The organism is Hydrogenophaga sp. FW305-3-2-15-A-LB1 (assembly GCF_058787875.1).
In genome coordinates this window covers 1-55,529 of record NZ_JBYTAE010000010.1, presented here as the reverse complement: position 1 = coordinate 55,529, position 55,529 = coordinate 1, and the positions used below count along the sequence as shown (strand labels likewise).

The 55,529-nt window shown below is 67.3% G+C and carries 50 protein-coding genes and 1 tRNA gene (1 of these 51 running past the window's edge); 22 read left to right on the top strand and 29 right to left on the bottom strand.

Going from position 1 to position 55,529, the window contains the following annotated elements; translation table 11 throughout:
• Positions 1 to 991, top strand: partial view of an ABC transporter substrate-binding protein gene (locus AC3WPZ_RS04790; protein ID WP_382157427.1) — the 3' portion only. Its footprint begins 74 nt before the window's first position; the window shows 991 of its 1,065 coding nt (coding positions 75-1,065); the start codon falls outside the window, past its left edge; the stop codon is at positions 989 to 991.
• Between the two features lie 23 nt (positions 992 to 1,014).
• On the opposite strand, the gene AC3WPZ_RS04785 is transcribed toward AC3WPZ_RS04790, so the two are convergent.
• Entirely contained in the window at positions 1,015 to 2,682 is a 1,668-nt protein-coding gene (locus tag AC3WPZ_RS04785) for a transglycosylase SLT domain-containing protein (RefSeq protein WP_444686699.1), read from the bottom strand.
• A complete protein-coding gene (gene gloB / locus AC3WPZ_RS04780; RefSeq protein WP_444686698.1) occupies positions 2,679 to 3,452 on the bottom strand; it encodes a hydroxyacylglutathione hydrolase in 774 nt (257 codons plus the stop codon). The genes AC3WPZ_RS04785 and gloB overlap by 4 nt, the downstream gene beginning before the upstream one ends.
• A 102-nt stretch (positions 3,453 to 3,554) precedes the next feature.
• Between gloB and AC3WPZ_RS04775 the strand changes: the two genes are divergently transcribed.
• From AC3WPZ_RS04775 to AC3WPZ_RS04760, 4 genes are all read left to right on the top strand, one after another.
• Positions 3,555 to 4,334: a class I SAM-dependent methyltransferase gene (locus tag AC3WPZ_RS04775; protein ID WP_382325162.1), complete on the top strand. Its 780-nt coding sequence runs from the start codon at positions 3,555 to 3,557 to the stop codon at positions 4,332 to 4,334.
• Positions 4,335 to 4,375: 41 nt separating this feature from the next.
• Entirely contained in the window at positions 4,376 to 4,810 is a 435-nt protein-coding gene (gene rnhA / locus AC3WPZ_RS04770; protein WP_382157435.1) for a ribonuclease HI, read from the top strand.
• A gap of 115 nt (positions 4,811 to 4,925) precedes the next feature.
• The gene (locus AC3WPZ_RS04765) at positions 4,926 to 6,083 is read left to right on the top strand and encodes an efflux RND transporter periplasmic adaptor subunit (protein ID WP_444686697.1); all 1,158 of its coding nucleotides are present in this window, start codon (positions 4,926 to 4,928) and stop codon (positions 6,081 to 6,083) included.
• A 16-nt stretch (positions 6,084 to 6,099) separates the two neighbouring features.
• Entirely contained in the window at positions 6,100 to 9,189 is a 3,090-nt protein-coding gene (locus tag AC3WPZ_RS04760) for an efflux RND transporter permease subunit (protein WP_444686696.1), read from the top strand.
• Positions 9,190 to 9,195: 6 nt separating this feature from the next.
• Here the strand turns inward: AC3WPZ_RS04760 and moeA are convergent, their stop codons facing one another.
• The 4 genes from moeA to AC3WPZ_RS04740 all read right to left on the bottom strand — a co-directional run bounded on the left by moeA (position 9,196) and on the right by AC3WPZ_RS04740 (position 13,172).
• Positions 9,196 to 10,473, bottom strand: coding sequence for a molybdopterin molybdotransferase MoeA (gene moeA / locus AC3WPZ_RS04755; RefSeq protein WP_444686695.1), 1,278 nt, complete (start codon positions 10,471 to 10,473; stop codon positions 9,196 to 9,198).
• Between the two features lie 26 nt (positions 10,474 to 10,499).
• Positions 10,500 to 11,123: a molybdenum cofactor guanylyltransferase MobA gene (gene mobA, locus AC3WPZ_RS04750; RefSeq protein ID WP_291118881.1), complete on the bottom strand. Its 624-nt coding sequence runs from the start codon at positions 11,121 to 11,123 to the stop codon at positions 10,500 to 10,502.
• Between the two features lie 9 nt (positions 11,124 to 11,132).
• Entirely contained in the window at positions 11,133 to 12,248 is a 1,116-nt protein-coding gene (gene moaA, locus AC3WPZ_RS04745) for a GTP 3',8-cyclase MoaA (RefSeq protein ID WP_382325154.1), read from the bottom strand.
• A 93-nt stretch (positions 12,249 to 12,341) separates the two neighbouring features.
• Positions 12,342 to 13,172 (bottom strand): metal-dependent hydrolase, encoded by an 831-nt coding sequence (locus AC3WPZ_RS04740; protein ID WP_382325152.1) that lies wholly within the window; start codon positions 13,170 to 13,172, stop codon positions 12,342 to 12,344.
• Between the two features lie 119 nt (positions 13,173 to 13,291).
• Here AC3WPZ_RS04740 and AC3WPZ_RS04735 point away from each other — a divergent pair, with 119 nt between their 5' ends.
• Positions 13,292 to 13,915 carry a TetR/AcrR family transcriptional regulator gene (locus tag AC3WPZ_RS04735; RefSeq protein ID WP_444686694.1) on the top strand — a complete coding sequence of 208 codons (624 nt, stop codon included), beginning with the start codon at positions 13,292 to 13,294 and terminating at the stop codon, positions 13,913 to 13,915.
• Between the two features lie 16 nt (positions 13,916 to 13,931).
• Here the strand turns inward: AC3WPZ_RS04735 and AC3WPZ_RS04730 are convergent, their stop codons facing one another.
• Complete coding sequence (locus AC3WPZ_RS04730) at positions 13,932 to 15,995, bottom strand: sodium-translocating pyrophosphatase (protein ID WP_382325148.1); 2,064 nt, start codon at positions 15,993 to 15,995, stop codon at positions 13,932 to 13,934.
• Positions 15,996 to 16,297: 302 nt separating this feature from the next.
• Here AC3WPZ_RS04730 and ppa point away from each other — a divergent pair, with 302 nt between their 5' ends.
• The gene (gene ppa, locus AC3WPZ_RS04725) at positions 16,298 to 16,837 is read left to right on the top strand and encodes an inorganic diphosphatase (protein WP_382157451.1); all 540 of its coding nucleotides are present in this window, start codon (positions 16,298 to 16,300) and stop codon (positions 16,835 to 16,837) included.
• An 11-nt stretch (positions 16,838 to 16,848) separates the two neighbouring features.
• Here the strand turns inward: ppa and AC3WPZ_RS04720 are convergent, their stop codons facing one another.
• Positions 16,849 to 18,018: a GNAT family N-acetyltransferase gene (locus tag AC3WPZ_RS04720; RefSeq protein ID WP_444686693.1), complete on the bottom strand. Its 1,170-nt coding sequence runs from the start codon at positions 18,016 to 18,018 to the stop codon at positions 16,849 to 16,851.
• Positions 18,019 to 18,074: 56 nt separating this feature from the next.
• Between AC3WPZ_RS04720 and AC3WPZ_RS04715 the strand changes: the two genes are divergently transcribed.
• On the top strand, positions 18,075 to 19,754 hold the full coding sequence (locus AC3WPZ_RS04715) for an NAD+ synthase (RefSeq protein WP_444686692.1): 1,680 nt from the start codon (positions 18,075 to 18,077) through the stop codon (positions 19,752 to 19,754).
• Here the strand turns inward: AC3WPZ_RS04715 and AC3WPZ_RS04710 are convergent.
• Positions 19,751 to 20,773, bottom strand: coding sequence for an asparaginase (locus AC3WPZ_RS04710; RefSeq protein WP_444686691.1), 1,023 nt, complete (start codon positions 20,771 to 20,773; stop codon positions 19,751 to 19,753). The two genes, AC3WPZ_RS04715 and AC3WPZ_RS04710, sit on opposite strands and share 4 nt — an antisense overlap.
• 104 nt (positions 20,774 to 20,877) lie before the next feature.
• On the opposite strand from AC3WPZ_RS04710, the gene AC3WPZ_RS04705 reads away from it, so the two are divergent.
• The gene (locus tag AC3WPZ_RS04705) at positions 20,878 to 21,216 is read left to right on the top strand and encodes a P-II family nitrogen regulator (RefSeq protein ID WP_066265986.1); all 339 of its coding nucleotides are present in this window, start codon (positions 20,878 to 20,880) and stop codon (positions 21,214 to 21,216) included.
• An 18-nt stretch (positions 21,217 to 21,234) separates the two neighbouring features.
• Here AC3WPZ_RS04705 and AC3WPZ_RS04700 read toward each other — a convergent pair whose 3' ends face one another.
• From AC3WPZ_RS04700 to AC3WPZ_RS04690, 3 genes are read right to left on the bottom strand one after another with little or no spacing between them, the layout of a single operon-like run.
• Positions 21,235 to 21,822 (bottom strand): LOG family protein, encoded by a 588-nt coding sequence (locus AC3WPZ_RS04700; protein WP_382325142.1) that lies wholly within the window; start codon positions 21,820 to 21,822, stop codon positions 21,235 to 21,237.
• Between the two features lie 19 nt (positions 21,823 to 21,841).
• Entirely contained in the window at positions 21,842 to 22,231 is a 390-nt protein-coding gene (locus AC3WPZ_RS04695; RefSeq protein ID WP_382157461.1) for a diacylglycerol kinase, read from the bottom strand.
• A gap of 12 nt (positions 22,232 to 22,243) precedes the next feature.
• The gene (locus AC3WPZ_RS04690; RefSeq protein WP_444686690.1) at positions 22,244 to 22,798 is read right to left on the bottom strand and encodes an RDD family protein; all 555 of its coding nucleotides are present in this window, start codon (positions 22,796 to 22,798) and stop codon (positions 22,244 to 22,246) included.
• Positions 22,799 to 23,077: 279 nt separating this feature from the next.
• Here AC3WPZ_RS04690 and AC3WPZ_RS04685 point away from each other — a divergent pair, with 279 nt between their 5' ends.
• From AC3WPZ_RS04685 to AC3WPZ_RS04655, 7 genes are all read left to right on the top strand, one after another.
• Complete coding sequence (locus tag AC3WPZ_RS04685) at positions 23,078 to 24,853, top strand: acetolactate synthase 3 catalytic subunit (RefSeq protein WP_444686689.1); 1,776 nt, start codon at positions 23,078 to 23,080, stop codon at positions 24,851 to 24,853.
• 117 nt (positions 24,854 to 24,970) lie between these two features.
• Positions 24,971 to 25,462 (top strand): acetolactate synthase small subunit, encoded by a 492-nt coding sequence (ilvN, locus tag AC3WPZ_RS04680; RefSeq protein ID WP_291118919.1) that lies wholly within the window; start codon positions 24,971 to 24,973, stop codon positions 25,460 to 25,462.
• Between the two features lie 142 nt (positions 25,463 to 25,604).
• Complete coding sequence (gene ilvC / locus AC3WPZ_RS04675) at positions 25,605 to 26,621, top strand: ketol-acid reductoisomerase (protein ID WP_291118923.1); 1,017 nt, start codon at positions 25,605 to 25,607, stop codon at positions 26,619 to 26,621.
• Positions 26,622 to 26,786: 165 nt separating this feature from the next.
• Positions 26,787 to 27,599: a CDP-diacylglycerol--serine O-phosphatidyltransferase gene (gene pssA / locus AC3WPZ_RS04670; RefSeq protein ID WP_382157467.1), complete on the top strand. Its 813-nt coding sequence runs from the start codon at positions 26,787 to 26,789 to the stop codon at positions 27,597 to 27,599.
• A gap of 173 nt (positions 27,600 to 27,772) precedes the next feature.
• Positions 27,773 to 29,461, top strand: coding sequence for a 2-isopropylmalate synthase (leuA, locus tag AC3WPZ_RS04665; RefSeq protein WP_382325139.1), 1,689 nt, complete (start codon positions 27,773 to 27,775; stop codon positions 29,459 to 29,461).
• Positions 29,462 to 29,505: 44 nt separating this feature from the next.
• Positions 29,506 to 31,047, top strand: a complete 1,542-nt coding sequence (locus AC3WPZ_RS04660) for a 2-isopropylmalate synthase (RefSeq protein ID WP_382157471.1) — start codon at positions 29,506 to 29,508, stop codon at positions 31,045 to 31,047.
• A gap of 178 nt (positions 31,048 to 31,225) precedes the next feature.
• Positions 31,226 to 32,386, top strand: coding sequence for a serine hydrolase (locus tag AC3WPZ_RS04655; protein ID WP_382157473.1), 1,161 nt, complete (start codon positions 31,226 to 31,228; stop codon positions 32,384 to 32,386).
• Positions 32,387 to 32,447: 61 nt separating this feature from the next.
• Here AC3WPZ_RS04655 and AC3WPZ_RS04650 read toward each other — a convergent pair whose 3' ends face one another.
• The 4 genes from AC3WPZ_RS04650 to AC3WPZ_RS04635 form a co-directional block, all read right to left on the bottom strand.
• On the bottom strand, positions 32,448 to 33,248 hold the full coding sequence (locus AC3WPZ_RS04650) for an IclR family transcriptional regulator (RefSeq protein ID WP_382157475.1): 801 nt from the start codon (positions 33,246 to 33,248) through the stop codon (positions 32,448 to 32,450).
• Positions 33,249 to 33,351: 103 nt separating this feature from the next.
• Positions 33,352 to 34,089: an arginyltransferase gene (locus tag AC3WPZ_RS04645; RefSeq protein WP_382157477.1), complete on the bottom strand. Its 738-nt coding sequence runs from the start codon at positions 34,087 to 34,089 to the stop codon at positions 33,352 to 33,354.
• Positions 34,086 to 34,856, bottom strand: a complete 771-nt coding sequence (gene aat / locus AC3WPZ_RS04640) for a leucyl/phenylalanyl-tRNA--protein transferase (RefSeq protein WP_444686688.1) — start codon at positions 34,854 to 34,856, stop codon at positions 34,086 to 34,088. Before aat ends, AC3WPZ_RS04645 begins: the two co-directional genes overlap by 4 nt.
• Before the next feature lie 30 nt (positions 34,857 to 34,886).
• Complete coding sequence (locus AC3WPZ_RS04635) at positions 34,887 to 35,243, bottom strand: VanZ family protein (protein ID WP_382325136.1); 357 nt, start codon at positions 35,241 to 35,243, stop codon at positions 34,887 to 34,889.
• A gap of 38 nt (positions 35,244 to 35,281) precedes the next feature.
• On the opposite strand from AC3WPZ_RS04635, the gene AC3WPZ_RS04630 reads away from it, so the two are divergent.
• Positions 35,282 to 35,357 (top strand) — tRNA-Asn (locus AC3WPZ_RS04630).
• A gap of 78 nt (positions 35,358 to 35,435) precedes the next feature.
• On the opposite strand, the gene AC3WPZ_RS04625 is transcribed toward AC3WPZ_RS04630, so the two are convergent.
• The 8 genes from AC3WPZ_RS04625 to AC3WPZ_RS04590 all read right to left on the bottom strand — a co-directional run bounded on the left by AC3WPZ_RS04625 (position 35,436) and on the right by AC3WPZ_RS04590 (position 43,090).
• A complete protein-coding gene (locus AC3WPZ_RS04625; protein ID WP_444686687.1) occupies positions 35,436 to 36,509 on the bottom strand; it encodes an NAD(P)/FAD-dependent oxidoreductase in 1,074 nt (357 codons plus the stop codon).
• A gap of 7 nt (positions 36,510 to 36,516) precedes the next feature.
• Complete coding sequence (fdxA, locus tag AC3WPZ_RS04620) at positions 36,517 to 36,846, bottom strand: ferredoxin FdxA (RefSeq protein WP_382157485.1); 330 nt, start codon at positions 36,844 to 36,846, stop codon at positions 36,517 to 36,519.
• A gap of 102 nt (positions 36,847 to 36,948) precedes the next feature.
• Entirely contained in the window at positions 36,949 to 38,259 is a 1,311-nt protein-coding gene (locus AC3WPZ_RS04615) for a sulfate adenylyltransferase subunit 1 (protein WP_444686686.1), read from the bottom strand.
• 112 nt (positions 38,260 to 38,371) lie between these two features.
• Positions 38,372 to 39,331, bottom strand: a complete 960-nt coding sequence (cysD, locus tag AC3WPZ_RS04610) for a sulfate adenylyltransferase subunit CysD (RefSeq protein WP_382325132.1) — start codon at positions 39,329 to 39,331, stop codon at positions 38,372 to 38,374.
• Positions 39,328 to 40,077 (bottom strand): phosphoadenylyl-sulfate reductase, encoded by a 750-nt coding sequence (locus tag AC3WPZ_RS04605; protein WP_382325130.1) that lies wholly within the window; start codon positions 40,075 to 40,077, stop codon positions 39,328 to 39,330. Before AC3WPZ_RS04605 ends, cysD begins: the two co-directional genes overlap by 4 nt.
• Positions 40,078 to 40,096: 19 nt before the next feature.
• The gene (locus tag AC3WPZ_RS04600; RefSeq protein ID WP_492438419.1) at positions 40,097 to 40,489 is read right to left on the bottom strand and encodes a DUF934 domain-containing protein; all 393 of its coding nucleotides are present in this window, start codon (positions 40,487 to 40,489) and stop codon (positions 40,097 to 40,099) included.
• Positions 40,490 to 40,500: 11 nt separating this feature from the next.
• Entirely contained in the window at positions 40,501 to 42,276 is a 1,776-nt protein-coding gene (locus AC3WPZ_RS04595; protein WP_492438417.1) for a nitrite/sulfite reductase, read from the bottom strand.
• Positions 42,277 to 42,298: 22 nt separating this feature from the next.
• A complete protein-coding gene (locus tag AC3WPZ_RS04590; protein ID WP_382157497.1) occupies positions 42,299 to 43,090 on the bottom strand; it encodes a sulfite exporter TauE/SafE family protein in 792 nt (263 codons plus the stop codon).
• Between the two features lie 166 nt (positions 43,091 to 43,256).
• Between AC3WPZ_RS04590 and AC3WPZ_RS04585 the strand changes: the two genes are divergently transcribed.
• Positions 43,257 to 44,069 (top strand): hypothetical protein, encoded by an 813-nt coding sequence (locus AC3WPZ_RS04585; RefSeq protein ID WP_382325127.1) that lies wholly within the window; start codon positions 43,257 to 43,259, stop codon positions 44,067 to 44,069.
• 1 nt (position 44,070) lies between these two features.
• Here AC3WPZ_RS04585 and AC3WPZ_RS04580 read toward each other — a convergent pair whose 3' ends face one another.
• Positions 44,071 to 45,231: an FAD-dependent oxidoreductase gene (locus AC3WPZ_RS04580; RefSeq protein WP_382326571.1), complete on the bottom strand. Its 1,161-nt coding sequence runs from the start codon at positions 45,229 to 45,231 to the stop codon at positions 44,071 to 44,073.
• A gap of 14 nt (positions 45,232 to 45,245) precedes the next feature.
• Positions 45,246 to 45,527 carry an oxidative damage protection protein gene (locus tag AC3WPZ_RS04575; RefSeq protein WP_291118974.1) on the bottom strand — a complete coding sequence of 94 codons (282 nt, stop codon included), beginning with the start codon at positions 45,525 to 45,527 and terminating at the stop codon, positions 45,246 to 45,248.
• 278 nt (positions 45,528 to 45,805) lie between these two features.
• On the opposite strand from AC3WPZ_RS04575, the gene AC3WPZ_RS04570 reads away from it, so the two are divergent.
• Together AC3WPZ_RS04570 and AC3WPZ_RS04565 are read left to right on the top strand one after the other, a co-directional pair.
• Complete coding sequence (locus AC3WPZ_RS04570; protein ID WP_291118977.1) at positions 45,806 to 46,576, top strand: ferredoxin--NADP reductase; 771 nt, start codon at positions 45,806 to 45,808, stop codon at positions 46,574 to 46,576.
• Positions 46,577 to 46,667: 91 nt separating this feature from the next.
• Positions 46,668 to 47,183, top strand: a complete 516-nt coding sequence (locus tag AC3WPZ_RS04565; protein ID WP_382325626.1) for a disulfide bond formation protein B — start codon at positions 46,668 to 46,670, stop codon at positions 47,181 to 47,183.
• Between the two features lie 24 nt (positions 47,184 to 47,207).
• Here AC3WPZ_RS04565 and argA read toward each other — a convergent pair whose 3' ends face one another.
• On the bottom strand, positions 47,208 to 48,548 hold the full coding sequence (argA, locus tag AC3WPZ_RS04560; protein ID WP_382325123.1) for an amino-acid N-acetyltransferase: 1,341 nt from the start codon (positions 48,546 to 48,548) through the stop codon (positions 47,208 to 47,210).
• A 20-nt stretch (positions 48,549 to 48,568) separates the two neighbouring features.
• Between argA and hrpA the strand changes: the two genes are divergently transcribed.
• The gene (hrpA, locus tag AC3WPZ_RS04555) at positions 48,569 to 52,501 is read left to right on the top strand and encodes an ATP-dependent RNA helicase HrpA (RefSeq protein ID WP_492434843.1); all 3,933 of its coding nucleotides are present in this window, start codon (positions 48,569 to 48,571) and stop codon (positions 52,499 to 52,501) included.
• 22 nt (positions 52,502 to 52,523) lie between these two features.
• Here hrpA and AC3WPZ_RS04550 read toward each other — a convergent pair whose 3' ends face one another.
• The gene (locus tag AC3WPZ_RS04550) at positions 52,524 to 53,465 is read right to left on the bottom strand and encodes a FecR domain-containing protein (protein ID WP_492438413.1); all 942 of its coding nucleotides are present in this window, start codon (positions 53,463 to 53,465) and stop codon (positions 52,524 to 52,526) included.
• A 199-nt stretch (positions 53,466 to 53,664) separates the two neighbouring features.
• Between AC3WPZ_RS04550 and AC3WPZ_RS04545 the strand changes: the two genes are divergently transcribed.
• Positions 53,665 to 54,381, top strand: coding sequence for a Rieske (2Fe-2S) protein (locus AC3WPZ_RS04545; protein WP_382325116.1), 717 nt, complete (start codon positions 53,665 to 53,667; stop codon positions 54,379 to 54,381).
• A 3-nt stretch (positions 54,382 to 54,384) separates the two neighbouring features.
• On the opposite strand, the gene AC3WPZ_RS04540 is transcribed toward AC3WPZ_RS04545, so the two are convergent.
• Positions 54,385 to 55,529, bottom strand: a 1,145-nt coding sequence (locus tag AC3WPZ_RS04540) for a pyridoxal phosphate-dependent aminotransferase (RefSeq protein WP_492438410.1), incomplete at its 5' end; no start/stop codon positions are given.

Here is a 55,529-nt window from a genome sequence, read left to right as displayed (position 1 = left end):
GCAGCCGGCGCCGGCCTCTGCGGCGCCACCCACACCTCGACCCGGTGCGCCCAAACTGGCGATTGCGGTCGATAGCCGCTCCTCGTTCTGCTACCTCCCACTGACCATCGCGGAACGCCTCGGGTACTTTGCCCAGGAAGGCATCGATGTGGAGGTGCGCGAGTTTCCCGATGTGGCGCAGTCGCTGCACGCCTTGCAGAGCGGTGCGGCCCATGTGCTGTCCGGCCCGTACCCGAACACGATCGCACTGCAGGCGCGCGGCCAGAACCTCCAGTCCTTCGTGTTGCAGGGGCGAGCGCCGCAGGTGGTGGTGGGGGTGTCGCTGGAGACCATGGGCCACAACGGCGGGGTGGCCGACCTGCGCGGCCGCCGCGTGGGGGTGATGGCCACGAGTGCCGCCTCGCACCGCGTGGCGAGCCTGGTGCTGGGCAAGGTCGGGCTGCGCGCCGCCGATGTGCGCTACGTGCCGTTGGCGAATGCCGCGGCGGCGGTTCAGGCGTTTCGCCGCGGTGAGCTCGATGCGATCAGCTACACCGACCCGACCGTGACGCAACTGGAGCAGATGGGTGCGCTCAAGGTGGTGGCCGACACGCGCAGCACGCGCGGCACGGCCGAGGTCTTTGGCGGTCCTTTGCCCTCCGGCTGTCTGTGCGCGCCGGGGAGCTTTCTGACGCAGTACCCCAAGGCCAGCCAGGCGATGGCCGATGCGATGGTGCACGCGCTCAAATGGCTGCAGACGGCGGGCCCATCCGACATCATCAAGGTGGTGCCCGAGCGCTACTTTCAGGGTGACCGCGCGCTGTACCTGGCGGCCTTCGCCCGCGTGCGCGAGGCCTGGACGGTCGACGGCATGATGCCCGAGACCGGGCCGGCCACGGCGGCGCGCATGTTGGCGCAGTTCGAGGAGCCCGGCTCGCTGCAGCGTGTGGATCTGGCGCTTACCTTCACCAACGACTTCGCACGCAAGGCCAAGGCCCGGTTCCGGGCCTGATTCTGGCGCGAGCGCCCGGTCGCTCAGTTCTTCTTGTCGGACTTGCCGCTGGACGCCACGCGCGTCTTGCTCGCGCTGGTGGCGGTCTTGGACTTGGTCTTCACCGGCTTGCTCGCGGTGGGCGAGGCCTTGCGCGCCGGTGTGGCCGTGGCCGACTTCTTGGCCGGGGCCTTGCTCGGCGGGGCGGCCTTGGCGACCGCGACCCGCTGCGGCAGCATGAGCGTGATGCGCTGGCCCGGTTTGAGCGCCGCGTTCACGGCCAGCTTGTTCCAGCCCGCCACGCTCACCGGGCTCACGCCATAGCGCTGGGCCAGGCGCGTCAGGTTCTCGCCCTTGCGCGCCTTGACGGTGGTGCGCTTGAGGATGACCTCCGGCTGGAAGCTGATCTGGCCGTTGTCGGCCACGTGCACCGGCACGTCGCCGTTGCGCTTGTCGGTGCGTGGCACGAGCAGGCTGGAGCCGGCGCGCACCTGCATGCGAGGCGGAATGTTGTTGACCGCGCGCAACTCGGCTTCGCTCATGCCCGCCCGGTCGGCGGCCTGGGCCACGGACATGGTGGTGGGCACGACCCAGGCCGTCCAGCTGGCCAGGGGGCCGGTGTGGGATTGCAGGTTGCGCTGGAAGATCAACGCGTTGTCCCAGGGCAGCAGCACATGCGGCGTGCCGGCGGCCATCACGATGGGCTGGCGCAGGGAGGGGTTGAGCGCGCGGAAGTCTTTTTCCGCCACCTCGGCCAGGCGGGCGATGAGGGCGACATCCATGTCGCGCTCCAGCGCGACGGTGTCGAAGAAGGGGTGGTTGCCGATCAGGGGCAGGGTGGTGTTGTAGGCCTCGGGCCGCGCCAGGATGTTCTCCACCGCCTGCAGCTTGGGCACGTACAGGCGCGTTTCCGCCGGCATGTTGAGGTCGGTGTAACCGGTGGGCTTGCCCAGGCGCTGGTTGTTGGTGATGGCGCGGTTGACGTTGCCCTGGCCCCAGTTGTACGCCGCCAGCGCGAGGTGCCAGTCCCCGAAGCGACCGTACAGCTGCTGCAGGTAGTCGAGCGCGGCCCGCGTGGAGGCGAGCACGTCGCGCCGATCGTCGCGGAAGGCGTTCTGCTTGAGGTCGAACGACTGGCCGGTGGCGGGCATGAACTGCCACATGCCTGCGGCGCGCGCGCTGGAGACGGCCTGTGGGTTGAAGGCGCTTTCGATGAAGGGCAGCAGGGCCAGCTCCATGGGCATGTTGCGGCGCTCGATCTCCTCCACGATGTGGAACAGATAGCGGCTGGAGCGCTCCGTCATGCGCTGCATGTAGTCGGGCCGGGTGGCGTACCACTGCTCGCGGTCGCGCACCAGGTCGCCTTCGAGGTCGGGCATGGCGAAGCCACGGCGGATGCGGTCCCAGAGGTCGGCGGGGGCGTCCAGCGTCGTCACGCTGGAGAGCGCGGTTTCGGCTGTGCCGATGGTGCTCAGGGGCACATCGCTGGGCAGGCGATACGAGGGCAGGCGCGGCGCACTGGCGGCGACGGGTGGCGTGGCGTTGGGCGCGCCGGTGGCGCCGCTGCCGGCCTCGGGCAGCGCCGTGGTGGCGCAGCCGGACACCAGCAGCACCAGGGCCGTGCCGGCCAGCGTCAGCCAGCGGCGGGCGGGACCGGTGGACAGGGGAGCACTGGCGGGAGCGGGAAGGGCGGTCGGGAAGGCAGGGGTCATCTGAAAACGTTTTTCCATTCGCGAAGCGTGGCGAACACCGACACGGCATCGGTGGCAATGCCCGGCTCGTGGGCCTGGGCGGAGCGCACGACGGCGGTTTCGCCGGTGCGCAAGAAAGGATTGATCTGTTTTTCCAGCCCGATGGAGCTGGGCAGCGTGGGAAAGTTCTGCGCGCATTGCGCCTGGCAGTGGGCGGTGTAGGCCGCCAGCTCGGCATTGCCGGGCTCCACCGCCTGCGCGAACTTGAGATTGGACAGCGTGTACTCGTGGGTGCAGCACACGCGGGTGGAGGCGGGCAGGGCGGCCAGCCGGGTGAGCGAGTCCAGCATCTGGGCCGGCGTGCCCTCGAACAGGCGGCCGCAGCCGCCGGAGAACAGCGTGTCGCCACAGAACAGCAGCGGGGCGCCGTCCAGGGCGGGCGTGTAGTAGGCGATGTGGCCGGCGGTGTGCCCCGGCACCTCGATCACCTCGAAGCGCAGGCCGAGCACCTCCACCGACTCGCCTTCGCCAACGCGCTGCAGCGGCTCGGGCATGGGCTCGAAGGCCGGGCCGATCACGCGCGCGCCAGTGGCCTCGCGCAGTTCGGCCACGCCGCCGGTGTGGTCGGCGTGGTGGTGGGTGATCAGGATGGTGTCCAGCCGCAGGCCTTCCTGTGCCAGCCACCGGGCCACGCCCGCGGCTTCGCCAGGGTCCACGACCAGCGCCTGGGCGCCGTCGTGCAGGGCCCAGATGTAGTTGTCGCTGAAGGCCGGGATCGGAATGAGGTGCATGGGACGGATGTCGGGTAGGGCGTGTAGAGTGCGGGGCTGGCCTTCCCGGTGGTTTGCAGTGTCGCAGACTTCCTGCCGGAACCGGCTTCGGCCCCACCGCACATGACCGCAAAAATTATAGGGTTGACCGATTGGTTTTCGACCGCGCCCGGCCAGTACCTGCTGGCGTGGGAGCAGGCCCAGTTCGACCTGGCGGTGGCCGACCTCTTTGGCTACAACGCCTTGCAGCTCGGTTTGCCCGAGCTGGAGGGCCTGCAGGCCAACCGCATGCCGCACCGCTGGCTGGCGCTGCCCGAGGTGCTGCCGGCCAGGGCCGAGGGCCGCGCCCCGCGCGTGGCCCTGATCACCGACGCGGCCGCCCTGCCGTTCCCCGAGGCCAGCCTGGACCTGGTGGTGCTGCCCCACACGCTGGAGTTCAGCGCCGACCCGCACCACGTGCTGCGCGAGGTCGAGCGCGTGCTGGTGCCCGAAGGCCGGGTGGTGATCTCGGGCTTCAACCCCACGAGCCTGTGGGGCCTGCGCCAGGGGCGCGGCCGGTTCTGCGCCCGGGTGGGCCTCAACGCCTTCGGTGCCTCCAGCCTGTACCTGCCTGAAGCAGGGGATTTCATCGGTCCCTGGCGCCTGCGCGACTGGCTGAGGCTGCTCAGTTTTGAAGTAGAGTCGGACCGCTTTGGCTGCTACCGCCCGGCGATGCGCACCGACACCTGGTTGCAGCGCTACGCCTGGCTGGACCGCGCCGGTGCCCGCTGGTGGCCCATCTTTGGCGCGGTGTATTTCGTGGTGGCGGTCAAGCGCGTGCGCGGCATGCGCCTGCTGGGCCCGGCCTGGAAGCCCAGGCGCGCCACTTCGGCCGCCCCGGTGTCGGTGACCCACCGGCACTGAACGCCGCCGCGCCTCTCCCTTTTTGTATTCAGGAGCTTTTTTTGAACCATGTGGTGATCTACACCGACGGTGCCTGCAAGGGCAACCCTGGGCCTGGCGGCTGGGGCGTTTACCTCAAGTCAGAGGGTTTCGAGAAGGAGTTGTGGGGCGGCGAGCGCGAAACCACCAACAACCGCATGGAACTCACCGCGGTGATCGAAGGCCTGGCCGCGCTCAAGCGCCCCTGCCGGGTCTCGCTGTACCTCGACAGCCAGTACGTGCGCCAGGGCATCACCGAGTGGATCCACGGCTGGAAGCGCAAGGGCTGGGTCACGGCGGCCAAGCAGCCGGTGAAGAACGCCGACCTCTGGCGCAAGCTCGATGGCCTGGTGCACGCCGGGCCCCACCAGATCGAATGGCACTGGGTCAAAGGCCACGCCGGCGACCCTGGCAACGAACGGGCCGACGCCCTGGCCAACCGGGGCGTGCCGGCCTGAGTCCTACAGGGGAAATCCCGTCACCGGCGGCCCCCACCCACTGCTACATTTCGTTTCATCGATCTGTGCCATGCCCCACGGGGGTAGGGCGTCCTTTTCCCCGGCAGTGGAATCCATGGCGAACAAAGCGCTTTACGTGGTGGTGGCCGTCGTTGGCATCGGTCTGGCCTCCGGTGCGGCCTGGTGGCTGCAGATCCGGGATGCCATCACCCCGCCGGTGGCCGGCACCGGACCGGGCGCTTCCGGTGCAGCGGCCGGTGGCGCACCCGGTGTGGAGGTGACGCGGGTGAAGGCCATCCGGCTGCAGGACGACGCCCAGGCCGTGGGCACCCTGCGCTCCCGCCAGAGCGTGACGCTCAAGCCCGAGACCAGTGGCCGGGTGGCCCGGATCGTCTTCGCGGACGGCGCCCGGGTCAAGGCGGGCCAGTTGCTGGTGCAACTCGACGACACCTTGCAGCGCGCCGAATTGAGCCAGGCCCAGGCCCAGCTGTCCATCGCGCGCGCCAACCTCAAGCGCAACCAGGAGCTGGTGGCGCAGAACTTCGTGGCCCAGCGCGTGGTGGAGGAAAGCCAGGCCAACCTGCAGGTGGCCGAAGCCCAGGTGGCGCTGGCCGACGCGCGGCTGCAGCGCATGCGCATCACCGCCCCGTTCGCGGGCACCGTGGGCCTGCGCAGCATCAACCTGGGGGCCTACGTGAAGGACGGCGACAACCTCGTGAACCTCGAGGACACGTCCATGCTCACGGTGGACTTCCGCTTGCCGGAGCGCTACCAGACCCAGCTCGCCCCGGGCCAGGTGGTGCAGGTGCAGCTCGATGCCTTGCCGAACCGCTCGTTCGAAGCCAAGGTGCTGGCCGTGGACCCGCTGCTCGACGCCAATGGCCGCTCCATCTCCGTGCGGGCCGTCATGCCCCCTGCGGCCGACAACGTGTTGCGTCCCGGCATGTTCGCGCGCGTGCTGATCGTCTTCTCGGTCAACGAGCGCGCGTTGGTGGTGCCCGAGGAAGCCCTGGTGCCCCAGGCCGGCAAGCAGTACGCCTACGTGCTCGACGAACAGGGCGAGGGCGACGCGAAGAAGCGCCACTCGCGCCGGGTGGAAGTGGCCCTGGGCGCGCGCCGGGGTTCGGATGTCGAGGTGGTCAGCGGCCTGCGGCAGGGCGACACCGTGGTGATCGCCGGCCAGCAGCGGCTGCAGCGCGATGGCACCGCGGTGCGGGTCGTGAACATGGCTGCGCCTGCCGCCGCTGAAACGGCCCCGGTGCCGGCGCGCTGAACCCTCAGGAACTCGCATGCAACTGCCTGAGATCTCGATCCGGCGCCCGGTGTTCGCCTCGGTGCTGTCCCTGCTCATCCTGCTGGTGGGCATCGTGTCGTTCAACGGCCTGACGGTGCGCGAGTACCCCAAGATCGATGAGCCCACCGTCACGGTCTCCACGCGCTTCGGCGGGGCGTCCAGCGAGGTGATCGAGTCGCAGGTCACCAAGCCGCTGGAAGACTCGCTCGCGGGCATCGAGGGGCTGGACGTGATCACCTCGATCAGCCGCCAGGAACAGAGCCAGATCACGGTGCGCTTCAAGCTCGAGCGCGACCCCGACTCGGCCGCCGCCGATGTGCGCGACAAGGTCAGCCGCGTGCGCCAGCGCCTGCCGCAGGACGTGGACGAGCCGGTGATCGCCAAGGTGGAGGCCGACGCCTCGCCCGTGATCTGGCTGGCCCTTACCTCCGACACCCACAGCGCGCTGCAGCTCAGCGATTTCGCCAACCGCCTGGCCAAGCCCGTGCTGCAAACGGCGCCCGGCGCGGCCGAGGTGCGCGTGTACGGCGAGCGCCGCTATTCCATGCGCATCTGGATGGACCCGGACCGCCTGGCCGCCTACGCGCTGACCGTGCAGGACGTGGAAGACGCCCTGCGCCGCTCCAACCTGGAAGTGCCGGCCGGCCGCATCGAGAGCACGCTGCGCGAGTTCAACGTGACCGCCGCCACCGACCTGCAGACACCCGAGCAGTTTTCGGCGGTGGCGATCCGCAACGTCAACGGCCAGACCATCCGCATCGCCGACGTCGCGCGCGTGGTGCAGGCGCCGCAGGACGAACGCACCTCGGTGCGGCTCAATGGCCGCGACGCGGTCTCGCTCGGCGTGATCCGGCAGGCGACCGCCAACCCGCTGGAGCTCTCGGCCGCCGTGCGGCAGATGCTGGAGAAGGTCAAGCAGGACCTGCCCGCCGGTGTGAACGTGGACATCGCCAACGACAACTCGGTCTTCATCGACCGCTCGATCAAGGCGGTCTACACCACCATCGCCGAAGCCGTGGTGCTGGTGGCGCTGGTCATCTTCGTGTTCCTGCGCACGCTGCGCGCCTCGATCATTCCGCTCATGACCATCCCGGTCAGCCTGATCGGCGCGTTCGCGCTGATGGCGATGTTCGGTTTCTCCATCAACACGCTCACGCTGCTGGCCCTGGTGCTGGCCATCGGCCTGGTGGTGGACGACGCCATCGTGATGCTGGAGAACATTTACCGGCACATCGAGGAGGGCATGAAGCCCTTCGACGCGGCGATCCAGGGCGCGCGGGAAATCGGCTTTGCCATCGTGGCGATGACGCTCACGCTGGCGGCGGTGTATGCGCCGCTGGCCTTCACGCCCGGCCGCACCGGCCGTCTGTTCGCCGAGTTCGCGCTGGCGCTGGCCGGGGCGGTGGTGGTTTCCGGCTTCGTGGCGCTCACGCTTTCGCCCATGCTGTGCTCCAAGCTGCTGCGGCACAACCCCAACCCGGGCCGGTTCGACCGCGGCATGGAGCGCGTGCTCAATGCGGTCACGCGCGGCTTCAGCCGGGTGCTGGGCGCCTCGCTGCGGGTTCGCTGGCTGGTGGTGGCGGTCATGGCCGGCAGCGCGCTGGCCAGCGCGTGGATGCTGCAGACCATGCGCCAGGAGCTCGCGCCGATCGAGGACCGCGGCGTGATCCTGGCCAACATCAACGGCCCGGATGGCGCCACGCTGGCCTACACCCGCAAGTACGCGGAGGCGATCGAGAACATCGCCCAGGACTACCCCGAATTCGACCGCATCTTCGTCAACGTGGGCAACCCCTCGGTGGCGCAGGGCGTGGTGTTCATGCGCGCGCTGCCCTGGGAAGAGCGCGAGCGCTCCACGCAGCGCATCGCGCGCGAGATCACGCCGCGCCTGGCGTCGCTGCCGGGCATCAGCGCCTTTCCCATCACGCCGCCCTCGCTCGGGCAGGGCTTTCGCGAGCGCCCGATCAACTACGTGATCGTCACCTCCGACAGCTACGAGAACCTGGCGCAAACCGTGCGCCGCTTCCAGGACGAGCTGAGCAAGAACCCGGGCCTGGTGCAGATCGACACCGACCTGCGCCTGAACAAGCCCGAGATCCGCATGGACGTGGACCGCGAGCGCGCGGCCGACATGGGTGTGAACGTGGATGCCATCGCGCGCACCGTCGAGACCATGCTGGGCGGCCGCATCGTCACGCGCTACAAGCGCGACGGTGAACAGTACGACGTGGTGGTACAGACCGTCTCGGGCAACCGCAGCACGCCCGAGGACATCGACCGCCTGTTCGTGCGCGGCCGCAACGACGCCATGATTCCCCTGGCCTCGCTGGTCAAGATCAGCGAGGTGGTGGTGCCGCGCGAGCTCAACCACTTCGGCCAGCGCCGCAGCGCGTCCCTCACCGCCAACCTGGCGCCCGACTACTCGCTGGGCGAGGCCCTGCAGTTCATGGACAAGACCGCGCGCGAGGTGCTGCCCGCCGGCTACACCACCGACCTGAACGGCCAGAGCCGCGAGTTCCGCAACGCCTCGGGCTCGCTGGCCATCGTCTTCGCGCTCTCGCTGCTGTTCATCTACCTCGTGCTCGCGGCGCAGTTCGAGAGCTTTGTCGATCCGTTCATCATCATGCTCAGCGTGCCGCTGTCCATGATGGGCGCGCTGCTGGCGCTCAAGCTGACGGGCGGCACCATCAACGTGTTCAGCCAGATCGGGCTCATCACGCTGGTGGGGCTGATCACCAAGCACGGCATTTTGATCGTGGAGTTCTCCAACCAGCTGCGCGACCAGGGCCTGGAGAAGTTCGAGGCCGTCAGACAGTCGGCCGCGCTGCGCCTGCGGCCCATCCTGATGACCACGGGCGCCATGGTGCTGGGCGCCATTCCGCTGGCGCTGGCATCTGGCGCGGGGGCCGAGAGCCGGCAGCAGATCGGCTGGGTGATCGTGGGCGGCATGAGCGTGGGCACGCTGCTGACCATCTTCGTGGTGCCCACCATGTACACGCTGCTCTCGCGCGACAAGTCCCATTCGAAGGCGAAGGCCGCGCAGCACGATGGCGGCCACGCGGACGCCGCCATCCCGGCCAAGTGAGCCGGGTCAGATCGCGCCGTCGAACATCATCACGTCCACCGGGTCGCCCGCGGCCACGTTGCCCTGGCGGTGGTGCAGCACGATCAGGCCGTTGGCCTCCACCATCGAGCTGAGCACGCCCGAACCCTGGTTGCCCGTGGTGCGCACGCTGAGCGCGCCGTCGGGCGTGCGGGTGACGATGCCGCGCTGGTACTCGGTGCGGCCCGGCTTCTTGCGCAGGGCTTCGCCGCTGTGGGCTTGCAGCAGCACGGGTTCGCTGGGTGAAGCGCCCATAAGGCGCTGCAGGGCCGGGCGCACGAAGGCCAGGAAGGTGACCATCACCGCCACCGGGTTGCCTGGCAGCCCGAACAGCACGGCGCTCTTGCCGGCCTCGTCGATGCGGCCCACCGCCATGGGGCGGCCCGGGCGCATCGCGATGCGCCAGAAGGCCACGTCGCCGAGCTGCTTCATCATGGCCTTGGTGTGGTCGGCCTCGCCCATGCTCACACCACCGCTGGTGATGATGGCGTCGGCCTTGAGGGCGGCGGTGCGGAAGGCCGCTTCCAGCTCGGCGGGCTCGTCGCGCACCACGCCCATGTCGACCACCTCCACGCCCAGGCGCGTGAGCAGGCCGAAGATGGTGTAGCGGTTGCTGTCGTACACCGCGCCTTCGCGCGGCGTTTCGCCCAGGCTCAGGATCTCGTCGCCGGTGGAGAAGTACGCCACCTTCACGCGGCGGAACACCTTCACGGTGGGCAGGCCCAGGCTGGCCAGCAGGCCCAGCGCCGCCGGGCCGAGTGTCTGGCCTTGGCGCAAGGCCGCTTCGCCGGCCATGAGGTCTTCGCCCAGCAGGCGGCGGTTGTCGCCCGCGTTCACCACGTTGGGTGGCACCACGACGCGATCACCTTCGGTCTTCACGAATTCGAGCGGCACCACGGTGTCCAGCCCGGGCGGCATGATGGCGCCCGTCATGATCTTCAGGCACTCGCCCGCACCCACGGTGCCGGCCCAGGCCTTGCCCGCGAAGGCCGTGCCCGCCACGCGCAGGCCCAGCGGCTCGCCCGGGCGCAGCAGCCCGCTGTCGAAGGCGAAGCCGTCCATGGCGGAGTTGTCGTGCGGCGGCACGCTGATGGGCGAGACCACGTCCTGCGCCAGCACGCGGCCCAGCGCGTCGAACACGCCCAGGTCTTCGGTGGCGGTGACCGGCTCGACCAGGCGGGCGAGGAAGTCGTTGACGCGTTCGGCGCTGATGGCCTGCGGGTCGTAGCCCTGCAATTCGGCCGCGATCTGCTCGATGGATTTCATGGACAAACGAACGGAGGGCCGAGCGCTCAGCCCTTTTCGAGGGCGTGCAGTTCGGCCAGGGTGTTGGTGTTGAAGAAGGCCTTGGGGTCGTCGCCCGGCCGGTCGAAGGGCACGATCACCGTGCGGTGCTGGTCGGTCCAGCGGTCGATCTTGCGCCCGCCGGCCTGGGTGAAGACCAGCAGGCTTTCCATGAGCTCCACCCGAATGAGGCAGAACACCGGCTGGGGCCGCAACTGGCCGTCTTCCTCCAGGGCGCCGGCCATGGCGATTTCGGTGGTCTCGTCTTCGAACGCCTGAGCCAGCCGCTGGGCGAGGTCGAGCGGGAAGAGGGGCGTGTCGCAGGGCACCGTGAGCAGGTAGGGCGTTTCGCAGCGCTCCAGGCCGGTCATGAAGCCGGCCAGGGGACCCGCGTAGCCGTCCAGGGTGTCGGGCCACACCGGCACGCCGAAGGCCTCGTAGGCCGCCAGATTGCGGTTGGCGTTGACCATCTGACCGCCGACCAGCCCGCCTTCCTGCATCTGCAGGCGCAGCAAGGCGTGCAGCGCCAGCGGCGTGCCGTTGAAGTTCTGCAGGCCCTTGTCGACGCCGCCCATGCGCGAGCCGCGGCCGCCGGCGAGCACGAGGCCCGTGATTTGATGGGAATGGATCATCTGTTTTGCTTAACCGCCGATGTAGCTCATCTCGACGCGACGTGCGCCTGCACCGGCTTCGGGCGGAAGGCTGGCGCGCAGTTCGGAGTACCGGTCGCTGCGGCCTTGCCAGATCGCCGCGATCGCGCTGGCGAGCTGCTCGTCGGTGGCATCGCCGCGGATCAGGTGGCGCAGGTCGTGGCCCTGGCTGGCGAAGAGGCAGAGGTAGAGCTGGCCTTCGGTGGACAGACGGGCGCGGTTGCAGTCGCTGCAGAAGGCCTGCGTCACGCTGCTGATCACGCCGATCTCGCCCGAGCCGTCGGCATAGGCCCAGCGCTCGGCGGTTTCGCCGGGGGCCGATGCGCCGAGTTGCACCAGCGGCAGTTCGCGGTGGATGCGTTGCACCACCTCCGCGCTGGGCAGCACCTCGTCCATGCGCCAGCCGTTGGTGGCGCCCACGTCCATGTACTCGATGAAGCGCAGCACGATGCCCGTGCCCTTGAAGTGGCGCGCCATGGGCAGGATCTCGTGGTCGTTGGTGCCGCGCTTGACCACCATGTTGACCTTGATCGGGCCCAGTCCCGCGGCCTGCGCTGCGGCAATGCCGTCGAGCACATCGGCCACGGGGAAGTCCACGTCGTTCATGGCGCGGAAGATGGTGTCGTCCAGGCCGTCCAGGCTGACCGTGACACGTTGCAGGCCGGCGGCCTTGAGGGCGTGCGCCTTGCGCGCGAGCAGCGAGCCGTTGGTGGTCAGCGTGATGTCCAGCGGCTGGCCTTCCACCGTGCGCAGCGCGGCCAGCTGTTCGATCAGGATTTCGAGGTTCTTGCGCAGCAGCGGCTCGCCGCCGGTGAGGCGGATCTTCTGCACCCCGTGCGCGACGAACTGGCGCGCCACGCGCGTGATTTCCTCGAAGGTCAGCAGCGAGCTGTGCGGCAGGTAGGGGTAGTCCTTGTCGAAGATGTCCTTCGGCATGCAATAGCTGCAGCGGAAGTTGCAACGGTCGGTCACGCTGATGCGCAGATCGCGCAGCGGGCGGCCCAGCGCGTCGCCGAGCAGGCCGGTCGGGGCCGTGCCGACCTGAGGGACGCGCGCGGCCACGGAGACCAGGCGCTGGTCGATCAGGGGAATGACGCGTTCGGACATGGGCCGATTATGGGCGAGTGACCGCCGGACCGCACGGGAACACCCGGGGGTACCGGTGTTGCCGCGAGGGCATTTCCGCCTGAGCGGGCCGGGTCAGGCCGGCTCGGCGCGGCCCACCCGGGTGTATTGCGTGGCGTTGTCGCGCAGCCATTGGGCGGAGAGCTCGCTGGACTGCTGATCCGGGTGGAAGTCGCGGCGGAAGTAGGCGCGCCAGGGCTTGAAGGTCTGGCGCAGCAGGCCGTCGCGGCCAAGCATGTGGCGGGCGGCGCTGCGCCACGTGCTCCAGCGCCAGAGCGTGCCATCGCGCCTGAGGTTGTTCACCGTCTGGCGCAAGGTGTCGGTGAGAAAGACCAGCGTGATGCGGCGCATCCAGGTCGTGCGCCAGGTGTGGCTGCCGCCCAGTGCCTGGTACAGGTCGAAAGCGGTGCACTTGTGCTCGGCCTCTTCGGCGCTGTGCCAGAGCCAAAGGGTTTTCAATCGCGGCTCGCTGCCGTCCAGCAGTTGGGGGTGAGACAGCATCCACTCGGCGAAGAGGGCGGTGAAATGTTCGTTGGCGGCGGTGATGGCCAGGCCGTGGCGCGGGTCCGTGCCCTCCAGCAGTTGGAGGCGGTCACGTGCGCGGGGTTCCCAGTCGTTCACCAGGCCGTGTTTCTCGATCTGCGCGTTGAACAGCGCGTGGATGCGCCGGTGGGTGGCTTCCTGGCCCACGAAACCCTGGACTTCGGCTTGCAGCTCGGCTTGGCGCTCGGGCGGCAGGGCCTTGAAGCCGTTGCGCACCGAGTCGATGAAGAACTGCTCGCCGATGGGAAAGCTCATCGACAGCGCGTTGAACCACGCGGTCAGAAAGGCGTCGCCGCCGCACCAGTGGCGGGCCACGGGTTGTTCCAGATCGATCAGCAGGCGGCGGACAACGAGTTCGGTCATGGTGGGGCGTGGGTGGAAAAACGGATTGGTACCGTGTCGTACCAAGTCGTGATGGTGCGTGTTTCGATTCGCCCTGTCAAGCGGAGAAGAATGGGGTGCAGGCCCTAAGATGCCCGTCCATGAAGCCGAAAAACACCCGCAGCGCCGACGCCACCGTGCCGAACGAACACCGTGGTCGCCTGCTGCAAGCCATGGCCACGGTCGCTGCGGCCCAGGGTCTGGCGGCCACGTCGATCGCGGCCGTGGTGGCCGAGGCGGGGGTGTCCAAACGCACGTTCTACGAGCATTTCGCGGACAAGGACGCCTGCTTTCTCGAGCTGTACCGGGCGGCCAGCGCCTCCGCGCTGCGCACCCTGCGCGAGGCCGTGCAGCCCGAACGCCCCTGGCAGGACCAGGTCGAACATGCCTTGGGTGCGTACCTGGCGCACCTGGCCAGCGGGCCGCAGCTGATCCGCATGCTGTTCGTGGAAATCCACCATCTCGGGCCAGCCGGTGCCCTGGTGCGCCGCGAGGTGATGCAGCACCTGGCCGACTTCATGCTCGAGACCATCAACGCCGAGCGTGAGGTGCTCACGCCCACCATGGCGGTGGCGGCCGTGGGCGGCATCCAGGAGCTGGTGCTGCAAGCGATCGAGCGGGGCGAGGCGGCCCAGCTCGATCGCCTCACCCCCAGTGCCAGCGCGGTGGTCCGCCTACTGGCGGGGGCGGCCCAGAAAAAAGGCCCGCCGAAGCGGGCCCTTTGAACCTTCGAGAACGGGATCAGGCCGCCAGCGGCAGCAGCGGCACGATCAGCAGCGCCACGATGTTGATGATCTTGATCAGCGGGTTGACGGCAGGGCCTGCCGTGTCCTTGTAGGGGTCGCCCACGGTGTCGCCGGTCACGGCGGCCTTGTGCGCCTCGCTGCCCTTGCCGCCATGGTGGCCGTCTTCGATGTACTTCTTGGCGTTGTCCCAGGCCCCACCGCCGGTGCACATGGAGATGGCCACGAACAGGCCGGTGACGATGGTGCCCATCAGCAGGCCGCCCAGCGCTTTCGGGCCCAGGAACACGCCCACCAGGATGGGGACCACCACCGGCAGCAGCGAGGGGATCACCATCTCCTTGATGGCCGCCGTGGTCAACATGTCGACCGCCTTGCCGTACTCGGGCTTGGCCGTGCCTTCCATGATGCCGGGGATCTCCTTGAACTGCCGGCGCACCTCCACAACCACCGAACCGGCGGCACGGCCCACGGCCTCCATCGCCATGGCACCGAAGAGGTAGGGGATCATGCCGCCGATGAACAGGCCGATGATCACCATCGGGTCGCTCAGGTCGAACTTGATCTGGTGGCCGTAGGTTTCCAGCTTGTGGGTGTAGTCGGCGAAAAGCACCAGCGCGGCCAGGCCGGCGGAGCCGATGGCGTAGCCCTTGGTCACGGCCTTGGTGGTGTTGCCCACCGCGTCCAGCGGGTCGGTGATGTCGCGCACGCTGCTGGGCAGCTCGGCCATTTCGGCGATGCCGCCGGCGTTGTCGGTGATGGGACCGTACGCGTCCAGCGCGACCACGATGCCGGCCATGCTCAGCATGGCGGTGGCGGCGATGGCGATGCCGTACAGGCCCGCCAGCGTGTAGGAGGCCACGATGCCGACGCAGACGAACAGCACCGGCCAGGCGGTGGAGCGCATGGACACGCCCAGGCCGGCAATGATGTTGGTGCCGTGGCCGGTGGTCGAGGCTTGCGCGATGTGCTTGACCGGCGAGTACTGCGTGCCGGTGTAGAACTCGGTGATCCAGACCAGCGCGGCGGTCAGCACCAGGCCCACGGCGCAGGCACCGAAGAGGCGCAGCTGGCTGCCTGTGGCGGTGATGGCGTTGTCCGGCATGATCCAGGCGGTGACGAACCAGAAGGCGATCAGCGAGAGCACGCCTGCGATCGCCAGGCCCTTGTACAGCGCGGGCATCACGTTCTTCATGCCCGGGCTGGCCTTCACGAAGAAGCAGCCGACGATGGACGCCAGGATGGATACGCCACCGAGCACCAGCGGATAGAGCACGGCCTGCATGGGCGCGGCCGCGACCATGAGGGCGCCCAGCACCATGGTGGCGATCAGCGTGACCGCGTAGGTCTCGAACAGGTCGGCTGCCATGCCGGCGCAGTCGCCCACGTTGTCGCCCACGTTGTCGGCGATCACCGCCGGGTTGCGCGGGTCGTCTTCCGGAATGCCAGCCTCGACCTTGCCCACCAGATCGGCGCCCACGTCGGCACCTTTGGTGAAGATGCCGCCGCCCAGGCGCGCGAAGATGGAGATCAGCGAGGAGCCGAAGGCAAAGCCGATCAGCGGGTTCAGCAGCTTGGCCAGATCGGCCGCTGGCGTGAGGTTGCCGTTGCCGACCAGGAACCAGAAGAAGCCGGACACGCCCAGCAGGCCCAGGCCCACGACCAGCATGCCGGTGATGGCGCCGCCGCGGAAGGCCACGTCCAGCGCCGGGCCGATGCCCTTGGTGGCCGCTTGCGCGGTGCGCACGTTGGCGCGCACCGAGATGTTCATGCCGATGAAGCCGCAGGCGCCCGAGAGCACGGCACCGAGCACGAAGCCGATGGCGGTGGGGCCGTCGAGGAAGACGCCGATGAGGATGGCCAGCACCACCCCGACGATGCCGATCGTCTTGTACTGCCGCGCGAGGTAGGCCGCGGCGCCGGTCTGAATGGCCCCGGCGATTTCCTGCATGCGGGCGTTGCCCGCGTCCTGAGAAAGAATCCAGCTGCGGGACCAGAAGCCGTAGATGACGGCCACCAGCCCGCAGACCAATGCAAAGATCAGCGCAGATTGTCCAACCATGAGAATTACTCCTGCTTGTTTCGACTTGGAGGGGGCAACGCCTCCGGGGCTGCCCCCGCTGCGTTGCTTCCTCGCTGCCGGTTTGCGCTGCGTTGCACAGCGTTGAAACAGGGCGATTGGCCAACCCCTTGAATTTAGCGGGGAAATGCCACTTGGCCACTCCTTGTGGCCAGGTTTGTCAGCCTGGAGTCGGTAAAATCAGGGTAAATCCTAGGCGCGCCGGGCCGAATCCGGGCGCGCCTTTGTTCGCCGGCAGGCCTGCCGGACCGAAAAGCCCCTTTTCAAACCACGACCTTATCAACATGTCCCTTGACAACGTCACCCCAGGCAAAAACGTTCCCGAATCGTTCAACGTGATCATCGAGATCCCGATGAACGCCGACCCGATCAAGTACGAGGTGGACAAGGAAACCGGCGCGATCTTCGTGGACCGCTTCATGAGCACGGCCATGCACTACCCGACCAACTACGGTTATGTGCCGCAGACGATCTCTGGCGATGGCGACCCGGTCGACGTGCTCGTGATCACGCCCGTGCCCCTCATTCCCGGTGTGGTCGTGCCCTGCCGCGCGATCGGCATCCTGAAGATGCAGGACGAGGCCGGCGAAGACGGCAAGGTGCTGGCCGTGCCGACCGACAAGATCCTGTCGATCTACACCCAGTGGCAGAAGCCCGAAGACCTGAACCCGATGCGCCTGAACACCATCCAACACTTCTTCGAGCACTACAAGGACCTGGAGCCCGGCAAGTGGGTGAAGGTGATCGGCTGGGAAGGCAAGGACGCCGCCCACCAGGAAATCCTGGACGGTATCGCGAACTACAACAAGGCCAAGCAGGCCTGATCAACCCAGGCTCAAGGCGCTGCCTTGAGCGGATTTCGCAGGGCCAGGTGATCGAGGTACTCCCCGATCCCCTGGCCTTCGCGTTCCAGGAAGCGTTCCACCGCGTCCGCGAACGCGGGATGTGCCAGCCAGTGGGCGCTGGTTGTCTTCACCGGCAGCAGGGCGCGCGCCATCTTGTGTTCGCCCTGGGCGCCCCCTTCAAAACGGACGAAGCCGTGTGACATGCACCAGGCCAATGGCTGGTAGTAGCAGGCCTCGAAGTGCAGGCAGTCCACGCGCTCCAGTGCACCCCAGTAGCGCCCGTAGGCCACGCGGGTGTGGTCGTCGATGCCGATCAGGCTGCAGGCCATGGGCCGGCCTTCGCGTTCGGCGATGAACAGCAGCCAGTGTTGCGGCATGGTGGTCGCCATGCGGCGGAAAAAATCCCGGCTCAGGTAGGGCGCGTTGCCGTGCTCGAGGTAGGTGCGCTCGTAGCAGCGGTAGAAGAAGTCCCAGTCGGCCTCCGAAATGTCGGCGCCGCGCGACCAGCGGAAGCGCACGCCCGCATCGGCCACCTTGCGCCGCTCCTGCCGGATTTTCTTGCGTTTTTCCTGCTGCAGGCTGGCCAGGAAATGTTCGAAATCGTCAAAGGGCTGGCCCCTCGCATCCTGATTGCTCCAATGGAACTGGACGGTGTGCCTGAGCATCAGGCCGGCGGCATGGCACGCGTCGATGTCGTGGGGTTGCGCGAAGAGCAGGTGCAGCGACGACAGCTGTTCCTCTCGGGTGTGCGCGATCAAGGCCTTCACCAGCGCCGCGCGCGAGGCCGGGTCGCGGGCCAGCAGGCGCGCGCCCGGCACCGGGGTGAACGGCACGGCCACCAGTGCCTTGGGGTAGTAGTCCAGCCCATGCTGAGCGTATGCATTGGCCCAGGCCCAGTCGAACACGTACTCGCCGTAGGAGTGGCTCTTCAGGTACATCGGGCAGGCCGCGTGCAGCACATCGCCGCGCCACAGCGTCACGAACTGGGCTTGCCAGCCGGTGGCCTCTCGCGCGCTGCCGCTTTCGTGCAGCGCCGACAGGTACTCATGGCGCATGAAGGGGCTGGGGTCGGGCTCGTTGTCCAGCAACGCGTTCCAGGCGCCGGCATCGATCGCCTGCGGCGAGGCAAAGACCCGGGTGACATAATCGATTTCAGACAAACACGGCTCCCGCCCACCGCGTTTTCGCGGTCTCTCCAGCAAGGTTTCCAGACCCCATGACTCTCTCCATTTGCGTGGCCCAGCTCAACTTCGTGGTGGGCGACATGGTGGGCAACGCCCGGAAAATCGTCGACGCCGCCACCCAGGCCCATGCCCGTGGCGCGCGCCTGCTGCTCACGCCCGAGTTGGCCCTCTGCGGTTACGCGGCCGAGGACCTTTTCCTGCGGCCGGCGTTCATCGATGCGTGTGATGATGCCCTCAAAGTCATCGCGGCCGGGACCACCCACCTCAAAGGCCTGCACATCGTGGTGGGACATCCGGCGCGGGCGCCTGGGGCCACGATCGAACGGCGCGAACGCAGCGTGGCCGTGGCTTACCTGCACAACGCGGCGAGCGTGTTGCGCGAGGGCCTGGTGACCCACACCTACGCCAAGCGCGAGCTGCCCAACTACCAGGTGTTCGATGAGCGCCGCTACTTCGTGCCGGGCCACGCGCCCTGCGTGATCGAGGTGGAAGGCGTGCGCGTGGGCCTGCTGATCTGTGAAGACGCCTGGTTCGACGCCCCCGCCGCCGACGCCCGGGCCGCCGGCGCCGACCTGCTGGCCGTCATCAATGCTTCGCCGTTCCATGCCGGCAAGGGCGGCGAGCGCGAAGCCACCATGCGCGAGCGGGTGCGCTCCACCGGTCTGCCGCTGGTCTACGCGCACCTGGTGGGCGGGCAGGACGAGATCGTCTTCGAGGGGCGCAGCTTCGTGCTCGGTGCCGACGGCACCCTGGCTGGTCGCGCGGTGAGCTTCGAGGAGACGCTGTTCGATGTGGCCTTCACGCGGGATGGGGCTGGCTGGCAGATCACCGCCGAGACCGACCGCGCCCACAGCCCGGAGGCCGACCTGTGGCATGCGCTGGTGCTGGGCGTGCGCGACTACCTGGGCAAGAACGGATTCCCAGGCGCCATCCTGGGCCTGTCGGGCGGCATCGACTCGGCGCTGGTGCTGGCCATCGCGGTCGACGCGCTGGGCAAGGACCGTGTGCGCACGGTGATGATGCCGTCGCCGTACACGGCCGACATTTCCTGGATCGATGCGCGCGACATGGCTGCGCGCATGGGCGTGCGCTACGACGAGATCGCCATTGCGCCCCAGTTCGAAGCCTTCAAGGCCAGCCTGGCCAGCGAGTTCGCCGGCCTGTCCGAAGACACGACGGAAGAGAACCTGCAGGCGCGCATCCGCGGCACCCTGCTCATGGCCTTGTCCAACAAGTTCGGCAGCATCGTGCTGACCACCGGCAACAAGAGCGAGATGGCCACGGGCTATTGCACGCTGTATGGCGACATGGCCGGCGGTTTTGCCGTCATCAAGGACGTGGCCAAAACCATGGTCTTCAAGCTGGCCCGCTGGCGCAACGCGCACGATCCCTACGGCACGGGTGCGAACCCGATCCCGGAACGCATCATCACGCGCCCACCCAGCGCCGAGCTGCGACCCGATCAGAAGGACCAGGACAGCCTGCCGGAATACCCGGTCCTGGACGCGATCATCGAGCGCTACATGGAGAACGACCAGAGCCCCGAGAGCATCGTGGCCGCCGGCTTCGAGCGGGCCGACGTGGACAAGGTGGTGCGCCTGATCCGCATCAACGAATACAAGCGCCGCCAGGCACCCGTGGGCATCCGCGTGACCCACCGCAGCTTCGGCAAGGACTGGCGCTACCCGATCACCAGCAAGTACCGCGCTTAAACGCTGCGCAGCGCCAGCACCGCGCGCATCTCACCCACCTCGATGCCCGCCGCGTTCTTCAATGGCGGGGGAATCAGGCTGGCGAGGGCGGCCCGGCTGGATTCGTCGAGCCAGCCGAGTTGTTCCAGGGCCGACACGAAGGCCACCATCAACGGGGCCAACTGACCATCGCCGACTTTGGCGGCGATGCCGATGCCGCGGCTGAAACTCGCCAAGGCCTGAACGCCGTCGGCGCCGACCTTGCTCACCCAGTCGCCGCGGCCTGCCTGCATCAGGGCCAGGTCGTTGCGGCCTTGCCCGCTCACGCGTTCGGGGTGGCGGCTCATGGCGCGGGCGATGCGCTGTGGTGCCTGGCCATAGATCGGGTCGGGCTCGGCCAGCGTCAGGCGGGCAAACGCGTGCGCCAGCGAGCGCAAGGGCAGGGCGTAGTTGGGCGCGCTGCAGCCATCGGTGCCGCGCACCAGTTGGTCGACGGGCACGCCGGAAAAATGGCTCACGCTGGCCGCAATCTGCTGTTGCACCGGGTGGTCGATGTCAAGGTAGTTGCCGGACGAGGCGCCGAGCGCGTGGGCGAGCAACAGCATGCCGGTGTGCTTGCCCGAGCAGTTGTGGTGCAGCCGGGTGAAGCGCGCGCCCGGTGCCGGCGTGGCGCCCGTGGCCCCGAAGAAGAAGGGCACGTGGGTGCCGCAGGCCAGCGCCGATTCGTCTGCGCCCAGCTTGCCCAGCAGCGCGGCGACACCGTCGACGTGCAGGGATTCGCCGCTGTGGCTGGCGCAGAGCAGCGCAATGTCGGTGTCGCTCAGCCGGTAGCGCTCCGCGGCCTGGGCGATCAAGGGCATGGCCTGGAATGGCTTGAGCGAGGAGCGCGTGAACATCGGGGACGCCACATCGCCCACGGCCGCCAGCAGCCTGCCCTGCGCATCCACCACCGCCATGGAGCCATGGTGGACGTTCTCGGGATGGCCTCCCCGGTAGGCCACAGTGAGAGGAACGTGTCGGGGCAGGGCGTGTGCGGACATGGTGGCGCGCGAAGGGTTGAGCCCGCAGTGTACGAAGGTTGCGCGAAGCGTTGGGCATAATGAAATGCAGACAAGCTTTTCCCGCAACGCCCCGGAGCCTCCGAATGAAACAAATCACCGCCGTCATCAAACCGTTCAAGCTCGAGGAAGTGCGCGAGGCCCTGGCCGAGCAGGGCGTGACCGGCTTGACCGTGACCGAGGTGAAAGGATTTGGCCGGCAGAAGGGCCACACCGAGCTCTACCGCGGTGCCGAGTACGTGGTGGACTTCCTGCCCAAGGTCAAGGTGGAAGTCGTGGTCAAGACCGACGACGTCGATCGCTGTGTGGACGCGATCATCCGCGCCGCCCGCACCGGCAAGATCGGTGACGGCAAGATCTTCGTGACCTCGGTCGAGCGCGTGGTGCGCATCCGCACCGGCGAAGAGGACGAAACCGCGGTCTGAGACCCGGTTCCGGGAGGCTCAGATGGCCTCGATGCGCGGCTCGGGCGCCAGCCCGGCGGATTGCACCAGCTCTGGCAACAGGCTGGCCGGATCGCGGCCCACGCGGATCAGGTCCATCTGCCAGGCGTTCATGAACTGCTGCTCGACACCCGTGCGCAAAAAGGTTTCCAGACCGTCGTAGTAGCCACCCACGTTGAGCAGGCCCACGGGTTTGTCGTGGTAGCCCAGCTGGCGCCAGGTCCAGACCTCGAAGAATTCCTCGAACGTGCCGATGCCGCCCGGCAAGGCGACGAAGGCATCGGCGCGTTCGGCCATCATGCGCTTGCGCTCGTGCATGGTGTCCACCACGTGCAGCTCGGTGCAGCCGTGGTGCGCCCATTCCTTTTCCACCAGTGCCTTCGGGATGATGCCCACCACGCGGCCCCCGGCGGCGAGCGTGGCTTCTGCGACCACGCCCATCAGGCCGTTGCGGCCACCCCCGTAGACGAGTTGGCCGCCCCGGCTGCCGATCCATTCGCCCACGGCGCGGGCGGTGTCGGTGAAGGCTGGGTGCGCGCCGGGGCGCGAGCCGCAGTAGACGCAGAGGGAGAAGGTGGGAGAAGTCATGAGGGTGAGGAAAAAATGGTCAGGCCCAGCGGGTCCACAGGGCGGCGATCCAGATGCCGGCGCACAGCAGCAGGCTCAGCAGCACCGCCGCGCTGCCCATGTCCTTGGCGCGTTTGGACAGGTCGTGCCACTCGGGGCCGATGCGGTCAATAGCGGTTTCGATGCCGGTGTTGAGGAGTTCGACCACCATCACCAGCAACACCGAGGCGGCGAGCAGGGCTGTCTCGACCCAGTTTCGGCCGAGCCAGAACGCTGCGGGGATCATCACCAGGGCGGCCAGGGCTTCCTGGCGAAAAGCCGTTTCGCCCCAGCCGGCGCGCAGGCCGGCCAGGGAATAGCGGAACGCATGAGCCATGCGCGTGAGGCCGGTGCGGCGCTTCTGGGCGTCAACGGGTTCTTGGTTGTTCATTGGAGACTGGTTTCAGCGCTTGGCACGTGGCGGTGTTGGGGGCGGGGCCTGGTGCACGAGGCGGGTGCCGGCGAGCGCATCGTGCAGAAACTGGCGCTGCGGATGGAAGCGCGAGAGCAGGGCCCAGACGACGATCCAGCCGCACAGCAGCACCGCCAACTCGCCCCCAGGCAAGCCCATGAGGCCAGAGACCGCCAGCGGTGGCAGCAACCACAGCCAGGACAGCAGGTAGCGCAGCAGGGCGCGAGCCTGGGTGAGCGCGCGCCCATGGCGGTCCACGACGCGGATGTGCCAGGTCTTCATGGCCAGCGTCTGGCCCTTGGCCCAGAACCAGGCGAAGTAGATGCCGAACACCACGAACAGGAAAGCCTGCTGGGCATGCCGGTTGTCCAGGGCGTGCCGGGTTTGGGTGAGCGTGGAAAACAGGTAACCGGCGAGGAACACGACGCCGAACATCAGCATGCCCTCATACAGCCAGCAGGCCATGCGGCGGCGCAGCGAGGGCGCCATCAGGTTGGGTTCGGCGCTGGAAGGGGGCGTCGTCGAGGCAGGCGGGGAAGCAGGCATGAGGCAGGCGGCGGGCGCGAAGGCGGCAAGGAAGACGGGAATTGTCGCATTGCGGCACATGCAGGCGCCTTTTTGGGGCGGCTTCTGACGCCCCGGCTGGAAAAACCTTGTTGCAGTGCGATAATGCCGGCTGCAATTCAAAACAAGGCAAACGGATCAGGGTCCGGCGGGGTATGTGCCCGCTCATGGCCATTGGTCTCAAGTCTCGAAACCGCTCCACAAGAGTGGGTCAAGAGGCACCCAAGGTTTTTCGTCAGAGAAATTCTCGAAAGGTTCATCATGGAAATCAGCAAGGCCGAACTGGCCTCGGCTGCCGCCGCCAAAGGCGCAGCCCCTCAAGACCTCCGCGGCGCAGAAATCCTCATCAAGGCCCTCCAGGCCGAAGGTGTGAAGTACGTCTGGGGCTACCCCGGCGGTGCTGTGCTGCACATCTACGACGCTTTCTACAAGCAGAACACGATCCAGCATGTGCTGGTGCGCCATGAGCAGGCCGCCGTGCACGCGGCCGACGGCTACGCGCGCGCCACCGGTGACGTGGGCGTGGCCCTGGTCACCTCCGGGCCGGGCGTGACCAATGCCATCACGGGCATCGCCACGGCCTACATGGACAGCATCCCCATGGTCATCGTGACCGGTCAGGTGCCCACCGCCGCGATCGGCCTGGACGCCTTCCAGGAGTGCGACACCGTGGGCATCACCCGCCCCATCGTCAAGCACAACTTCCTGGTCAAGGACGCGCGCGACATGGCGATGGTCATGAAGAAGGCCTTCCACATCGCCCGAAGCGGCCGGCCCGGCCCGGTGGTGGTGGACATCCCGAAGGACGTGTCCTTCAACAAGGTGCCCTACAACGGCTACCCCGACTCGGTGGAGATGCGTTCCTACAACCCGGTGCGCAAGGGCCATGGCGGCCAGATCCGCAAGGCGCTTCAACTGCTGATGACGGCCAAGCGGCCCTACATCTACACCGGTGGCGGCGTGTTGCTGGGCAACGCCACCAACGAGCTGCGCACGCTGGTGGACATGCTAGGCTATCCGGTCACCAACACGCTGATGGGCCTGGGCGCCTACCCGGCTTCCGACCGCAAGTTCCTGGGCATGCTGGGCATGCACGGCACGATCGAGGCCAACAACGCCATGCAGAACTGCGACGTGCTGCTGGCCGTGGGTGCACGTTTCGACGACCGAGTGATCGGCAACCCCAAGCACTTCGCGCAGAACGAACGCAAGATCATCCACATCGACATCGACCCGTCGAGCATCTCCAAGCGCGTCAAGGTCGACATTCCCATCGTGGGCGACGTCAAGGACGTGCTGACCGAGCTGATCAGCATGGTGCGCGAGAGCACCGCGCGGCCCGATGACAAGGCCCTGGCCGAGTGGTGGAAGACCATCGAGACCTGGCGTGCGCGCGACTGCCTGAAGTACGACCGTGGCAACAAGGACGTGATCAAGCCGCAGTACGTGCTGGAAACGCTGTGGAACATGACCAAGGATGCCGACACCTACATCACGTCGGACGTGGGGCAGCACCAGATGTGGGCGGCCCAGTACTATCGCTTCGACGAGCCGCGCCGCTGGATCAACTCCGGTGGCCTGGGCACCATGGGTGTGGGCATTCCCTATGCCATGGGCATCAAGCTGGCCAAGCCCGACAGCGAGGTGTTCTGCGTGACGGGTGAAGGCTCGGTGCAGATGTGCATCCAGGAGCTGTCCACCTGCCTGCAGTACAACACGCCCATCAAGGTCGTGGCCTTGAACAACCGCTACCTGGGCATGGTCCGTCAGTGGCAGGAGATCGACTATGAAGGTCGCTACAGCCACAGCTACATGGACGCGTTGCCGAACTTCGTCAAGCTTGCCGAGGCCTATGGCCACGTGGGCATGCTGATCGAGCGTCCCGAGGACGTCGAACCGGCGTTGCGCGAAGCGCGCAAGCTCAAGGACCGCACGGTCTTCATGGACTTCCGCACCGACCCCACTGAGAACGTGTTCCCGATGGTTCAGGCCGGCAAGGGCATCACCGAGATGCTGCTGGGTTCCGAAGACCTGTAATCCCCGAAGCGAGGCGGCGAAAAGCCTTCGCCGCTTCATCCCCTCAGACGAATCTATTGTCCGCCAAGCCTGCGCATTACCGTGCGCAGGGGAGGGCGGCGAAAAGAGGAATCGCACATGAAACACATCATCGCTGTCCTGCTGGAAAACGAACCCGGCGCCCTCTCGCGCGTGGTGGGCCTGTTCTCGGCCCGTGGCTACAACATCGAATCGCTCACGGTGGCGCCCACCGAGGACCCCAGCCTCTCGCGCATGACGATCCAGACCACAGGGTCGGACGACGTCATCGAGCAAATCACCAAGCACCTGAACCGCCTCATCGAGGTCGTCAAGGTGGTCGACCTCACCGAGGGGGCCTACACCGAGCGCGAGCTCATGATGGTGAAGGTCCGCGCGGTGGGCAAGGAGCGCGAGGAAATGAAGCGCATGGCCGACATCTTCCGCGGCCGCATCATCGATGTGACCGAGAAGAGCTACACCATCGAACTCACCGGCGACCAGGGCAAGAACGACGCCTTCCTGGAGGCGATCGATCGCTCGTCCATTCTGGAGACCGTGCGCACGGGCGCCAGCGGCATCGGCCGGGGTGAGAGAATCCTGCGCGTCTGACTGTTTCGGGGCTCAGCCATTTGCCCGTTCGCGCTGAGCCTGTCGAAGCCCGGGCCCGCCTTTGTGGCGGGCCGGGGTACCGAGAGCCCTTCGACAGGCTCGCGAAGAACGGCACAACCCATCAAATCCATTGGAGCAAAGCATGAAAGTTTTCTACGACAAAGACTGTGACCTGTCCCTGATCAAGGGCAAGACCGTGGCCATCATCGGCTACGGCAGCCAGGGCCACGCACACGCACAGAACCTCAACGACAGCGGCGTGAAGGTCGTGGTTGGCCTGCGCAAGGGCGGTGCTTCCTGGGACAAGGTCGGCAAGGCCGGCCTGAACGTCCTGGAAGTGAACGAGGCGGTCAAGGCCGCCGACGTGGTCATGATCCTTCTGCCCGACGAGCAGATCGGCGAGGTCTACAAGAACAACGTCGAACCCAACATCAAGCAAGGCGGCTCGCTGGCCTTCGCCCACGGTTTCAACGTGCACTACAACCAGGTCGTGCCCCGCGCGGATCTGGACGTGTGGATGGTGGCGCCAAAGGCCCCCGGCCACACCGTGCGCAACACCTACACCCAGGGTGGCGGCGTGCCTCACCTCGTGGCTGTGCACCAGGACAAGAGCGGCAAGGCGCGTGATCTGGCGCTGAGCTACGCCATGGCCAACGGTGGCGGCAAGGCCGGCATCATCGAGACCAACTTCAAGGAAGAGACCGAGACCGACCTGTTCGGTGAACAGGCCGTGCTGTGCGGCGGTGCCGTCGAGCTGATCAAGATGGGCTACGAAACCCTGGTCGAAGCCGGCTACGCGCCCGAGATGGCCTACTTCGAATGCCTGCACGAGCTCAAGCTCATCGTGGACCTGATCTACGAAGGCGGCATCGCCAACATGAACTACTCGATCTCGAACAACGCCGAATATGGCGAGTACGTGACCGGTCCGGAAGTGATCAACGAGCAGTCGCGCGTGGCCATGCGCAACGCGCTCAAGCGCATCCAGAACGGCGACTACGCCAAGATGTTCATTCAGGAAGGCCGCCTGAACTACCCGTCGATGACGGCTCGCCGCCGCAACACCGCCGACCACAGCATCGAAGTGGTGGGTGCCCAGCTGCGCGCCATGATGCCCTGGATCGCCAAGAACAAGCTGGTGGACCAGACCCGCAACTGATCGTCCAGCCGCGCCGCCTGCCGGCGCGCATCGACCGCAAAGGCCACTTCGGTGGCCTTTGTCGTCTTTTCCTACAGACACACTGCTTTACACTGGGGCATTCTGTGCAGGAGGTCTGCTCCAGGAACCGAGGGTTTCTGGGCGCAGCGACGCACGGAGGCCCGAATGCACGACGGAACCGAAACCACTATGACGCCAAGCGACGAACGCCCCAGGCGCCCCAAGGGCATCTACATGGTGCCCAACATGATCACGCTTGCGGCCCTGTTCGGCGGCTTCTACTCGGTCGTCATGGCCATGAACGGCCGCTACGATCTGGCCACCGTGGGCATCTTCGTGGCCATGGTGCTGGACAGCCTGGATGGCCGCGTCGCGCGCCTCACGAACACGCAGAGCGCGTTCGGTGAGCAGATGGACTCGCTGTCCGACATGGTGTCCTTTGGTGCGGCCCCGGCGCTCATCGCCTACGAATGGACCTTGCGCGACATCGGCCGCTGGGGCTGGATCGCGGCCTTCGTGTACTGCGCGTGTGCGGCCTTGAGGCTGGCGCGTTTCAACGTCAACACCGCCGTGGTCGACAAGCGCTATTTCCAGGGCCTGCCGTCTCCCGCAGCCGCCGCGTTGGTGGCGGGGTTCATCTGGCTCATGACCGAGTTGGAGATTCCCGCGCAGGACGTGACCTGGCCCATGTTCGTCATCACGCTCTACACGGGCCTGACCATGGTGACCAACGTGCCTTTCTACAGCTTCAAGGACCTGAGCCTGAAGAAGAGCGTGCCGTTCGCGGCCATCGTGCTGGTGGCCCTGGGCATCGCGGTCATCAACATCCACCCACCGACCGTGCTGTTCGCGCTCTTCGTCGTGTACGGGCTGTCCGGGTATGCGGTGTACTTCTGGCGCAAGGCCAAGGGCCGACCGACCAGCGTGATCAGCACCTCCACCGACGAGCCCGACGAGCGCGGCCTGCACGACGATTGAGCTTTGTGATACAGTTTGAGCCATGATTTTTCGCGCTTTCGCCCTACTACTGGATGTCCGACACGGGCAGGCTTGGTAGCGCACGCGCATTCCATTCAAAACGGCCCGTTTGCACCTGCAGCGGGCCGTTTGTGTTTTGGGGCTGCGGGTTTCAGTAACATCGAAAGAGCACCATGTTGAAACACCCTGCCAGCAAGTACCCTGCCTTCAAGCCGATCGGTCTCAAGGACCGCACCTGGCCCGACGCCGTCCTCACCCAGGCCCCCATCTGGCTGAGCACCGACCTGCGCGACGGCAACCAGGCCCTGATCGAGCCCATGGATGTGGAGCGCAAGCTGCGCATGTTCGAGTTGCTGGTGAAGATCGGCTTCAAGGAGATCGAGGTCGGATTCCCATCGGCTTCGCAGACCGAATTCGATTTCCTGCGTCGCCTGATTGACGAGCGCCTCATTCCCGAGGACGTCACCATCCAGGTGCTGACCCAGGCGCGCGAACCGCTGATCCGGCGCACCTTCGAGGCCTTGCAGGGCGCGCCGCGCGCCATCGTGCATCTCTACAACGCCGTGGCCCCCGTCATGCGGCGCGTGGTGCTTGGCATGAACGAAGACGAGATCGTCGAACTGGCCACCTCACAGGCCCGCCTTTTCAGCGAGCTCGCCGCCTTGCAGCCTGCCACTCAGTGGACTTTCCAGTACTCGCCCGAAATGTTCTCCGGCACCGAGCTCGCCTTCTCCAAGCGCGTGGTGGATGCCGTCACCGAGGTCTGGCAGCCGACGGCCGAACACAAGTGCATCATCAACCTGCCGTCCACGGTGGAGCACAGCACGCCCAACATCTTTGCCGACATGATCGAGTGGATGCACCGCCATCTCGCGCGGCGCGATGCGATCGTGCTGTCCGTGCATCCGCACAACGACCGCGGCACCGGAACGGCTGCGGGTGAGTTCGCCTTGATGGCGGGCGCCGATCGCATCGAAGGCTGTCTGTTCGGCAACGGCGAGCGCACTGGCAACCTCGATCTGGTCAACGTGGCGCTCAACCTCTACACACAAGGTGTCTCGCCCGGCCTGGACTTCTCCGACATCGACGAGATCCGACGCACCGTCGAGCACTGCAACCAGTTGCCGGTGCACCCACGCCATCCTTACGTAGGCGATCTGGTCTACACCTCGTTCTCCGGCTCTCACCAGGACGCGATCCGCAAGGCATTTGCCGCGCGCCGGGAAGACGACGCCTGGAACATCCCCTACCTGCCTGTGGACCCCAAGGATCTGGGGCGCAGCTATGAGGCTGTGATCCGCGTCAACAGCCAGTCAGGCAAAGGCGGCATCGCCTACCTGCTGGAAAACGAATACGGCCTGGAATTGCCGCGCCGCTTGCAGATCGAGTTCAGCCAGGTGGTGCAGGAGGTCATGGATGCCAACGGCAAGGAGCTGGCCGCCGCCGACCTGTGGGACATCTTCGAGCGCGAGTACGGCCTGTCCCAGGCCCGCGCGCCGCTGCAGCCCGTGATGGAGGACATCTCGGGCCAGAGCGTGCGCGTGGCGGCCCAGGTGGAGATCGGCGGTGAGCCGGTGGTGGTGGACGGGCAGGGCAACGGCCCCATCGACGCCTTCGTCAACGGCCTCAACGCAGCGATCGACCGCCAGGTGCGGGTGCTTGACTACCACGAGCACGCCATCGGCTCGGGCGCGCAGGCGCGCGCAGTGGCCTATGTGGAGATGCGCATCGACGAGACGCGCACGGTGTTCGGGGTGGGCATCGACGCCAACATTGTCTCTGCGTCCTTCAAGGCCATCCTGTCCGGCCTGCACCGGGTGACGAGGCCCCACACCAGCGAATCCGAAGCCCAGGCGGTCTGATCCCGACCTGGGTGGATAAAAACAACTTTGAATGGAGTTTCCCCATGAGCGACAAACTGATCATTTTCGACACCACCCTGCGCGACGGTGAGCAATCGCCCGGTGCGTCCATGACCAAGGACGAGAAGCTGCGCATTGCGCGCCAGCTGGAGCGCCTGAAGGTGGATGTGATCGAGGCCGGCTTTGCGGCCAGCTCGAACGGGGACTTCGACTGCGTGCAGGCCATCGCCAACACCATCAAGGAGTCCACGGTGTGCTCGCTGGCGCGGGCCAACGACCGGGACATCGCGCGGGCTGCGGAAGCCCTCAAGGGCGCTCAGCGCGCGCGCATCCACACCTTCATCGCAACCAGTGCCCTGCACATGGAGAAGAAGCTGCGCATGACGCCCGAGCAGGTGCTGGAGCAGGCAGTGCAATCGGTGCGCTTCGCCCGCAACCTGGTGGACGACATCGAGTTCAGCCCGGAAGACGGCTACCGCAGCGACGTTGATTTCCTCTGCCGCGTGCTGGAGGCCGTGATCAAGGAAGGCGCGACGACGCTGAACATCCCGGACACGGTGGGCTACGCGATCCCGGAGCTCTACGGCGATTTCATCCGCACGCTGCGCGAGCGCGTGCCCAACTCCGACAAGGCCATCTGGTCAGTGCATTGCCACAACGACCTCGGCATGGCCGTGGCGAACTCGCTGGCCGGCGTGAAGATCGGTGGCGCGCGCCAGGTGGAGTGCACCATCAACGGCCTGGGCGAGCGCGCGGGCAACTGCTCGCTGGAAGAGATCGTGATGGCGGTGCGCACACGGCGCGACTACTTCGGCCTGGACGTGGGCGTGGACGCCACGCAGATCGTGCCGGCCAGCCGCATGGTGAGCCAGACCACCGGGTTCGTGGTGCAGCCCAACAAGGCGGTGGTGGGTGCCAACGCGTTTGCCCATGCCAGCGGGATTCACCAGGACGGCGTTCTCAAGGCGCGCGACACCTATGAAATCATGCGCGCGGAGGACGTGGGCTGGAGTGCCAACAAGATCGTGCTGGGCAAGCTCAGCGGCCGCAATGCGTTCAAGCAGCGCTTGCAGGATCTGGGCATCGAGATGGAGTCCGAGAGCGAGATCAACACCGCGTTTGCGGCGTTCAAGGAACTGGCCGACCGCAAGAGCGAGATCTTCGACGAGGACATCCTGGCCCTGTGCAGCGACGAAAGCGTGACCGCCGAGAAGGAGCAGTACGGCCTGGTCTCGCTGAAGCAGCGCAGCGAGACCGGCGAGCGCCCGCACGCCAGCGTGGTGTTCACCGTGGACGGCAAGGAAATTCAGGGCGAGAGCGACGGCAACGGCCCCGTGGACGCGTCCCTGAAAGCGATCGAGAACCACGTGAAGAGCGGCGCCGAGTTGCTGCTGTATTCGGTCAACGCCATCACCAGCGGTTCCACCGAGAGCCAGGGTGAGGTGACGGTGCGCCTTCAACACGGTGGCCGCGTCGTCAACGGCGTGGGTGCCGACCCAGACATCGTCGTGGCCTCGGCCAAGGCGTACCTGAGTGCCTTGAACAAACTGCACAGCAAATCGGACCGGGTCGCCGCGCAGGGATAAAACCCCAATGAAATCAAAGGCTTGATGAATTGTGTTTCGTGAGACGCAGAAAAGACACCAAAAGTAGCACTTGTTCTACCGATCACTGAAGACAGTTTCCCAAGCTTTTGATATTGCTAGTTTTTTTCCGAATGCCTATACTTCACCCCTGCGCAGTTCCTGTTGCTGGAGTGGAGTCATGGTCATCGGCGTCGATCGTTTTCGCAAAATTTTGCTGGTTGCGGCTGTTGCCGGTTGGGTAGCGCTTTCCTTCGCGCCCTTGCAAGCCCAGGCCGCCAGCAACGCGAAAACCGCCAAGAAGACGGTGACGGCCAAGGCCACTCCCAAGCGCACGGTGGCCACCTCCAAGAAGGCCCAACCCAAGGTGGCGCAGGCCCCGGCACGCAAGACCGTTCGCGTGGCCAGCAAGCCCCAGGGCCGTGTGAAGGTTCAGATGGCGGCGGGCAAGACGACCTCGCTGCACAAGGTGGCCGTTCAACGCAAACCCGCAGCCACCCAGGCGGTGATGCGCGCGGCCGTGGCGCCCCGTCTTTCCGAAGGCTCGCGCCTGGGCCTGCGTTCGATGGACGATCCGCTCGAACTCAATTCCAGCGTGGCCCTGGTGATCGATCAGGAAACCAACGAAGTGCTGTTCAGCAAGAACGACGCGGCCGTGCTGCCGATCGCCTCGCTGACCAAGCTCATGACCGGCCTGGTGGTGGCAGACGCCCACCTGAACATGCAGGAAATGATCACCATCACGCAGGACGACGTGGACACCTACAAGGGCAGCAGTTCGCGCCTGGCCGTGGGCACCACGCTCAGCCGTGGCGAGCTGATGCACCTGGCGCTGATGTCCAGCGAAAACCGGGCCGCCCATGCACTCGGTCGCACCTACCCGGGCGGTCTTGCCGAGTTCGTGCGCCTGATGAACAAGAAGGCGCTGGAACTGGGCATGGCGGACACCCGTTACGTCGAGCCCACCGGCCTGTCCAGCTCCAACCAGTCGAGCGCGCGCGATCTCGCGACCCTGGTGTCCGTGGCCTACCAGCGCCCCATCCTGCGCGATTTGTCCACGTCGCCCAGTTACGAGGTCGACCTCGGTCGTCGCACGCTGCACTACAACAACTCGAATGGCCTGATCAAGAACCCGTCGTGGGACATCGGCCTTCAGAAGACGGGCTACATCTCCGAAGCCGGCCGTTGCCTCGTCATGCAGGCCAAGGTGGCGGGCCGCCAGTTGATCATGGTGTTTCTGGACGCCACGGGCAAAGTGGGGCGCATGCAGGACGCCGAACGCGTGCGGCGCTGGGTCGAAGTGCAGACCGATGCGCGCGTGATGCCTCGCCCTCAAGGCTGACCCTTTCCCAGCCCCCATGAAAAACGGCCCGTCAGGGCCGTTTTTCATGGGGGTGACGCGCTCAGCGGGCGGATGCCGGCATCGGCACCTTGGGGCAGCCCAGCGCGGATGAAATCTCGGCAGCGGTGGAGCGCAGCTTGGGCACCCAGCTCTCGTCGATGCGGTCCGCGGGGGCGGAGATCGACAGCCCAGCCACCAGCTTGCTCTGGTCGTCGTAGATGCCGGCGGCCATGCACCTCACGCCCAGCTCCAATTCCTCGTTGTCCCGTGCGAGGCCGGCTTGACGGCACTGCGCCAGTTCGCGTTCCAGGGTGGCGAGCTGGGTCAGGCTGTTGCGCGTGTTGCCGGCCAGCCCGGTGCGGGTGGCGTAGGCGCGCACCCGTTGCGGCTCGTCATCGGCCAGGAAGAGCTTGCCCACCGAGGTGAGGTGCAGGGGCGCGCGGCCACCAATGGCGCGCACCACTTGCATGCCGGAGCGTTCGCTGTACGCCCGCTCCACATAGACGATTTCGTCGCCCTGGCGCACGCTCAGGTTGACGGGCTGCTGGATCATCTTGTGCAGCTCGCGCATGGGCAGCAGGGCGGCATCCCGCACGCTCAGCCGTGCCTTGACCAAGTTGCCCAGTTCCAGCAACCGCATGCCGAGCCGGTAGCTGCCTGCCTCGGGCCGATCGACAAACCGGCCGATGGTCAGGTCGTTGAGGATGCGGTGCGCGGTCGAGGGATGCAGGCCGGTCTTCTCGCTGATTTCCTTCAGCGACACCGGTTCCTCGCGCGATGCCAGCACTTCCAGCAGGTTGAACATGCGTTCGATCACCTGGACAGTGGGCGTGCTGGGAAGGGTCTCGGAGCGTTTGGTCATGAGAGGTCAGAGGTTGTTCTTGATTTTACAAGATGAAATCCACTTCCTCCAACCGGTGCCGGAACACGCTGGCAGCGAACGCCGCCCTCGGTCAGGCCACGCCTCAGGGCGCCGTGATCCAGCGGCCCTCGAGCAGCAACTCGTGCGGCTGGAAGCCCGCCTTGTAGTTCATCTTGCTGCTCTGCCCGATCCAGTAGCCCAGGTACACATGGGGCAACTCCAGCGCGCGGGCCTGATCGATCTGCCAGAGCACGCTGTACGTGCCGTAGCTGGCCTTTTCATCGGGTTCGTAGAAGGTGTAGACCGCCGAGAGGCCATCGTTCAGCACGTCGACGATCGAGACCATCTTGAGCCGGGAAGGGCCACCGTCGGTGCCGGGCTGATGGAACTCCACCAGCCGCGAATTGACCCGGCTCTGCAGAAGGAACTGCGTGTATTGGTCGATGCTGTCGTGGTCCATGCCGCCGCCGGCGTGGCGGCTGTTCTGGTAGCGCAGGTAGAGCTGGTAGTGCTCGGGGATGAAGCAGAGCTTGAGCACGCGCGTCTGCAGCATGCCGTGCTGCTTCGCCGATCGCCGCTGGCTCCGGTTGGGTGTGAACGAAGCGACCGGCACGCGCAGCGGCACGCAGGCCTGGCAGCCATCGCAATACGGGCGGTAGGTGAACATGCCACTGCGGCGGAAGCCGTGCGTGACCAGATCCGAGTAAGCATCGTTGTGGATGAGGTGGCTGGGGGTGGCGACTTGCGAGCGCGCCTGACGGTCCGGCAGGTAGCTGCACGGGTAAGGTGCCGTGGCGTAAAACTGCAGCGCCTGAAGCGGGAGTTCTTTGAGGTGGGTCACGCGCGAGGACCGTCGTCAGAGAGGATGTGCTGCCAGTATACGGGCTCGAATTCCCAGCGTGGGGCAGGGTGGGGCAGGGCCATTCGAACGTGTCGGCAGAACTCGTCGCGGGCCATGAGCTGGCCGCCCAGCGATGCCAGGTGCGTGGTGTTCTGCTGGCAGTCGATCAGGGGCATGGCGTGGGCGCGGCAGAAGGCGATCAGCGCCGCCAGGGCGATCTTGGAGGCATCGCTGCGGCGGCTGAACATCGACTCGCCGTACACCATGGCGCCGAGATTGACGCAATACAGCCCACCGGCCAGCTCGCCGTCGAACCAGGCCTCCACACTGTGTGCGAGGCCTGCGTGATGGAGCCGGACGTAAGCTTCCACCATGGCGGGCAGGATCCAGGTGCCAGTCTGGCCTTCGCGCGGCGTGTGCGCGCAGGCGCGGATGACACGTTCGAAGTCGTGGTCGAAGCGCACTTCCAGCCGCTGCTCGCGCAGCAGCCGGGTGAGTGTCTTGCGCAGCGAGCGGTGCAGGCGGAACTGGCGGGTCTCCAGCACCATGCGAGGGTCGGTGCTCCACCACAGGATGGGTTGGCCCGCGCTGTACCAGGGGAAGATGCCACGGGAGTACGCGGCGACCAGTGTCGGCACATCCAGCACCCCGCCTGCGGCGAGCAGACCGGGCGCGGGGTCCGTGGCACTCCAGGCCGTTTCCACGGACGGAAACGCTTGGCCGGGCTCGAGCCACGGCAATGCTCGGTTGGGCGGGGTGTGTGACATGCCACTATTGTGCGCGGCGGCCCCGCGGTTTCAAGCGGCGGGGCGGGCGATCCGACGAAGAAGCCACCAGGCCAGGGCGCCCAGCAGGATGCCCACGCCATCGGCCGCGAGATCCGACCATTCGCCGTAGCGCCACCCCGTGGCCGCCTGGGCCAGTTCGATGGCGCCGCCATAGGCCAGCAGAGACGCAGCCACCGCGTTGGGCCGACGTGGATAGGCGAGCAGGCCCAGGAACGCCAGCCAGGCGAATCCGAACGCGTGCTGGGCCTTGTCCCATATGTCGAGGCTCTGGGGTGGAAGCAGGACCACGGGCACGAGCGAGGCGACGGTGAGCACCGCGACACTGAGCCAGAAAAGCGGTTTGATGATGAAGATGAAGCGGGTCATGGAAAAACGCGAAAAACGACGCTATAATTCGAGGCTGTTCCCTGATAGCTCAGTCGGTAGAGCGACGGACTGTTAATCCGCAGGTCCCTGGTTCGAGTCCAGGTCGGGGAGCCAGACAGACAAAGACAAAGGCCTTCTTCGGAAGGCCTTTGTCTTTTCTGCGTTTTGTCACTGCGCACAACACGGCCTGGCTCAATCCAGCACCGGCGAGTCCACGCCCAACACCTTGTGCAGCTTGGTGCTGCTGGTGGTGTATTGCAGCGTCACCTTCTTGTCGGGAAAGATGAAGGGCGCGGCGCCGAAGGCGGCCAAGGCGCACTCATGGAAACCGGAGAGGATGAGCTTCTTCTTGCCCGGGTAGGTGTTGATGTCACCCACCGCGAAGATGCCTGGCACGCTGGTGGAGAACTTTTCGGTGTCGACCACCAGCTGCTTGCGTTCGATGTCCAGGCCCCAGTCTGCGATCGGGCCGAGCTTGGGCGAGAGACCGAAGAACACCAGCAAGGCGTCCAGAGGCACGACTCGGGTCACGGCGTCGGGGCCGGTGACTTTCAGGCCTGTGAGGCGGCCATCGGTTTCCTCGAAGCCGGTGGTCTGGCCGACGATGAACTGCATCTCGTGGCGTTCGCAGAGTTCGCGCATCTTTGCCACGTTCGCGGGCGCGGCTTGAAAGCCGTCGCGGCGGTGGATGAGGATCACGCTGGCGGCCCGGTGCGGGCCCTCGGCCGCGAAGGTCAGGGCCCAGTCGAGCGCCGAATCACCTCCACCAATGATGACCAGGTGCCTGCCCGCGAAATCGGCCGGGCTCCTGACCCGGTAGAACAGCTGGGTGTCCTCGAATCGGTCCAGCCCCTCGACATTGAGCTTGCGCGGCTGGAAAGCGCCCACGCCAGCGGCGATGAACAAGGTCTTGGTGAGGAACCGCGCGCCCTTGGAGGTGGCGACGAAGAAGCGGCCATCCGCCTGCTGTTGCACGCTGGTGACTTCCTGGCCAAGGTGGAAGCTGGCACCGAAAGGCTTGATCTGCGAGAGCAGGCGATCCACGAGCTCCTGCCCGGTGCACACCGGGATGGCGGGGATGTCGTAGATGGGCTTGTCCGGGTACAGCTCGACCGGCTGACCGCCGGGGTAGGCGAGTGAGTCGATCACGTGCGCCTTGATCTCCAGCAGGCCCAGTTCAAAAACCTGAAAGAGGCCGACCGGGCCCGCGCCCACGATGACGGCATCGGTTTCGATGGGGCCGTCGGGCGTGTTGGCGAAGGTCATGCCAGGTTCAGCGAATCAGCTCCGACAACTTGTCGCTGCGGTCTTTCCACTCGTCGTGGTCGGGCAAGGGATCCTTGCGCTTGGTGATGCTCTTCCAGCCCGGCAGGCGGGCGAGCTCGGCGTTGAGCTCGGTCATGTGCTGCTGGTCCTTGGGCAGGTCTTCCTCGGCGTAGATCGCGCTCACCGGGCATTCGGGAATGCACACCGCGCAGTCGATGCATTCATCCGGGTCGATCGTCAGGAAGTTCGGGCCTTCGCGGAAACAGTCCACGGGACAGACGTCCACACAATCGGTGTATTTGCAGCGGATGCAGGCTTCGGTGACAACGTGGGTCATGGTGATGATGGGAATCGGTAGAACCCCGGATTTTAGGGTTTCCCTGAACCCCAGGCAGGCGCAAGCCCCTTGCCTGGGTACGCGTTAAGGACGGAGGGTCTTTCAGAGCACCAGCAAGGCGCCCGAGGTGCGGTGGCTGGCGGTGTCCACCAGCACCAGGGACCCGAGGGTGCGCGAGCGCTCGAAGGGCAGGGTGGCCAGCGGTTCCTGCAGCGCCAGCTCGATGTGGCCGATGGCGTTGGGCTCGAGCTGGCTGGCCTCTTCCTCGGCCAGTGTGTGGATGTCCAGGCGGTGCACGATGCGCTTGATCTTGGCCTTGACCCAGCGGTGGCCATGCAGCGCCCAGTACACGCGGCCGGGCACCAGGGTCTCGTCGTCGAGCCAGGCCACGGTGGCGCGGATCTCGCGGCTGCCGGTCAGGGTGTCCTGCGCTTCACCATCCTCGACGGCCAGCAGCCAGTCGCCGCGCGAGACATCGACCTCGCGGTCGAGCACGATGCCGGCGCTGTGGCCGGCCAGCACGGCCTGGGGCTGGCGCACGTGGTTGAGCACCTGCGCGACCACGGCGGTCTGACCGTTGGGCATGATGCGCACCGCCTGACCCGGCTGCACGCCACCCGTGGCCACACGGCCCCAGAAGACGCGGCGGCCTTGCGAGGTGTCGGACGAGCTGCTGAATTTCTCCACCCATTGCACGGCGAAGGCGAAGGGCAGCGTGTTGTCGGCCGGCGTGACGGGCAGGCCTTCGAGGATCTCCAGCAGCGTCGGGCCGCTGTAGCCGCACCAGCCGGCCTGCTCGCTGGCGTCCACCACGTTCCAGCCCTTGAGAGCCGACACCGGCACGGTGGCCGTGACCGGGATGCCGGCCTGCGCGGCGAACTGCCGCAGCGCCGCGGCGATGTGGGCGAAGGCCGTGCGGCTGTCCTCGACGGCGTCGAGCTTGTTGATGGCGAACACCACCGAGGGCACGCGCAGCAGCTTGAGCAGCAGGCTGTGGCGGCGGGTCTGAGGCAGCAACTGCAGCGCGGCGTCGGCCCAGTTCAACTTGGTGGCGTCCACCAGCACCACGGCCGCGTCGGCGCTGGAGGCCGCCGTGACCATGTTCCGCGTGTACTGCTCATGGCCCGGGGCGTCGCCGATGATGAACTTGCGCGCTTCGGTGCTGAAGTAGCGGTAGGCCACGTCGATGGTGATGCCTTGCTCGCGCTCGGCCGACAGGCCGTCGGTCAGCAGGGCGAGGTCGGTCTGGCCGTGGCGCTGCACGCCGGCCAGGTGGTCCTGCAGCACGGCCTTGCTGTCGACCAGCAGGCGGCCGATCAGCGTGCTCTTGCCATCGTCCACGCTGCCGCAGGTGATGAGGCGCAGGGCTGAGCGGGTGTCTTGGGCAATGGGAGTGAGTTCAGCGGTGGTCATGGCGATCTTTCTGCGAGAGATATCTGTTCAAGGGTGTCGCGGGTCCGGCTTCGCCGGCCCGCAGACACCGCCCCCAGTGGGGGTGACGCGCCACGGGCGCGGCGCGGGGGCGTCAAAAGTACCCGTCTTTCTTGCGCTTCTCCATCGAGGCGTCGGACGTCTTGTCGTCCATGCGCGTGGCGCCGCGTTCGCTGACCTCGGCGGCCAGCGTCTCGATCACGATGTCGTCGGCCGTGGCGGCCAGGCTCTCCACCGGGCAGGTGCAGGTGATGTCGCCCACGGTGCGGAAGCGCACGTCGCGCACTTCCACGGTTTCGCCGTCGCGCGGCGGCGTGAGTTCGGTCACCGGCACGAGCAGGCCGCGGCGGTCCACCACTTCGCGCTGGTGCGTGTAGTAGATCGAGGGCAGGGCGATGTTTTCGCGCGCGATGTACTGCCACACGTCCAGCTCGGTCCAGTTGCTGATGGGGAACACGCGGAAGTGCTCGCCGGGCTGGATCCGGGTGTTGAACAGCGTCCAGAGTTCGGGGCGTTGCGCCTTGGGTTGCCACTGGCCGAAGCTGTCGCGGTGGCTGAAGATGCGCTCCTTGGCGCGGGCCTTCTCCTCGTCGCGCCGTGCGCCGCCGATCAGCGCATCGAAGCGGAATTCCTCGATGGCTTCCAGCAGCGTGACCGACTGGTGCACGTTGCGGCTCTCGCCTGGATGGGCCAGGCGCACGGTGCCACGCGCCATCGAGTCCTCGACGCTGCGCACGATCAGTTCGGCGCCGAGTTCCTTGGCGCGCAGGTCGCGGAAATCGGTCACTTCTGGGAAGTTGTGGCCGGTGTCGATCATCAGCAGCGGGTAGGGGATGCGGCCGGCGCCGAAGGCCTTCTCGGCGCACTTGAGCATGACCAGCGAGTCCTTGCCACCCGAGAACAGCAGCGCGGGGCGCTCGAAGGCGGCAGCCACCTCGCGCAGGATGAAGATGGTTTCCTCTTCCAGGGCATCCAGGTGGGCGTTGCTCAGGTGGTGATCGCTGGCGTGTTGCAGCGCGGTCTGGATCACGGCGGTTTCGGTGCGGGCGTTCATGCGTGGGTCCGTTCGAGAGGCGATACGAGGGGTTCGGCGGCGGGCTGCACATGCAGGCCGCATTCCTTGGCGCTTTCCTGCTCCCACCACCAGCGGCCGGCGCGGAAGTCCTCGCCGACGCTGATGGCGCGCGTGCAGGGCGCGCAGCCGATGCTGGGGAAGAACTGGTCGTGCAGCGCGTTGTAGTCGAGCTGGTGTTCGGCAATGAAGTGCCAGACATCGCCCCAGGTCCATTCGACGATGGGGCTGACCTTGATGCGCTCGGGCTCCTGCACGATCTCGCCCACTTCGGCGCGCGCGTTGGATTGTTCGCGGCGCAGGCCGGTGATCCAGCCGTCCTGGCCGGCCAGGGCGCGCGCCAGAGGCTCCATCTTGCGGATGTCGCAGCAGGCCTTGCGCAGTTCGATGCTCTGGTACATCGCCTCTTCGCCGTTCTTGCGCACGAAGTGGATGACCGATTCCTGCCTGGGCCGGAACACCTGCACGCTGATGCCGTAACGCTGCTCGATCTTCGGGATCAGCGCGAGCGTCTCGGCGTGCAGCTTGCCGGTCTCCAACACGAAGACGCTGGCCTCGATGCCGGCCAGGTGCATCAGGTGCGTGACCACCATGTCTTCCGCGCCCAGGCTGGAGGCTTGCGTGAGCCTGGGGTGGTTGGCGGCCGTCTCGCGCAGCAGTGCGATGCTGCGCTCGACCTTGGCGGCGAAGTCGGGCGAGGGGCGGTTGTAGAGAGCGATGGCGGTCATGGCGGTGGCTGTGAGACGCTCAGGCGGTGGCGGCGAAATGCGGCGCGGTGTGCACCGCATCGCCCTGGTAGAAGGCGGGGTAGTGCTTCAACAGCGCTTCACCATGGGCGAGGTTCTGGTCGGCGCGCAGCACGGCCTGGCTGAAGCCGCTGCGCTGCATCTGCACCAGCTGGTCGATCAGTACGTCGCCCGTGGCGCGGATCTGGCCCCTGAAGCCCAGGCGGCGGCGCAGCAGGAAGGCCTGGCTGAAGGCTCGGCCGTCGCTGAACTTGGGAAAGTGCAGTTCCACCACGCCAATGCCGCTCAGGTCGGCCTCGCGGGGATCGGCGTCGTTGGCGATCGAGAGGCGTTGTGCCTCGGCTTCGGTGGCAGCGAAGGTGTCGGCGCTGAAGAGTTGAAGGTTCTGGCTCATGCGGTCTCTCCTCAGGCGGCGGCGCGGGCCGTGCTCGTGCGCACCGCGTTGGCGGCGGTCTTGAACGGGTCGGCACCGGTGCGGCGCAGGGTGTTCACGAAGGTCTCCTGGCCCGTGCGCTGGGCGCGGTAGGTGTCGAGCAGGGCTTCGATCACGTCGGGCACTTCGCTGGCGGCGAAGGACGGGCCGATCACCTTGCCCGGCGTGGCGTCGCCGGAGAGGCGCGTGCCGTCCGAGCCGCCAAGCGTGACCTGGTACCACTCCTGGCCGTCCTTGTCGACGCCCAGGATGCCGATGTGGCCGCTGTGGTGGTGGCCGCAGGAGTTGATGCAGCCGCTGATGTGCAGGTCGATCTCGCCCAGGTCGTGCAGCTCGTCGAGGTCCTTGTAGCGGCCCAGGATGGCCTGTGCCAGCGGCAGCGAGCGCGCGTTGGCGAGGTCGCAGAAGTCGCCGCCGGGGCAGGCGATCATGTCGGTGAGCAGGCCGATGTTGGGCTTGGCCAGGCCCAGGCGGCGCGCCTCGCGCCACAGCTCGGGCAACTGGTCGCAGCGCACCCAGGGCAGCAGCAGGTTCTGTTCGTGCGTCACGCGGGCTTCGCCGGCCGAGAAGCGCTCGGCCAGTTCGGCGGCGCGCTCGAGCTGTTCGGCCGTGGCATCGCCGGGGGCCTGGCCGAAGCGCTTGAAGGACAGTGTGACGGCGCGCAGGTCGGGGTTCTGGTGCGGCTTCACGTTCTGCTGCAGCCAGCGGCTGAATTCCAGGTCGTCCTCGGCCGCGGCCTTGAGGATGTGCGCGATCTTGGCGTCGGCGCTCTTGCGGTCGCAGTTGAGTTGCGGCGGCACGAAGAAGGCGCTCACGCGGTCCAGTTCGGCCTGGCTGATGGTGTGCGGCGCGCCGTCCTTCTCGAGGATGTCCTGGTACTCGGCTTCCACCTGGTCGGTGAAGGCCTGGCCTTCGGCCTTCACCAGGATCTTGATGCGGGCCTTGTAGATGTTGTCGCGGCGGCCGAAGCGGTTGTAGGCGCGCACCACGGCTTCGAGGTAGTTGAGGATCTGGTTCCAGGGCAGGAACTCGCGGATCACGCTGCCGATGATGGGCGTGCGGCCCATGCCACCGCCCACGCGCACCTGGAAGCCCAGGTCGCCGTCGACGTTGCGCAGCAGGCGCAGGCCCACGTCGTGCCAGGGGGTGGCGGCGCGGTCTTCGCGCGCGCCGGTGATGGCCACCTTGAACTTGCGCGGCAGGAAGGCGAACTCGGGGTGCAGCGTGCTCCACTGGCGCAGGATTTCGGCGAAGGGCCGCGGATCGGCCACCTCGTCGATCGCGATGCCGGCAAGCGCGTCGGTGGTGATGTTGCGGATGCAGTTGCCGCTGGTCTGGATGCCGTGCAGGCCCACGCTGGCCAGCAGGTCCATCACATCGGCCGAGCGCGAGAGCGGGATCCAGTTGTACTGCACGTTCTGGCGCGTGGTGAAGTGGCCGCAGCGGTCGGGCAGCGTGGGCACTTCGGACAGGCCGGCGTTGGCCTTGCTGACGTCGTGCTCTTCCTTGTGGTCGAAGTCGCGCGCGATCTTTGCCAGCACGCGCAGCTGCGGCGCGGAGATCTCGCCGTAGGGCACGGCCACGCGCAGCATGGGCGCGAAGCGCTGCACGTACCAGCCGTTCTGCAGGCGCAGCGGCTTGAACTCGTCGTCGCCCAGCGTGCCGGCTTGCCAGCGGGTCAGCTGGTCCCGGTACTGGGCGGCGCGCAGGTGCACGAACTGGCGGTCAAAGTCGGAATATTGGTACATCGTCTTCGTGGGTCTTCAGGAATCAAAAAGCGATCAGCTTCGTGCCGGCATAGGCCAGCAGCAGCGACAGCGCCGAGCGCACCAGGCGCTCAGGGGTGTGGCGCATCAGACGCGTGCCCAGCCAGATGCCGGGCAGCGAACCGGCGAGCAGCTTGGCCAGCAGCGGCCAGTCGACCGAGCCCAGGCTCGCGTGGCCCAGGCCGGCGACCAGCGTGAGCGGCACGGCGTAAGCGATGTCGGCGGCCACGATGCGGGGCAGCGGCAACAGGGGAAACAGCAACAGCAGCACGGAGACACCGATGGCGCCCGCACCGACCGAGGTGAGCGTGACGAGGGTGCCGATCACCGCACCGAACAGCACCGGCAGGCTCCAGTGGCGCGCATGCGTGGCCTGGGCCAGCTGGCCTTCGGGCAATTGGCGGGGCAGCTGTTTGCCGCGCGCCGCCTTGTAGAGCATGGCCACTGCCGTCAGCAACAGCGCCACGCCCAGGGTGTTCGTCATCAGCGATTGCACCGTTGCGCTCGTGGGGCCGAGCTGGCGCAGCACCAGCAACGTCAACAGCGCCGCCGGCAGGCTGCCGGCGCTCAGCTGGCCGACCACCCGCCACGGCACCAGCTTCTGCCGCGCCAGGCTGACCGTGCCGCCCATCTTGGTGAAGGCGGCGAACAGCAGGTCGGTGCCGACCGCCAGGTACGGTTTGACGCCGAAAAAGAAGATCAGGATGGGCGTCATGAGCGAGCCGCCACCTACCCCCGTGAGACCCACGATGAGTCCCACGGCGAATCCGGCCAGGATGATGGCGATGTCAGGCATGGGCGAGACTGTAGAGAGACATCGATATATCCCAAACGATTTTTTGTTCATGGGTATATGCCACCCTGGAATAAACAAATGAGCGATGTGCCGAATCGCACACGAGATGGCCGCTCGTCGTACAACTCCGACCGCACATCGGTCTGCTGGGCGTAACATCCGCGCCATGCAAAAGCAGCGCATCCTGGTCAGCGTGGTCGGTTTTTCCGACGTGGAACGCCATGCGCTGAACACCGTGTTCCGGCTGTCGCAGGAACGCGAGCTGTCTTACGCCCCCTGGGTGCCCATGGCGCCGCCGGGCGCGGTGATCCCTTCCGGCGTGGCCCAGGTGGCCTTGGTGGATGGCGAAAGCCTGGAGGCCGTGCTGTCGCACGCCAAGGAGATGCCACCCGGGCAGCGCCTGATCTGGGTCGGCCCGGACGCCCCCGATCACGCCTGGCGGGTGCTGGACCGGCCGATCGAATGGGCCGCCGTGCTGCACGACCTGGATCTGGTGTTCGCCGCCCGGCAGGCCGATTCGGGCCTGCTCGATCTGGACGTGACCGCGCCGGCGCCGCTGGACATCGACCTCGAGATGGACACCGGCGAACCCACCGACATGACCCGGCGCGCCCTGGTGGTGGGGGCCGAGGATCAGGAAGGCACCTACCTGCGCACCCGCCTGGCCCTGGCGGGCGTGGGCCATGTGGACGAGGTGGTCGACACCGAGACCGCGCTGGAACTCATGGAGCGCAACCGCTATGTGTGCGGCGTGTTCAACCTGGACGACCATCGCATCGACGTGTGGGCGCTGATGCGCCACTTCGTCGCCCGCAATCCCCAGGCGCTGACCTTGGCGACGACCGAGCTGGCCGGCCCGCTGGCGGGTTGGTGGCGCCGCCGCAGGGTGCGGCGCGACGCGCACCGCGTGGGCATCACGGCCCTGCTGGAGCGGCCGTTCCAGCCGCGCCAGGTGTCCGAGTGGCTGGACCTGATCTGAGCTACTGACGGCGCGCCTGTTTCCAGGCGAAGCGCGCGGGATCGATCGCCCGCAGCAGGTCCTCTTCCACGTCGGGCGTGGCCTCACCCTCCATCTGGGCGGCCAGCTGGTTCGCGCACCAGGCGGCCAAGGTGATGCCGCGCGAGCCCAGCGCGGCCAGCAGGTAGAGCCCAGGCCGGCGAGGGGTGTCCGCCAAGGGCACACGGCCCCGCCGGACACCGGCCGCCGCCATATGGGCCTTCAGCGCCTCGCCGTCGGGCACCGCACCCACCAGCGGCAGGCGGTCCAATGAGGCGCAGCGCACCTGCGCCCAACCCAGCAGCTCGCCTCGCTGCCAGACCTGCCGCAGGTCCAGCGCCGCGCTCGGGCAGATGGCCTCCAGGCTCTCGGCGTTGCGCTCGTGCGCCTGCTCGCTCAGCTGCGTGCTGTTCTCGCCGCGTTCGTAGGTGGAGCCCATGGCCCAGACGCGCGCCGGCCAGGCGGGCGGCAACCCGGTGTCTTCATAGAGGGGCACGTACACGCCGTTGTCGCGTTGCGGCCGCTCGGCCAGCGGGTCGCCGCTCTGGGCGGCCAGGCTCATCTGGCCCTTGACCGGGCGCAGGGGCAGGGCGTCGGCGTCCATCCAACTGGCGGGGCCGGTCAGCAGGGCATGGCTGCCATAGGCCGCGGCGACCACGGCCATTGGGGCTTCGGCCACGCAGCGGCCCTGGGCATCCAGCGCCTGCCAGCCCACGGCGGAGGAGGCCAGCGTCTGCACCGGGGTTTGCCACACGCACGCCAACGTGCCCAGGTTCGCCGCTTCGTCGAGCCAGGCCCGCACCAGGGCGGCCGGGCGCACCAGCGCGGCGGGCCAGCGGCCCGGATCGTGTCCCAGGTTGTCCACCTCGCAGGCTTGCCAGCCCTGGCCTGGTGGAACCAGCCGCTGCAGCTCGGCCAGGGTGGTCGCCACGCCCAGTGCGGACAGCCGCGACAGCGGAGTGGGCGCGCGGGTGACATGGGGGCTCAGCATGCCCACCGGCAGGGCCGAGGCGCCTTGCGCCGGGCCGCTGGCGGCATCGACCAGCGTGAGCCGCCAGCCGCGCCGCGCCAGCACCGCGCAGACCGCGGCGCCCGCCAGGCCGGCGCCGATCACCACGGCATGGCGGGCTGGGGGTGGGGGCACGGCCCGGGCGGCGGTCAGTTGCCTTCGGGCGGCGGCGGCACGAAACCGGCGGCGGCGTCGGCGCCCTCGCCGAAGAAGTGCTTTTCCATCTGGCGCGCGAGGTACTGGCGCGCGCGCGCGTCGGCCAGGTTCAGGCGGTTTTCGTTGAGCAGCATGGTCTGGTGCTTGAGCCAGGCGGCCCAGGCCTCCTTGCTCACGTTCTCGTACAGGCGCTTGCCCATTTCGCCCGGGTAGGGCGGAAAGTCCAGGCCTTCGGCTTCCTTGCCGAGCTTGATGCAATGAACGGTGCGTGCCATGAGAAACGTCCTAGGAGGTGTGGGTTAGATGGATTGGTTATAACGAACTGAAGAAATAATTCGTTCCCGGACAGGCCAATCGTCGGCATGATCCGGGACTCTTTGTTCGTCGGCGCAGTTCGCCGTGGTGGGCGCAAGGCCCCGGGTATCCCGGGCAGCCCGTCACTGTAGCAAGGTTTCGGTGTCCGTCCCGCGAGTGGGGCCGGCCGATCACCCCGCCAGCCGCACGGCCGGCCCGACTTTTTACAATACGGGGTTCGACCCCATCAGGATCTCTCATGAGTGCATTTCTGGAAGAGCGCGTGCTCAGCGTTCACCATTGGACCGACCGGCTGTTCAGCTTCACCACCACGCGCGACACCTCGCTGCGGTTTTCCAACGGCCACTTCACCATGATCGGCCTGCGGGTGAACGACAAGCCCCTGCTGCGCGCCTACAGCATCGTCAGCCCGAACTGGGCCGACCACCTCGAGTTCCTCAGCATCAAGGTGCAGGACGGCCCGCTGACCTCGCGCCTGCAGCACATCCAGGTGGGCGACAGCATCGTCGTCGGCCGCAAGCCCACGGGCACCCTGCTGATCGACTACCTGTTGCCGGCCAAGCGCCTGTACCTGCTGGGCACGGGCACCGGCCTGGCGCCCTTCATGAGCGTCATCCGCGATCCGGAAACCTACGAGCGCTTCGAGCAGGTCGTGCTGGTGCACGGCGTGCGCCAGGTCAAGGAACTGGCCTACCGCGAACTGATCACCGAGCAGCTCAAGCAGGACGAGTTCCTGGGCGAAGCCGTGCAGCAGAAGCTGCTGTACTACCCCACCGTCACGCGCGAGCCCTTCATGCACCAGGGCCGCATTCCTCAGCTGCTGGGCGACGGCGTGATCGCCAAGGACCTGGGTATTCCGCCCCTGAACCCGGCCGAAGACCGTGTGATGATCTGCGGCAGCCCCGAGATGCTGCGCGACCTCAAGGCCCTGTGCGAGAAGCGCGGCTTCAAGGAAGGCAACACCACGACGCCGGGCGATTTCGTCATCGAACGCGCCTTCGTGAGCTGAAGCGGGGGAACTTGCGGTGGATCGCCGGGCTCAGTGATCTGTCCCGCCCGGCGGCCGCCTTCTCCCAACTTCAGGATTTCCCTTGATCGCCATCCTTTCCCCTGGCCAACCGTCTCCCCTGACCCAGCACCCCCGCCGCATCCTGGGGCTGGTGGCCGCCGCTTGCGCCGCCATGCTGGCCTTCGGCCTGTACCTGCAGCACGTCGTGGGCCTGGAGCCTTGCCCCATGTGCATCGTGCAGCGCTACGCCCTGGTGGCGGTGGCGCTGGTGGCCGGCGTCTCGGCCCTGTTGAAGGGCCGCGCGGCGCGGCAGGCCGGCATCGCGCTGATGGGCCTGCTCGCGGTCTTCGGTGCTTTCACGGCCGCGCGCCAGAGCTGGCTGCAATGGAACCCACCCGAGATCATGAGCTGCGGGCGCGACTTCTTCGGCATGATCGAAGCCTTCCCGCTGCGCAGGGCCATTCCCATGATCTTTCGCGGCAGCGGCGACTGCTCGGTGATCGACTGGACCTTCCTCGGCCTGTCGATCGCGAACTGGTCCTTCCTGTGCTTCTCGGCCATCGTCGCGCTGGCCGTGGCCCTCTGGGTGAAGCGCCCGGCCGCCTGAGGCCGTCCGGGCCGGCGCCGGCCCTCAGCTCAGCTTCTTCACCAGCACCTGGCTCTTGCGGTCCCAGTTGTACTTGCGCTTGCGCGCCTCCGGCAGCCAGTCCGCGCTGACCTGCACGAAGCCGCGCTTGACGAACCAGTGCATGGTGCGCGTGGTGAGCACGAAGATGCTTTGCAGGCCTTGCGCCTTGGCCCGGGCCTCGATGCGCTTGAGCAGCCGTTCGCCGTCGCCCTGGCTCTGCGTGTGAGGTGAGACAGTGAGCGCGGCCATTTCGCCGGTGCGCTCTTCCGGGTAGGGGTAGAGCGCCGCGCAGCCGAAGATCACGCCGTCGTGCTCGATGATGGTGTAGTTGCCCGCGTCGCGTTCGATCTCGGTGCGGTCGCGCTTGACCAGGGTGCCGTCCTTCTCGAACGGCTCGATCAGCGCCACGATGCCGCTCACGTCGTCCATGGTGGCCTCGCGCACGCTCTCGAGTTTTTCGTCCACCACCATGGTGCCGATGCCGTCGTGGGTGTAGATCTCCAGCAGCAGCGCTCCGTCCACCGAGAACGGCAGGATGTGGCTGCGGTCCACGCCGCCTTCGCAGGCGCGGATGCAGTGCTGCAGATAGAACGCGGTGTCGGTGGGCTGGGTGGCCGGGGGCAGGGCGGCCAGCATCTTCTTCGCGTCGGCCAGCGGCAGTTCGGTGTCGATGTCGCTTTCCGGGTCGGCCTGATCGACGCGGATGCCCGGCACCTCGGTCAGGAACATCAGCTTGTCGGCCTGCAGCGCGACGGCCACCGAGGTCGCCACGTCTTCCATGGTGAGGTTGAAGGCCTCGCCGGTGGGCGAGAAGCCGAAGGGCGAGAGCAGCACCATCGCGCCCATGTCGAGCGTGCGCTGGATGCCGTCGGTGTCCACCTTGCGCACCAGGCCCGAGTGGATGAAGTCCACGCCGTCGATCAGGCCCACGGGCCGCGCGGTGATGAAGTTGCCGGAGATCACGCGCACCGTGGCGCCCGCCATGGGCGTGTTGGGCAGGCCCTGGCTGAAGGCGGCCTCGATCTCGTAGCGCAGCTGGCCGGCGGCTTCCTGGGCGCAGTCCAGCGCCACCTCGTCGGTGATGCGCATGCCGTGCGAGTACTTCGCCTCATGGCCCTTGAGCCGCAGCTGTTCGTTCACCTGCGGCCGGAAGCCGTGCACCAGCACGATGTCCACGCCCATGCTCTGGATCAGCGCCAGGTCCTGCGCCAGCTTCTCCAGCTTGCCGGCCGCGATGGCCTCGCCCGCGATGCCGACCACGATGGTGTTGCCTCGGTGCTTGTGGATGTAAGGCGCGACCGAGCGGAACCAGGGGACGAAGGTGAAGTTGAAGACAGTGGACATGGGGCGGTGGTCAGGCGGGCATGGGGCCGGGCGCGGATAATGGCCGGTTGCCCGATTTTGACCGAAGTTCCCACTTGTCCTCCACGCCGCTGCACATCGAATTCCCGGAAAGCCTGCCCGTCTCTGCGCGCCGCCATGAGATCGAGGCCGCGATGCGCGACCACCAGGTCGTCATCGTCTGCGGCGAAACAGGCTCGGGCAAGACCACGCAGCTGCCCAAGATCGCGCTGGCCATGGGGCGGGGCAAGTGCAACGCGAAACCGGGCCAGCGCGGCCAGCTGATCGGCCACACCCAGCCGCGGCGCATCGCCGCCTCCAGCGTGGCCAAGCGCATCGCCGAGGAACTCAAGACACCGCTGGGCGATGTGGTGGGCTACAAGGTGCGCTTCCAGGACCGCCTGTCCAAGGACGCCTCCGTCAAGCTGATGACCGACGGCATCCTGCTCGCCGAAACGCAGACCGATCCCGACCTGCGCGCCTACGACACCATCATCATCGACGAGGCGCACGAGCGCAGCCTCAACATCGACTTCCTGCTCGGCTACCTGCGCCAGCTGCTGCCGCGCCGGCCCGACCTCAAGGTGGTGGTGACCTCCGCCACCATCGACGCCGACCGTTTCGCGCGCTACTTCGCCTCGGCCAAGGGCCCGGCGCCGGTGCTCATGGTCTCGGGCCGCACCTTTCCGGTGGAGGTGCGCTGGCGCCCGTTCGAGGAAAGCCGCGACTACGACCTGAACAACGCCATCGCCGACGCGGTGGACGAACTCTGGCGCGGCCCGGCCGGCGGCGACATCCTGGTGTTCCTGCCGGGCGAGCGCGAGATCCGCGAGGCGGCCGACCACCTGCGCAAACACCTGAGCCACATTCCCACGCTGCGCAACGCCGAGGTGCTGCCGCTGTTCGCGCGCCTGTCGCAGGCCGAGCAGGACCGCATCTTCCAGGACCACAGCGGGCGGCGCATCGTGCTCTCGACCAACGTGGCCGAGACCTCGCTCACGGTGCCCGGCATCCGCTTCGTGATCGATGCCGGCACCGCCCGCGTGAAGCGCTACAGCTTCCGCCAGAAGGTGGAGCAGCTCATGGTGGAGCCCATCAGCCAGGCCGCGGCCAACCAGCGCGCCGGCCGCTGCGGCCGCGTGGCCGACGGCATCGCGATCCGGCTCTACGACGAAGCCGGCTTCGGCGCGCGCCCAGCGTTCACCGACCCCGAGATCCTGCGCAGCTCGCTCGCGGGCGTGATCCTGCGCATGAAGGCCTTGCGCCTGGGCGCGGTGGAAGACTTCGCCTTCATCGAGGCGCCGCAGAAGCGCGCCATCGTCGACGGCTACCAGTTGCTGGCCGAACTCAACGCGGTGGACGAGGCCAACGAGCTCACACCCATCGGTCAGACGCTCTCGCGCCTCCCGCTGGACCCGCGCGTGGGCCGCATGATTCTGGAGGCGCAGCAGCGCGGTGCGCTCGACGAGGTGCTGGTGATCGCCTCGGCCCTGAGCGTGCAGGATGTGCGCGACCGCCCGCTGGACAAACAGGCGCAGGCGGACCAGGCGCACGCCAAGTTCGACGACGAGAAGAGCGAATTCAGCGGCACGCTCAAGCTCTGGAAATGGCTGGAGGACACCAAGGGTGGCCACGGCAAGGACCACAAGCTCAGCCACCGGCAGTACGAGAGCGTGCTGCGCGAGAACTTCGTCAATGTGCGGCGCGTGCGCGAGTGGCGCGACATCCACAGCCAGCTGCACACCGTGGTGGCCGAGCACCAGTGGAGGCTCAACGACAAGCCCGCCAGCTACGAGCAACTGCACCTGGCCATGCTGGCCGGGCTGCTGGGCAACGTGGGCCAGAAGCACGAAACCGAAGACTGGTACCTGGGCGCGCGCGGCATCAAGTTCCACCGCCACCCGGGCGCGAACCTGAGCAAGCGCCCGGGGCGCTGGATCGTGTGTGCCGAACTGGTAGAGACCACACGCCTGTTCGGGCGCGGCATCGCCGGCATCGAGCCGCTGTGGCTGGAGCAGGTGGGTGGGCACCTGATCAAGAAACAGCTGCTCGACCCGCACTGGGAGAAAAAAGCCGCGCAGGTCACGGCGCTGGAGCGCGCCACGCTCTACGGTCTGGTGATCTACAGCAACCGCCGCACCGACTACGGCAAGGTGGACCCGGCCGGCGCGCGCGAGATCTTCATTCGCGAGGCGCTGGTGGCCGGCGAGTGGGAGACGCGCCTGCCGTTCCTGGCGGCCAACCAGAAGCTGGTGCGCCAGGTGGCCGAGCTGGAGCACAAGTCGCGCCGGCAGGACGTGCTGGTGGACGACGAGCTGATCTACGCCTTCTACGACCAGCAACTGCCCGCGCACATCTGCAACGGCGCGGCCATGGAGCGCTGGTACCGCGACGCCGTGCGCGAGAACCCCAAGCTCCTGCTGCTCACGCGCGAGGAACTGATGCGGCACGAGGCCGCCGGCATCACCACGCAGACCTTCCCCAAGACACTGCGCCTGGGCGGCGTGGACTGCGCCTGCAGCTACCTGCACGAGCCTGGCGACCCGCGCGACGGCCTGTCGGTCACGCTGCCGATCTTCGCGCTCAACCAGGCCAGCGAAGACCGCTGCGACTGGCTGGTGCCCGGCATGCTCAAGGAAAAGGTGCTGGCCCTGCTCAAGACCCTGCACCAGCGCCCGCGCTCGCGCCTGGTGCCCTTGCCGGCGACCGCCGAGCGTTTCGCGCAGGCGCTGTGCGAGCCCGCCACCTTCGGCGCCGGCAACCTGATGGACGCGGTGCTCAAGCTGGTGCGCGAGGCCACGCAGCTCGATATCCAGCGCAACGACATCAAGGTCGACATGCTCAGCGCGCACCACTTCATGCACCTGCGCGTGGTCGACGAACACGGCCGCCAGTTGGGCCAGGGCCGCAACCTGGCGGCGCTCAAGGCCGAGCTGGGCGCGCAGGCGCGCGGTGCCTTCCAGGCCCTGGCCTCGCTCAAGATGGAAGGGTTGCGCGCGGCGCCTGCGCCCGCCGCGCCCGTCAAGGGCGGCCCGGCGCCGGTGGCGGCCAAGGCGGCCGCCGCCAAGGCCCCGGCCGTGAGCGCGGCCCAGCGCCACACCGCCTGGGATTTTGGCGAGCTGCCCGAGCTGATGGAAATCCGCCAGGGCCAGCAGACCCTGATTGGCTTCCCGGCGCTGGTGGACGACGGCGAGGCGGTGCGCATCGAGGTGTTCGACGAACCCGAGGTGGCCCAGGCGCGGCACCGCGAAGGCCTGCGCCGCCTGTGCGCGCTGCAGATCCGCGACGCGCTGAAGTACCTGGAGAAGAACCTGCCCGGCCTGCAGGCCATGGGCGTGGCCTACATGCAGGTGGGCAAGGAAGCGGGCGGTGGTGGCACGCTGGAAGAGTTGCGCTCGCAGATCCTGGAACTCGCGCTGGACCGCGCCTTCCTCGGCGACCCGCTGCCCACCGACGAAGCCGCCTTCAAGCGGCGCGTGGAAGAGGGGCGGGGGCGCCTCACGCTGATCGCCAACGAGATCGCCCGCACGGCCGGCACCGTGCTCACGGAGTACGCCGCCGCCGCGCGCAAGCTCAAGGACAGCAAACCGCCGGCGGACGTGGCCACCGACATCGCGCAGCAGCTGCAACGCCTGGTGCCCAAGCGCTTTCTCCTGCAGACGCCGTACGCGCAGTTGCAGCACCTGCCGCGGTATCTCAAGGCGGTGCAGTTGCGGCTGGACAAGCTGCGCGCCGATCCGGCGCGCGACGCCGCCAAGCTGGCCGAGCTGCGGCCGCAGGATCAGCGCTTCTGGCGGTTGGTGGCCGAGCGCAAGGGCGTGCAGGACGCCCGCCTCCAGGAGCTGCGCTGGCTGCTGGAGGAACTGCGGGTGAGTTTCTTCGCGCAGGAGCTGCGCACCCCCCAGCCGGTGAGCGTGAAGCGGCTGGAGAAGGCCTGGACCCAGCTCAACGCCTGAGCCTGGGCCTCGGGCGAACGGCTCAGTTCGCGGTGAGCGCCACGCGGCCTTCGCTCACGCCCAGGGCGGTGTCGGCGCGCAGCCGCTGCAAGACGGCTTCGGCGTCCTCGCGCGTGGCGAACTGGTTGATGCGCACCTCGTGGCGCCCATCCTTGGCCAGGGTTTGCGCCGGGTAGCCCGCGGTCTGCAGCCGGGTGCGCAGCGCGGCGGCATCGGCCGCGCTGTTGAAGGTGGCCGCCACGGTGCGCCAGCGCCCGCCTTGCAGCAGCACACCGCTGCCGGGCTGCATTTCGGCCTGGCCGATGAATTTGGCCAGCTGGGCCGGCGTGGCCTGGTCGGCCGGTTTTTCCGGCTGGCCGGTAAACACCACCCAGAATGCGCCGGGCTTGTCGAGCTCGATGCCCGGCTTGGCCTCGCGCACCACCTCGACCTTACCCTCGAACACACACACGGCGTCGTGGGCCGCATCGGTCATGGTCCAGAAGTCGGTGCCGCGGATGCCCACCGTGGCCGTGGCCAGCTCGACGTTGAGTTCGCGTTTGTTGCCCAGGGCCTTGCTGGTGTAGTCGGTGGCGTAGCGGAACACGCCGCTCACGAGTTTGAAGGCGCTCTTCTGCTCGCTGGGCGCCGTGGCGCTGCTGCGGCTGGTGTCCAGCGACTGGATCAGGAACTCGGTCTGCTCCCCCAGCTTGATGGTGCTGCGGTCGTCCATGCGCAGCAGCATGCGCGAGCCGTTGGCGGTGATGGCCTTGTCGTTGGCGCGCAGTTGGGCCCCGGGCTCGGCCGGGCGGCGCTGGCCGTTGCGCTCCACCCAGGCGGGCAGTTGAACGGCTTCGACCACGGTCGTGCTGGGGGTGGCGTGGGCCGGGCTGCTCAAGCCCCAGGCGACAGCGGCGCAGGCCTGCCAAAGCACCGCACGGCGGCTCAGGTTCTTGAGGCGATGGAAAGGGTGGAGGGGGGGCACGGGGAAAGGTCCTTCAGCGATGCGCGAAAAAAAAGCCTGTCCGACAGGCCGCTCGGTGTCCCAAGTTACGTCCATATCGGCGTGCCGGATGCACTTCTTGACGCCGGCATGTGAGAAAAACACGGGTTGACACCGGCGGATGCATGCGTTTCACTGCCCCAAGGTGGCCGGCACAACGGCCTTTCATCGGAGATGGGCGATGGATCGACGCGAATTCGTGGAAGTGTGCGCGCTCGGCGGTGGCTCGCTGGCGGCGGCGTTGGCGCAGACCGCCTGGGCCGCGGATGCCAGACCGCGTTCGTACGGCCGGGTTCAATTGCTCGACGATGTGGGCAAACCGCTCAAGGCGTCGAACCTGAAACCACAGACCAACTACGTTTTTCACTACCCCTTCGAAGCGACACCGGTGTTCCTGCTCGACCTGGGCAAACCGGCGGCGGCGACCCAGCTGCAGACCCGCGACAAGCAGAGCTACCAGTGGCCGGGGGGCATCGGCCCGCGCAGGAGCCTGGTCGCGTTCTCGGCCATCTGCGCGCACAAGCTGGTGTACCCGACCAAGGACCTGAGCTTCATCAGCTTCCGCAAGGGCGCGGCCACGAATCCGCAGACGCCGAGCAAGGGCAACGACCTGATCCACTGCTGCGCCGACCACAGCCAGTACGACCCGGCGCGTGGCGCCCAGGTGCTCAACGGCCCGGCCGAACAACCCCTGTGCGCGGTGCTGATCGAGCACGATGCGAAGAGCGACACGCTCACCGCCACCGGCACTCTGGGCGGCGAACTGTTCGACGACTTCTTCAAGAAGTACGAGATGAAGCTCAGCCTGGAGGTGGGGCCGAACGCGAAGCAGGCCGTGGCCCGCCAGGCCACGGTGGTCGAACTGGAGCGCTATTGCCGCAACCCCGTGCGGTGCTGAGCCTTACAGGCGCGCCAGGCGTGTGAGGGCTTCGCGCAAGGTGTCGTCCTTCTTCGCGAAGCAGAAACGCACCACGCGCTGGTCGAAACCGTCGCCATAGAAGGCCGAGAGCGGGATGGCGGCCACGCCGATCTCCTTCGTGAGCCACTGGCAGAAGTCGCCCTCGGGCAGGTCGCGCTCTGGCACGGCCAGGGCCGAAATGTCCACGCACTGGAAGTAGGTGCCTTCACCAGGCAACAGGCGAAAGCGCGTGGCGGCCAGGCCTTCGCGGAACAGGTCGCGCTTGCGCTGGTAGAACGCGGCCAGCTCCAGATAGGGCGCCGGGTTGCCCATGTAGGTGGCCAGCGCGTGCTGCACCGGGGTGTTCACCGTGAACACGTTGAACTGGTGCACCTTGCGGAACTCGGCCGTGAGCGCGGCTGGGGCCACCACCGTGCCGACCTTCCAGCCGGTCACGTGGTAGGTCTTGCCGAAGCTGCTGACGATGAAGGCGCGCGCGGCCAGGCCGGGGAAGCGCGCCGCGCTCTGGTGCGCCTGGCCATCGAACACCATGTGCTCGTACACCTCGTCGCTGATCAGCAGCACGTCGGTGGGCGCGAGAAGCGCCTGCAGGCGCTGCATGTCGGCCTCGCTCCAGACCATGCCGCTGGGGTTGTGCGGGCTGTTGATGATCAGGGCGCGCGTGCGCGGCGTGATGGCGGCAGCGATGCGGTCGAAGTCGGGCCGGAAGGTGCCGGGCGTGAGCGGCACGCGCACCGCGACGCCGCCGGCCAGCTCGATGTTGGGCACGTAGCTGTCGTAGCAGGGTTCGAGCACGATCACTTCGTCGCCGGGTTGCACCACGGCGAGGATGGCGGTCAGGATGGCCTGCGTGGCGCCCGCCGTCACGGTGATCTCGGTGGCCGGGTCGCAGGCCAGGCCGTAGAGGGCCTGCATCTTGGCGGCCATGGCCTGGCGCAGCGCGAGCGCGCCAGGCATGGGCGGGTACTGGTTGTGGCCGGCCTGCATGGCCCGCGTGACCGCTTCCACCAGGGCTGGGTCGCAGTCGAAATCGGGGAAGCCCTGGCCCAGGTTCACCGCGCCGTGCTCGGCGGCGAGCGAGGACATGACGGTGAAGATGGTGGTGCCGACCTTGGGCAGGCGGGAGG

Coding starts and splice junctions, on each gene's coding strand:
- AC3WPZ_RS04785 (WP_444686699.1), bottom strand. CDS start 2,682: ATGACCCCTGCCTTCCCGACCGCCCTTCCCGCTCCCGCCAGTGCTCCC.
- gloB (WP_444686698.1), bottom strand. CDS start 3,452: ATGCACCTCATTCCGATCCCGGCCTTCAGCGACAACTACATCTGGGCC.
- AC3WPZ_RS04775 (WP_382325162.1), top strand. CDS start 3,555: ATGACCGCAAAAATTATAGGGTTGACCGATTGGTTTTCGACCGCGCCC.
- AC3WPZ_RS04765 (WP_444686697.1), top strand. CDS start 4,926: ATGGCGAACAAAGCGCTTTACGTGGTGGTGGCCGTCGTTGGCATCGGT.
- AC3WPZ_RS04760 (WP_444686696.1), top strand. CDS start 6,100: ATGCAACTGCCTGAGATCTCGATCCGGCGCCCGGTGTTCGCCTCGGTG.
- moeA (WP_444686695.1), bottom strand. CDS start 10,473: ATGAAATCCATCGAGCAGATCGCGGCCGAATTGCAGGGCTACGACCCG.
- mobA (WP_291118881.1), bottom strand. CDS start 11,123: ATGATCCATTCCCATCAAATCACGGGCCTCGTGCTCGCCGGCGGCCGC.
- moaA (WP_382325154.1), bottom strand. CDS start 12,248: ATGTCCGAACGCGTCATTCCCCTGATCGACCAGCGCCTGGTCTCCGTG.
- AC3WPZ_RS04740 (WP_382325152.1), bottom strand. CDS start 13,172: ATGACCGAACTCGTTGTCCGCCGCCTGCTGATCGATCTGGAACAACCC.
- AC3WPZ_RS04735 (WP_444686694.1), top strand. CDS start 13,292: ATGAAGCCGAAAAACACCCGCAGCGCCGACGCCACCGTGCCGAACGAA.
- AC3WPZ_RS04730 (WP_382325148.1), bottom strand. CDS start 15,995: ATGGTTGGACAATCTGCGCTGATCTTTGCATTGGTCTGCGGGCTGGTG.
- ppa (WP_382157451.1), top strand. CDS start 16,298: ATGTCCCTTGACAACGTCACCCCAGGCAAAAACGTTCCCGAATCGTTC.
- AC3WPZ_RS04715 (WP_444686692.1), top strand. CDS start 18,075: ATGACTCTCTCCATTTGCGTGGCCCAGCTCAACTTCGTGGTGGGCGAC.
- AC3WPZ_RS04710 (WP_444686691.1), bottom strand. CDS start 20,773: ATGTCCGCACACGCCCTGCCCCGACACGTTCCTCTCACTGTGGCCTAC.
- AC3WPZ_RS04705 (WP_066265986.1), top strand. CDS start 20,878: ATGAAACAAATCACCGCCGTCATCAAACCGTTCAAGCTCGAGGAAGTG.
- AC3WPZ_RS04700 (WP_382325142.1), bottom strand. CDS start 21,822: ATGACTTCTCCCACCTTCTCCCTCTGCGTCTACTGCGGCTCGCGCCCC.
- AC3WPZ_RS04695 (WP_382157461.1), bottom strand. CDS start 22,231: ATGAACAACCAAGAACCCGTTGACGCCCAGAAGCGCCGCACCGGCCTC.
- AC3WPZ_RS04690 (WP_444686690.1), bottom strand. CDS start 22,798: ATGCCTGCTTCCCCGCCTGCCTCGACGACGCCCCCTTCCAGCGCCGAA.
- AC3WPZ_RS04685 (WP_444686689.1), top strand. CDS start 23,078: ATGGAAATCAGCAAGGCCGAACTGGCCTCGGCTGCCGCCGCCAAAGGC.
- ilvN (WP_291118919.1), top strand. CDS start 24,971: ATGAAACACATCATCGCTGTCCTGCTGGAAAACGAACCCGGCGCCCTC.
- ilvC (WP_291118923.1), top strand. CDS start 25,605: ATGAAAGTTTTCTACGACAAAGACTGTGACCTGTCCCTGATCAAGGGC.
- pssA (WP_382157467.1), top strand. CDS start 26,787: ATGCACGACGGAACCGAAACCACTATGACGCCAAGCGACGAACGCCCC.
- leuA (WP_382325139.1), top strand. CDS start 27,773: ATGTTGAAACACCCTGCCAGCAAGTACCCTGCCTTCAAGCCGATCGGT.
- AC3WPZ_RS04660 (WP_382157471.1), top strand. CDS start 29,506: ATGAGCGACAAACTGATCATTTTCGACACCACCCTGCGCGACGGTGAG.
- AC3WPZ_RS04655 (WP_382157473.1), top strand. CDS start 31,226: ATGGTCATCGGCGTCGATCGTTTTCGCAAAATTTTGCTGGTTGCGGCT.
- AC3WPZ_RS04650 (WP_382157475.1), bottom strand. CDS start 33,248: ATGACCAAACGCTCCGAGACCCTTCCCAGCACGCCCACTGTCCAGGTG.
- aat (WP_444686688.1), bottom strand. CDS start 34,856: ATGTCACACACCCCGCCCAACCGAGCATTGCCGTGGCTCGAGCCCGGC.
- AC3WPZ_RS04635 (WP_382325136.1), bottom strand. CDS start 35,243: ATGACCCGCTTCATCTTCATCATCAAACCGCTTTTCTGGCTCAGTGTC.
- AC3WPZ_RS04625 (WP_444686687.1), bottom strand. CDS start 36,509: ATGACCTTCGCCAACACGCCCGACGGCCCCATCGAAACCGATGCCGTC.
- fdxA (WP_382157485.1), bottom strand. CDS start 36,846: ATGACCCACGTTGTCACCGAAGCCTGCATCCGCTGCAAATACACCGAT.
- AC3WPZ_RS04615 (WP_444686686.1), bottom strand. CDS start 38,259: ATGACCACCGCTGAACTCACTCCCATTGCCCAAGACACCCGCTCAGCC.
- cysD (WP_382325132.1), bottom strand. CDS start 39,331: ATGAACGCCCGCACCGAAACCGCCGTGATCCAGACCGCGCTGCAACAC.
- AC3WPZ_RS04605 (WP_382325130.1), bottom strand. CDS start 40,077: ATGACCGCCATCGCTCTCTACAACCGCCCCTCGCCCGACTTCGCCGCC.
- AC3WPZ_RS04600 (WP_492438419.1), bottom strand. CDS start 40,489: ATGAGCCAGAACCTTCAACTCTTCAGCGCCGACACCTTCGCTGCCACC.
- AC3WPZ_RS04595 (WP_492438417.1), bottom strand. CDS start 42,276: ATGTACCAATATTCCGACTTTGACCGCCAGTTCGTGCACCTGCGCGCC.
- AC3WPZ_RS04590 (WP_382157497.1), bottom strand. CDS start 43,090: ATGCCTGACATCGCCATCATCCTGGCCGGATTCGCCGTGGGACTCATC.
- AC3WPZ_RS04585 (WP_382325127.1), top strand. CDS start 43,257: ATGCAAAAGCAGCGCATCCTGGTCAGCGTGGTCGGTTTTTCCGACGTG.
- AC3WPZ_RS04575 (WP_291118974.1), bottom strand. CDS start 45,527: ATGGCACGCACCGTTCATTGCATCAAGCTCGGCAAGGAAGCCGAAGGC.
- AC3WPZ_RS04570 (WP_291118977.1), top strand. CDS start 45,806: ATGAGTGCATTTCTGGAAGAGCGCGTGCTCAGCGTTCACCATTGGACC.
- argA (WP_382325123.1), bottom strand. CDS start 48,548: ATGTCCACTGTCTTCAACTTCACCTTCGTCCCCTGGTTCCGCTCGGTC.
- hrpA (WP_492434843.1), top strand. CDS start 48,569: ATGGGGCCGGGCGCGGATAATGGCCGGTTGCCCGATTTTGACCGAAGT.
- AC3WPZ_RS04545 (WP_382325116.1), top strand. CDS start 53,665: ATGGATCGACGCGAATTCGTGGAAGTGTGCGCGCTCGGCGGTGGCTCG.